Consider the following 55,732-nt stretch of genomic DNA (forward strand, 5'->3'; position numbering starts at 1 on the left):
ACTCCGCCGACCCCAACACCGCCTCCTACGACATCACCACCGAACACCTCGCCGACTGGATCGCCACCCGCGGCTACACCACCAACTGACCCACCCCCACGCAAAACCGAAAGGGCCGGACCCCACCAAGGGGCCCGGCCCTTCGGCCTCGCCAACCCCCACGCATGACAAGCCAAGGGCCGAACCCCTACCACGGGCCCGACCCTTCGGCATGTTCAGAGCTCAGTGCTCGCTGCCCGCCTGGACCGGCTCGACGGCCGGAGCCACCTCGGCTGGCTCGACGCGATGAGCGCGTCGGCGTAGCCACCAGGTGCTGCCAAGGCCGGCGAGCACCGCGAGGACCAGCCCGGCCCAGGAGATGTCCTTCAGCCAGTGCTCGGCAGCCCTGCCCACGGTGAACAGCAGGTAGGTGGTGCCGAACGCCCAGACCAGGCCACCGGCCGCGTTGGCCAGCAGGAACCGGCGGTAAGGCACATGCAGTGCCCCGGCGAGCGGCCCGGCCAGGATCCGCAGCAGTGCGACGAACCGACCGAAGAAGACCGCCCAGACGCCGTACCGGGCGAAGCTCTGCTCGGCACGGGCGAGCTGCGGCGGGCCGAGGTGCTTCGGGAACCGCCGGCCCAGCCGGGCGAGCAGGGGACGGCCGCCGCGTCGGCCAACGGCGTACCCGATGGAGTCGCCGACGATGGCGCCGAACGCAGCGGCGGTGGCCACCCACTCCGGCTCGACCACTCCGGTGGCGGCGAGCAGGGCAGAGCTGACCAGGACGATCTCGCCTGGCAGCGGGACGCCCATGCTCTCCACGCCGATCACCCCGCCGACAAGCAGGTAGACCGCAATCGGCGGCAGCGACACGAGCCAGTGCTGGACGTCGAACAACGCTTGACTCTTTTCTCGGCGGGCCTCGGCGGGCCTCGGCGGGCCTCGGCGGGCCTCGGCGGGCCTCGAACCCTACCGTCGGTGGGCCGAAAGCAGGGGCCGCTCGCGTGCGGTGTGGGCACGCACGCCGCGCCGCCCGTCCTAGGAGGCTAGGGGTAAGGGTGGCGCGGGAGTCGACACTCGGGTTGCGCGAATAGCAAGACGGACGTACGGTTTTGTTGAGCGCGGAATCGGCGGTAAGTGTCACCTAACCTCGGCGGCACCCCGACCGGTGCGACAGACTGCTCAGGACTACTCATGGTCGCTGGTGTGAAGGAGTACGACGTGGCGAGCCTCGACACCTTCGGTGCGAAGACCCAGCTACGCGTCGGAGACGCGAGCTACGAGATTTTCAAGATCGACAAGGTGGAGGGCTACGCCCGGCTGCCCTACAGCCTGAAGATCCTGTTGGAGAACCTGCTGCGGACCGAGGACGGCGCGAACATCACCGCCGACCACATCCGCCAGCTCGGCGAGTGGGACCCCACCGCCGCCCCGAGCGTCGAGATCCAGTTCACCCCGGCGCGGGTGCTCATGCAGGACTTCACCGGCGTGCCGTGCGTGGTCGACCTGGCCACCATGCGCGAGGCCGTGCGTGACCTGGGCGGCGACGCCAGCAAGGTCAACCCCCTCGCGCCGGCCGAGCTGGTCATCGACCACTCGGTGATCGCCGACCTGTTCGGCCGCGAGGACGCCTTCGCCCGCAACGTCGAGCTGGAGTACGAGCGCAACAAGGAGCGCTACCAGTTCCTGCGTTGGGGTCAGACCGCGTTCAACGAGTTCAAGGTCGTCCCCCCGGGCACCGGCATCGTGCACCAGGTCAACATCGAGTACCTGGCCCGCACCATCATGGAGCGGGGCGGCCAGGCGTACCCGGACACCGTGGTCGGCACCGACTCGCACACCACGATGGTCAACGGCCTGGGTGTGCTGGGCTGGGGCGTCGGCGGTATCGAGGCCGAGGCCGCGATGCTCGGCCAGCCGGTCAGCATGCTGATCCCCCGCGTGGTGGGCTTCAAGCTCTCCGGCGAGATGCCGGCCGGCACCACCGCCACCGACCTGGTGCTGACCATCACCGAGATGCTGCGCAAGCACGGTGTGGTCGGCAAGTTCGTCGAGTTCTACGGCCCCGGCGTGAGCGCCGTGCCGCTGGCCAACCGGGCCACCATCGGCAACATGTCCCCGGAGTACGGCTCCACCGTGGCGATCTTCCCGATCGACGCGGAGACGATCCGCTACCTGGAGCTGACCGGCCGCGACGCCGCACAGGTCGCGCTCGTCGAGGCGTACGCCAAGGAGCAGGGCCTCTGGCACGACCCGGAGGTCGAGCCGGCCTACTCGGAGCGCCTGGAGCTGGATCTGGGCACCATCGAGCCGTCCCTCGCCGGCCCGAAGCGCCCGCAGGACCGGGTGCCGCTGGGCGCCGCGAAGACGCTGTTCCGCTCCGCCCTGACCGACTACGTCGCCGACGACACCGCCGGTGAGCGCGACCTCAAGCCGGGTGTGCCCCGCGAGGAGCTGCCGCGCGGCGCCAACGGCCCGGCCGACGAGGCCAGCGCCGAGTCGTTCCCGGCCAGCGACCCGCCGGCCAACGAGTTCAGCGACCCGGCCGACGAGCCGCGTGACCTGGAGACCGCGGCTGTTGGCGCGGGTGGCCGGGCCAGCAACCCGATCCGGGTCACCGGTTCCGACGGCGTGGAGTACGAGCTGGACCACGGCGCTGTGGTGATCGCCGCGATCACCTCGTGCACCAACACGTCCAACCCGCAGGTGATGATCGGTGCCGCGCTGCTGGCCCGTAACGCGGTCGACAAGGGCCTGACCCGCAAGCCGTGGGTGAAGACCACCCTCGCGCCGGGCTCGAAGGTCGTCATGGACTACTACGAGCGGGCTGGCCTCACGCCGTACCTGGACAAGCTCGGCTTCAACCTGGTCGGCTACGGCTGCACCACCTGCATCGGCAACTCGGGCCCGCTGCCCGAGGAGGTGTCCGCCGCGGTCAACGAGCACGACCTGTCGGTGGTCTCGGTGCTCTCGGGCAACCGCAACTTCGAGGGCCGGATCAACCCGGACGTCAAGATGAACTACCTGGCGTCCCCGCCGCTGGTGGTCGCCTACGCCCTCGCCGGCACGATGGACATCGACCTGGCCAACGAGCCGATCGGTGAGGACACCGAGGGCAACCCGGTCTACCTGCGCGAGATCTGGCCGAACAGCGCCGAGATCCAGGACGTCATCGCCCAGGCGATCGGCGCGACCGGGTTCAGCGCCGCGTACGCCGATGTCTTCGCCGGCGACGAGCGGTGGCAGTCGCTGCCCACCCCGACCGGCGACACCTTCGCCTGGGAGAGCGACTCCACCTACGTGCGCAAGCCCCCGTACTTCGAGGGCATGCAGCAGGAGCCGAGCCCGGTCGTGGACATCGCCGACGCCCGGGTGCTGGCCAAGCTCGGTGACTCGGTGACCACCGACCACATCTCGCCGGCCGGCGCCATCAAGGCCGACTCCCCGGCCGGGACGTACCTCGCCGAGCACGGCGTGCCGCGCCACGAGTTCAACTCGTACGGCTCTCGCCGGGGCAACCACGAGGTCATGATCCGGGGCACCTTCGCCAACATCCGGCTGCGCAACCAGCTGGTGCCCGGGGTGGAGGGCGGCTTCACCGTCAACCACCTCACCGGCGAGCAGACCTCGATCTACGACGCCTCGGTTGCCTACCAGGAGGCCGGCATCCCGCTGGTCGTGCTGGCCGGCAAGGAGTACGGCTCCGGCTCGTCGCGGGACTGGGCGGCAAAGGGCACGATGCTGCTGGGTGTCCGGGCGGTCATCGCCGAGTCGTACGAGCGGATCCACCGCTCGAACCTCATCGGTATGGGCGTGCTGCCGCTGCAGTTCCCGGTGGACGTCACCGCCGAGTCGCTCGGCCTCACCGGCACCGAGACGTTCACCATCACCGGGGTGACCGCGCTCAACGACGGTGAGACCCCGCGCACCGTGCAGGTCAGCACCGACACCGGCGTGGAGTTCGACGCCGTGGTGCGGATCGACACTCCCGGTGAGGCGGACTACTACCGGCACGGCGGCATCCTGCAGTACGTGCTGCGCCGCATGATCGCCAACTGACGTACCGCGTTTCACCTCAGGCCTCTCCTTGCCGTCGGCGAGGAGGGGCCTGAGGTGTTTCGGCGTCGCTCCTCGCGCCTGACCCGCGTGCGGACTAGCGTGTTAGCTAAGGAGGTGCACGGTGTCCGGTGAAGCTGCGGCGCAGTTCAACATCCACGATGCGAAGACGAACCTGTCACGGATCATCGAGCGGGTCGAGCACGGCGAGGAGATCGTGATCAGCCGGGCTGGCACCCCGGTCGCCAAGGTCATTCCTCTCCACCGGACGGCACGCACCGGTCGCGGATCCCTGCGCGGCACGCTCGACCTCACCGAGGATTGGGACTCGGATGAGGTCAACGACGCGATCGCCCGCGACTTCGGGCTGTCCGGATGAGGCTCCTGCTGGACACGCACGTGGTGCTCTGGTGGCTGGGCGACGACCCGATCCTCTCCACGGAGATCAAGGACCGCATCGACATCGAGCCCGAGGTGTATCTGAGCCCGGTGACGGTGTGGGAGGTGGCGATCAAGCAGGCGCTGGGAAAGTTGACCGGTCCCCCCGACCTCGCCGAACGCATCCGTGACGCCGACCTGCGGGAGCTACCGATCCGCCACGACCACGCTGTGACGGCCGGACAACTCCCGCCGATCCACCGCGATCCCTTCGACCGGATGCTGGTCGCGCAGGCCCTCCGCGAAGGGCTCACCCTGGTCACCCGGGACGATCGCATCCAGAAGTACGACGTACCAATCCTGCTGGCGTGAGACCGGCCCGCTACCGACCATCAGGGCCGATCAGCGCGTCGTGCGGCTTGCCGCACGTTCTGGATGTCTCACTTCAATGCCGTCAACGCTCGGTCCAGTGCTGCACCCTGAGGGTGACGACTGGGCGCCTGCGGTTGCGGTGAAGCTGGCAGCAGAAGTAAGTCCGTTGCTGCAAGCAACTGATGATGGGTAGCGTCGCTCGTCATGACTCCTCCGCTGCGCAGTGAGCGACTGCTGCTCGAAGCTTACGTACCTGCTGATGAGGACGATTTCGTAGCGCTCTTCATGGACGACCGGGTTTCCCGTTGGATGGGTAACGGCCCCTGGCCCGAAGCCGACTATCGTGCCACTTTCGCCCGAATCTTTACGCACGCCTATCAAAGTGAGAATTTCGACGTCTGGGCCGTGCGCCAGGACGGCCGTCTGGTGGGTCATGCAGAGATCAAGCCGGCAAAGGTCGTCGAAGGGCATGAACTGGTATACGGCCTCGTGCCCGAGGTGTGGGGGCGAGGGCTCGGCACTGAACTTGCGAAGGCAGTCGTCGCGTACGGCTTTGCAGCGCTTCACTTGGAGCAGGTTTACGCGACTGTGGCCGAGCCAAACGTTGCTTCGCTGGCAGCACTTCGCAAGCTTGCTTTTCGCCACGTCCGGGACATTACTGAGGACGATGGGACCATCACCCATCTACTTTCCTGCGGTCGCGCTGGCCAGCAAGTGAGCTCAAGGGAACCGGAAATGTACCGGTGAGCGTGCTCAGCTGGCCGCGGAGCCGCTGAACCTCGTCGTCCTGGGCTGCCGGACCGACAGCAGGTGCCGGTGATGCTCCTTGAATGGGTGAGCGCGCGGGGCCCCCTCGTCGATGAGGGGCAGAGTGGCAACAACGGCGGCGCCTGCGTCGGGGTGGCCGGCAACCTCGCGGGCGTCATCGGCGTACGTGACTCCAAGGACCCGGCCGGTCCGGCGCTCGCCTTCGACCCGGCGGCCTGGACCCGATTCCTGGTGTTGGCCAAGCGCTGCTGACCCCGCCGTCCTACCGGGTGAGTTCGTCGGCCCGGTCGAGCAGCGCTCGGCGCTCGGCTGTCGAGCCGACAGCTGCCGCCGCCTCCCGGAACAGTTCGGCGGCGCGCAGTCGGTCACCCTGCCGGGCCACCAGATCGGCCCGCACGGCCAAGGCGAGCGGGTTGCCGTCCAACCCTCCCCCGGCGTGTGCCGCGTCGAGCAGGACCAACCCGGCGTCCGGCCCGTACGCGTAGCCGTGCGCGACAGCGCGGTTGAGCGCGATCACCGGCGAGGGCCGGATGTCGGCCAGCGCGTCGTAGGCCCGTGCGATCGCCGGCCAGTCGGTGGAGTCGACGGACATCGCGGTGGCGTGGCAGGCGGCGATCCGGGCCTGCCACGCGTATGGCCCGTCGTGGCGTACCCGGTCGAGCGCGGCCAGGCCTTCGGCGATGGCGGCGCGGTCCCACCGGCGGCGATCCTGCCGCTTCAGGGTGAGCAGGTTGCCTGCGGCGTCGCGGCGGGCCTCGGCACGGGAGTGCTGCAACAGGCACAGCGCCAGCAGCGCGGCCACCTCGGACTGCTCCGGCATCAGCTGGTCGAGCAGCCGAGCCAGCCGGACCGCCTCGTCCGCGAAGGCCGGCTCGCCGTCGGCGACGTAGCCCCGGGTGAACAGCAGGTACAGCACGGCGAGGACGCCGGGCAGCCGTTCGGTCAGCGCCGGCCCGCTCGGCACCCGGTACGGGATGCCGGCCTGGGAGATGCGGGTGCGGGCACGGGTCAGCCGTCGGGTCATCGTCGACTCGGTGACCAGCAGGAGGCGGGCGATGTCGGCGGTCGGCACACCGCACACGGTCCGCAGTGTCAGCGCCACCCGGGCCTCGAGAGCGAGCGCCGGGTGGCAACAGGTGAAGATCAGGCGCAGCCGGTCGTCCACCACGTCCTCCCCCACCGCGGGCTCGGGCTGTGCCTCGGCCGGCGTGAGCAGCGCCAGATCGTGCAGCTTGCGGCGCTCCACGGTGGCCCGACGCAGCACGTCGAGCGCTCGGTTACGGGCCACCGTCATGAGCCAGCCGCCCGGGTTGGCCGGCACACCGTCGGCGGGCCACCGTTCCAGCGCGACGGCCAACGACTCCTGGGCGCAGTCCTCGGCCAACGCCCAGTCGCCGGTCACCCGGATCAGTGTCGCGACGATCCGGGGGTACGCCTCGACGCTCGCGGCCGCGACGGCTTCCGCCGCCGCGCCGGCCGGTGCCGGGGTGCGCACCGACCGGCGCTGCGAGGTGGACAACTCCGTCAGTCGGACAGGTCGGCGAAGGGGCGCAGTTCCAGCCGCCCGTGCCGGGCCATCGGGTGTGCCCGTGCCACCTCGATCGCCTCGTCCAGGTCAGCGCAGTCGAGCAGGTCGAAGCCCACGATCACCTCGGTGGTCTCCGCGAACGGGCCCTCGGAGACGAGCAGTTCGCCGTCGCGTACCCGGACCGTGGTGGCCGCGGTTGTCGGCGCCAGTTGGTCGCCGGCGAGGCGGCGACCGCGGGCGTCGTTCTCGGCCACCCACTTGTCGATGTCAGGCGCGTCGGTCGGGTCGGTGTCCGGCTCGCTGTCGGTGCAGACGAACATCATGTACTTCATCTGGTTGCTCCCTGGTGTCCTGGGGTATCGCCAGCATGACGATCGGCCGGGGCCGTTCCGGACACCCTTCGCCGGAAAACCTCGGTCAGTTTCCGTTGGCGGCGCGGCGGCGGGCCTCGCGGGTCTTCATGGCGTGCTCCATCAGCGTGACGAGCACCTCCTTGCTGGACTCACGCTGCCGGGCGTCGCAGAGCAGCACCGGCACCCCCGGGTCGAGGTTCAGCGCGGCCTGCACCTCGTCGAGCCGGTACTGCCGGGCACCCTCGAAGCAGTTCACCGCGACCACGAAGGGCGTGCCACGGCCTTCGAAATAGTCGATCGACGGGAAGCAGTCGGCGAGCCGTCGCGTGTCGGCCAGCACCACCGCGCCGATGGCGCCCAATGCCAGCTCGTCCCAGACGAACCAGAACCGGTCCTGCCCGGGCGTACCGAACAGGTACAGCACCAGGTCGTCGCTGATGGTGATCCGGCCGAAGTCCATGGCCACGGTCGTGGTGGTCTTGCCTTCCACCCCGGACAGGTCGTCGATGCCGACCCCTGACTCCGTCAGCACCTCCTCGGTGCGCAACGGCCGGGTTTCGCTGACCGCGCCGACCATGGTCGTCTTGCCCACGCCGAAGCCACCGGCGACCAGGATCTTGATCGCGGTGGGCAGTGGGGTCGCTCCCGCCGGCCGGTCAGAGTGCCCGTAGTCCATTGATTACCGCCTCGAAGATGCTGTTGTCGGGAAGACCGGCCGTGGTCTGCGGTTCGCGAACCTGCACCAGGCTGCGGGCCGCCAAATCACCGAGGAGCACCCGGATGGTGCCCACCGGCAGGTCGAGATGGGCGGCGATCTCGGCGACGGACTGTATGCGTTGGCACAGCCCGACGATCGCCACATGCTCCGGGCCGATACCAACCTCCGGCGTGACCTCGGCTCGGGTCGCGGTGACCAGGGAGATCAGGTCGAACGTGCCGGTGACCGGACGGGCCCGACCGCGTGTCACCGCGTACGGGCGCACCACTGGGCCCGCATTGTCATCCACCCACTGGTGGTCTGCGGCCTCCCCCTGCACCGTCATCGCCGCTACCTCTCGCCGGCCAGCTGCTCGGTACGGGACGGGGAGGCAACGTACTTCCCGACGCGGGTGACCAGCATCGCCATCTCGTACGCGATCAGACCGACGTCGGCGTCCTCGCTGGCCAGCACCGCCAGGCAGGCGTTGCGGCCGGCCGCGGTGACGAACAGGAACGACGACTGCATCTCGATGATGGTCTGCTGCACCTGCCCGCCGCCGAAGCGCTTGCCGGCGCCTCGGGCCAGGCTCTGGATGCCGGCTGCCATCGCCGCGAGATGCTCGCCGTCGTCCCGGCTCAAGCCCTGGGTGGAGGCCATCAACAGGCCGTCGGTGGAGAGCGCGACCGCGTGCTCGGCCTGCTTCACCCGGCCCACCAGGTCATCCAGCAACCACGTCAGGTCGGCACTCGAAGCCGTCTTCTGGGTCACTTCGTCGTCCTCTTCTCGCCCGGCTGTGCGCCGTATTCGTCTGGGCTTGACCGCCACACCGCGCGGAAGCCGCGTCATCGTTTGTCGGTCAGGTAGTTTGTGGGTCCTCGTCGCCCGGCTCGGGGGGCGCAGCCTCCGGAGCGCCGCCGAGCAGCCGAGCCGCGTCGGTCCGACCGCGCCGGGTGCCGGTCTGGTAGGAGCTCATCATCCGGCGCACCTGCTCTGGTGCGCGCGCCACATCCTCGTCGTCGGTCTCCGACACCGCCGGGTCGTCGCGCAGCTCGGGGACGATGCTCGCCTGTCGAATCCGGACGGGCAGGCCCGAGTTGGTGCGCTCCGCCTCGGCCCGGGCGGGCATCGGACCGCCGTCGGCGGCCACGACCGGCGCGACGTCGTCCGCCACTCGGGTGCGGTCGACCGCGGGCAGGCCGGTGGGCACCGTCGGGGCTTCCAGGGCCGGCTGGCCCAGGCCACGCCGTGCCCGCGTGGGCAGCTCGGGTGTAGCGGTGGCCGGGGTGGCCCGCTGCCGGGTGGGCAGGACCGTCTCAGCCTCGTCGGCCGGTGTCGTCGGGGCGTCGGTGCCGGTCGACATCGGCGTCGCCGTGCTGACCGGTTCGGACACGTCCCGTGCCGTGGTCGTCGGTGCGGCCAGTGCGAGCGGTGCGAGGAAGGCCGGACGGCCGGTGTCGACGGCAGGTGCCGACGGCATCGGGATGGCCGCACCGGTCCGCAGTTCGCCCGAGTCCTCCGGGCCGACACCGTTCTCGCTGACCAGGCCGAGCGGGATCAGCACGACCGCGGTGGTGCCGCCGTACGCGGACTCCTTCAACCGCACCCGCACGCCGTGCCGCTCGGTCAGCCGGCTCACCACGTAGAGCCCGAGGCGGGCTGCGTTGGCGAGGTTCAGCTCGGACTGGTCGACGATCCGGTGGTTCGCCGCGGCCAGGTCCTCTTCGCTCATGCCGAGGCCCCGGTCCTCGATCTCGATGGCGAACCCGTTGGCCACCAACTGACCACGGACCTCGACGGTCGTGTGCGGCGGGGAGAACGACAGGCCGTTCTCGATCAGCTCGGCGAGCAGGTGGATGATGTCGCCGACCGCACGGCCGGCGAGCGAGACCGGCCCCAGCGGCAGCACGTTGACCCGGGTGTAGTCCTCCACCTCGCCCACGGCACCGCGCACCACGTCGACCATTGGAACGTTGCGCCGCCAGGCCCGACCGGGGGTGGAGCCGGAGAGCACGATCAGGTTTTCCGCGTTGCGCCGCATTCGGGTGGCCAGGTGGTCGACCCGGAACAGGTCCTCCAGCTCCTCCGCGTCGTGTTCGCGGCGCTCCATCGCGTCGAGCAGGGTGAGCTGGCGGTGTACGAGTGCCTGCGTGCGCCGGGCCAGGCTGAGGAAGACCTCGCGGACGTTGCGCCGCAGCTCGGCCTGCTCGACGGCGGTACGGATCGCGGTCTCCTGGACCGCGTTGAAGGCCTTGCCGACCTGGCCGATCTCGTCGGTGCCGAATTCCAGGGGTGGCGCCTCCGCGGCGACGTCGACCTCTTCGCCGCGACCGAGTCGCTCGACCACGCTGGGCAGTCGCTCGTTGGCCAGGCGGAACGCCGCACCACGCAACCGTTCCAGTTGGAGCACAAGGGCGCGGGCGGTGGTGATGGACACGATGATCGAGGCGATGACGGCGAGCAGACCGAGGCCGGCAGCCAGCGCGAGTCGGACGACGACGCCGACGCCGACCGGGGTGGCCCGGGCGACCACGCCGTCGCCGCCGGCCAGGACGACCTCACCGATCTCGGTCAGCGCCGGAGCGGTGGTGTCGCTCCACTCGGTCACGGTGACCGACGGCCGGCTGGCACCACTGCCCTGCATGATCTGGGTCTCCAGGCCGGTCAACCGGCTGAAGGTGGGGGCCGTCGTCATCGTCTCGTAGCGGCGCTGGTCGGCGGCGGGGAGCCGGACCAGCGCGGAGGCGGCGACGAACTGCCGGGCGCCGACGATCCGGGTGAATTCCGCCCGTTCGGCCGGGGTGATCCGCCCGGCGGCCAGCACGCCGGCCAGCAGCGCGTCCTCCTGGGACAGCAGCTCCCGGGACTCGTTGAGGTCGATCAGCGCGGCGGTGTCCTCGGCGACCTGCTCGTCGTCGAGGTTGCCGAGCGCGTCGTACACCCGGAAAACCGACTCGATCACTCCGGTGAAGGTCGCGGTGGCCCCGGCCCGGTCGATGCTCCGGTCGTCGACCGCCGTACGGGTCTTGCCCAGGTCGCTCAGCCCGGTGGTGAGAGCCTTGATCCGCTGGGCGAGGGTGTCGCTGCCCAGCAAGCCCACCTGCCAGTTCTCGGTGGACTTCTGGAACGCTGCCGCCAACTGGTCGGTGTGCTTGCGCGTCTCGGCCAGAGTGGCGCGCTGGGCCTCGTCGGGTCGACCCAAATAGGTCGACGACTCCCGGCGCTCCACCTGCAATTGGATCAGCAGCGGCTCGGTGGGATCGAAGACCTTGGTGTCCAGTGTCTGCACACCGAGCAGGTTGACCCCGTCCCGGACGGTGACCCAGGCCGTGAAGCCCCAGAGCGCGACGAGCGAGACGAGCAGAGCAACGACCTTGGTACGCAGATTCGTACTGCGGGAACCCATTACACCGTCCCTGGCGCGGCCTGTGTGATTGTTCAGTCAGGTTTGCGTAGTTCACGCATCGACCCCGGCGCACGCTAGCAGCGTCCGGGGCTGTGCTCAAGCGCTGCTGATCATGAGACCACCGTGCGGGACCGAAGCGAGGACCGGTCCGGGTTGTTGACCAGGTCGGATCTGGCCATTGCCAACTGCCGGGCTGCGAGAACAGCCGCGCGGACGATCAGCACAGGCGCATAGAGATCTTTGTCATGCCATAGTGGAGTGTCGACCTGTTGGTCGTCCACTTCGGAAAGATGCTGCAACCCACGACCGATCGCCTCCGGTACGCCAGGTCGCGCCGGTCGACGCACCCCCAGCAGCACGTGCAGGGCGTACGCCGTCTCCTCCGCGGTGCCCGCCCAGCGTCCCCAGGCCCCGTCCGCCCGTTGGGTGGCGACCAACCAGTCGACGGCGCGGTCCACCGCTGATCCAGCAGTGTTGGCCGGGGCGTACCGGTCGAGGGCGGTCACGACACACGAGGTGGCGTAGTACGGAGACGCGTGCCAGCGGTCGGCCCAGGAGCCATCGGGCTGCTGCTCGTCGCTCAACCACCCGGCCAGCGCGGCCGCACGGCCGCCGTAGCGGCTCGCACCCGCCGACGTATGCCGGGCATGCCAGCCGAGCGCCTCCAGCACGTGTGCGTTGGTGGTGACCGACCGCCCGTCCTCCCCCTGCCAGGTGCAGAAGTGGCTGCCGAGGTCGAAGTGGAGCAGGCTCGCCGGGTCCACCGGGTGACCGAGGCGGGCGAGAGCGTAGAGGGTGACCGAGGTGGTGTCCGCGTCGGCGGGTAGCCCTGGCCCAGTTGCCGTGCCCTGCGGCCCGAGCGCGGCGGCCAGCTCGGCGATGAGCTTCGGCGCAGGCCGGACCGGCACCCCCGCTCGGGCCAGGCTGCTCAGCACCCAGGCTCGCTCGAACACCGTGATCGGCGTACAGCAGGGCACCGGGCCATCGAGAGGACCAACAGCCGTCCGAAGGTAGGCCAGCGCCTCCGGGTCGGCGCCGGGCGTCGCCGGGTCGCCGATCCAGGCGGCGGTGGCCGCCGGCGAGGCGCCGATGGCCCCGGCGACCGGGGACACGCCGCTGTGCCGGCGCGCGAGCGGCCCGAGCACCTCGAAGGCGTGCAGCAGCTTCTGCGGCACCGGACGTCCGCTGCCCACCAGCGCGAGTACCGCGTCGAGCCGCCGTCGGTCCACGCTGGGCAGGGCACGGACGCCGCCGGTGAACCCCCGATCGTCGCGGGCCGCGAAGAAGGTGAGGTGGTCGTTGATGCGCTCCACCAGCGCCGGCACGATGAGATCGGCCGCCGGGGTGTCCGGGAGCGCCGTGCCCCTGGACAGCCAGTCGGTCAGCGCACCCAACCCGCGGCCGGTGGCTGCGGCCAGCCCGGTCGGGGCGGGAGCCTGGGTGCGACGCAGTGTGCCGAGCAGCGCCTCCACCGCACTCACCGTCGGCACCACGGCGTAGCCGCTGACGCCACCCCAACCGCCATCGGAGCGCTGTGCGTCCAGCAGATACCGCAGCCGCCGGTCATGCCCGGTGAGCCACGGCGCGTCGGCGACGACGCGGCCGGTCTCGTACACCGACGGGGTCACCCGGCCCGCCGGCTCGAGCACCATGGCGCCGAGCAACTCCCGGGCCGATGCCGCGACCTCCGACTCGCCCCGGGCAGCGGCGGCTTGCGAGGTGGTCACAGCACGCCCCAGAAGTCGGTCGACCGGTAGAAGCCCGAGCTGAAGCCGATCTGGCGAGCGAGGTAGTCGGCCTGCACCGGGCAGGTCGCGCGCAGCGGATCGAGCAGCTCGCGGGCGTACGCCACCAGGTCGGCGATCTGGCGCTCGATGTCGGCCCGCTCCGGCACCAACATCAACGCGTTGAGGTCCCCCCACCGCTTGTCGCGTTCGTAGCTGGCCAGGTCGTTGACGAGTCGGAGGATCCGCTGCACCTGGTCACTGGCCGCGACGAGCGCGTCGAGGTGGGCGAGCGTGGCGGGATCGTCGGAGTGGATCCAGTGCACGACGTTGACCACCGTGCAGGCCAGGTTCGCCGCATTTGCCAGGTACTCGTCGAGGGTGGGCAGCACACCGGTGTCGGCGGCCTGCTTCCAGTCCCACTCCCGCGCCATCGCGTCGAGCATCGTCCGCAACTCGTTGCGCCACACCACCCCGTGGGTCGCGTACGCCGGCACGGCAACCAGTTCGTCGTGCAACTCGGCGAGAAACCGGCTGAGGTGGTCGTCCGCCGCCGGTCGCCCGCCCTCCGCCACCGCCAGGCAGCCCGCCGTCAACCTGTCGATCTCGGCACGGGTACGCGCCTCGTGGTCGACGAGCCAATCGACCGCGAAGCCCCAGAGCACGGCCCGGTTCGTGACGCGCAACTGGTCGAGGTCACACCAGGGAGCCCCGAACGCGATCGCCATGGCAACGTTGCCGAACAGCGCCGGGTCGAACGGTCGCGCCGGGAAGAGATCGGGGTACGCCGCAGCACGTTCGGCCAGGTCACGTTGGCCCTTGGCAGCGAGGGCACAGATCCGGCCCTGCTCGGCGGCCAGCGTCATCTGGTCGCCACCGGTTGCCGGCAGCGACGCGAGCCCAGCGGTCATGCCGAGACACTCCGTACCGGTCGCAGGATCACTTCGACACGCTCTTGGGGCCGTAGCGCTGCTGCCACCTTGACTCCGGGCACCGATTGCCGTTGCAGGCTGAACCGGAAGCGGCTCAGCACGGTGGCCACGATCAGCATCGCCTCCAGGTAGAAGAGGTGCATGCCGATGCACTGGTGCGGGCCGCCGCCGAACGGGAAGTGCGCGTACCGGTGCCGGTTGCGGACCTGATCGGGGTCGAAGCGGTCGGGGTCGAAGACCTCGGGCCGGTCCCAGAACGCGGACATCCGGTGGGTGATCAGCGGGCTGACTATCAGGGTCGCGCCGGCTTCGATGCGTACGCCACCGATCACGTCGGCTTCCACCGCACTGCGCGGAAAGAGCCAGCCGATCGGATAGAGCCGCAGCAGTTCGTCGAGCACCTGCCGGGTGTAGCGCAGCTCGCGTAGGTGCTCGCGTCGGACCGGCGCGTCGCCGACCACTCGGTCGATCTCCTCGTACAGTCGCTCGGCGATCTGCTCGTCCTGAGCGATGTGCGGCCAGAGCCAGGTCAGTACGCTGATCGTGGTTTCGGTGGTGGTGGCGACCATGGAGACGGTGTCGTCCCGGACCTGCCGCTCCTCGATCCGGCCACCTGTCTCCGTGCGGCCCCGCCACAGGGCGGCGATGATGTCGTCCCCATCGGTTTCGGCCGTCTCCCGGGTGGCTCGGATGATCGGGAGCAGGGTGTCGTCAATGAGTTGAACGGCCTTACGGAATGTCCGGTCACCGGGCATCGGCATGGCCAACGGTGCCCACGGCACCATCAGCCGCGGCATCACCGACGAGGCGATCGCGTCCTGCGCCTTCATGATGCGCATCGCCTGCGGCACCGAGATCTTGTCGGCGAAGAAGACCCGCATGATCGCCGAGCAGACGATCTGGGCCTGCACGGTGCCCATGTCGACGGGTTGGCCGGTGCGGGCCGGCTCGTCCAGGTCGTCGACCGCATCCTCGATCGCCTCGGCCAGCCGGTCCACCAGCGAGTCGACGCGTCGAGCGGTGAACAACGGCTGAAGCACCTGGCGGCTGTTCTTCCAATGTTCGCCGTCGCCGAGGATGCCGTCACCGAACAACCGCTTCAGCGGACGCCACTGGAGAGCGTCACCGCCGCGGACGTAGTTGTCGGACTTGTCGCGCAGAACCTGCTGTAGGTGCTCCGGCCGGGTGACCAGGTAGAGCCGGGACACACCCAGACTGAGCTTCACCACCTCGCCCTGCGACCGCTCGCCCATGTCGACAAGGGCGCGGGCCGGATCACGGAACAGGTTGGGCACCACGTGGCGCAGCGGGACCGAGCCCGCTCGTCGTGGCTGAACAGGCACGGTGTGCGGGGCTACCACGGGAACTGACACTCCCTTGTGGATACTCGGTGTCGCGGAACGGCTCTGCGGAGTTAGATGTCCGTGGGAGCATGCCACCGCTAGGTCATCTTCCTCTAGGCGCGAGACGTGAAATTTTCACCCGCAACGTTTGCGTCACCGTAGGATCGGGATGCGGGGAGTTGCGCCGACCACAGATCCCGCAGGTAGCAGCAGCCACGACCAACGGTCAGCATTCGTGATGTTCAATAGTGATGAACATCACTCGTCGCTCACTTGTCGGGCCTGACCCGGTGGTCGCCGGCTCGACCCGGGACCGCGTCACGCGTCACCTGCGCCATGGATGCCGATCCGGCGGAACGTCCGAATCCGGGCGACGCCCGGCCCCCTGTGCCAGGCTCTTGTCATGGACGACAAGACCATCCTGAACCGGATCACCGAGCTGGTCGACGAGGAACACAAGCTGCGGGCGGATGCCCAGGCCCACGAGTCGGGCACCGAGGGCGAGGCCAGCGAGCGGCTGCGCGCCCTGGAGGAGTCCCTGGACCAGTGTTGGGACCTCCTGCGCCGCAGGCGGGCCGCCCGGGAGACCCACGGCGACCCGGATGCACAGGGCGAGCGCCCCAAGCCCGAGGTAGAGCGCTACCTGCAGTAACGGCGTGACGGGTCGGGCGGTCAGGCCGCCCGACCCACTCCGGTCAGCGGACGCCCGCCTCGCGTAGCAGTTCTCCGGTCAACACGCCGGGATCGACCTGCTCGGCGGGCAGACCCCGTGCCGCGAACCAGGCGGCGACCACCCGGACGTCGCGGGCCAGGAAGTCCGGCCCCTGCGGGTTCGCCACCACGTCGACCACCTGCGGCAAGTCGATCACGACCAGCCGACCCTGGTGCACGAGCAGGTTGTACGGCGACAGGTCGCCGTGTGCATAGCCGGCCCGGGCCAGCACCCGCAGCGCCTCCACCAGTTGGGCCCACAGGTCGCGCAGCTCGGCCGGGCCGGGTCGCAGCTGGGCCAGCCGGGGTGCCGCCTCCCCCGACTCGGCGTCACCGACGAACTCCAACATCAGCTCGGTACCCCGCAACTGCACCGGGTACGGCACGGCGATCCGGTCATGCCCGGCGCTGATCTCCCAGAGTCGTGCCAGGGCGTCGAACTCGGCCGCGGCCCACTGCCCGGCGATCATCTGCCGGCCGAACGCTGTCCGACCGGCCATCGCCCGGTTCTCCCGGGAGCGCCGCACCCGGCGGCCCTCCAGGTAGCCGGCGTCGCGGTGGAACATCCGGTGCTCGGGGTCGCGGTAGCGCTTGACCGCCAACAGGCAGGAGCGGTCGGTGTCGGGCACGGCGCGGCGGACCAGGTGGACGTCCGCCTCCTTGCCGGTCTTCAGCACACCCAACTCGGTGTCCTTGGCGGCCAACTCGGTGACCAGCCAACCCGGGTGCGGTTGTGGCCCGTGGACGGCGTCGTCCCAGGACGACCAGCGCTCGCCGGTGTCTGGGTCAGGGTCGCTGTCCGGGTCTGCGGGCGGCTCGGTGGGCCGCCCGCGCTTCAGAAACTGCGGTTCGTCGTCGTCGAAGCGGCTCTTGCCGCGGCTCCGGCGCTCGAGCGCCGGAAGGTCGTAATCGCGCACTGTGGTGAGGTTCCCTTGATCGAGGCTGAGAAAGACAGCTGGAGTCGACCTGCGAAGACGGCCATTGCCGACCCCCTCTCCTCGACCGGGCGCACACCCGGGATGCACGATGCGCCCACAATGCTCGGCGCCACACGGCAGCCGGTCAACCGATTTACCGAACCGCCACCCGAGCAGCGTTCGAACCAAGGCGCGCGATAGTCAGCGAACGAACCCGTCAGCGCGCGAGCACGGTGGCGACCGCGGCGATCAGCCCGTCCACGGTGCGGCTCGGCGCGAACCGGACGTCCGACCAGGTGCGACCCCGGTGCAGCCAGACGCTGGGCAGCCCGACCGCCGCGGCGCCACCGATATCCGCCTCCGGGCTGTCGCCGATCACCCAGGCACCACGCAACGGCATCCGGACCCGCTGGGCGGCGAGCGCGAAGATCCGCGGGTTGGGCTTGCTGACCCCGGCCTCCTCGGAGATCACCCAGTCGGCGACGTACTGGTCCAGGCCGGTCCGGCGAATCTTGGCGTCCTCGACGCGTACCGTGCCGTTGCACACCACCACCGGCACCCAGCCGGCGTCGTCGGCGATCCGCAGCGCGCAGGCGGTCAGCGGGTCGAGCCGGGTCTGCGCCACCACCCCGTCGTGCAGGTCCTCCACCAGGTCGATCGAGGGGATGCGCAGCTCATAGCGGTCCCGGATGGCGTCGGCGAGATCCCAGCGGTCGGTCAACCCGTCGGCGTCGACCGAGACCATCCAGTCGATGTCGGTGGGGGGCGCGCCGATGCTGTCCAGGAAGCGCTCACCCCAGCGGCGGAACGGCCCGGCCCGATCCAGCAGGGTGTTGTCCAGGTCCAGCAGGAGCAGTGGCACTCGCGCACCCTACGGGACCGACGTGTCCGCCAACAGATCCAGCGGGTATCGACCTGACGACGAGGTCAGCCAGACATCGACATTCGAGGGCCACCCTGGTCCGGCAGTCGATCGGCGAGCATCGAATGGGCCGCCCGAGTGGCCGCGAGCACGGCCGGGTCCAGCGTCGCCACCAGCACCGCCGTGCCCTCGTCGGCGCCCCGGGCCAGCACCCGCCCCTGCGGGTCGTACATCGCCGCGCCGCCGTTGAACCGCCACGGGTCGACACCGCCGACCGAGTTGGAGAAGACCACGAACATCGTGTTGTCCAGTGCCCGCGCGGCGTAGTACAGGTCCCGGCGATGCTCGGAGCCAGCCAGGTATCCGCTGGGGCACAGGTATCCGTGCGCGCCGTCGAGGGCAGCGGCCCGGCCGTGCTCCGGGAAACAGCCGTCGTAGCAGATGCCGAGCCCGAGCCGCCAGTCGTCGACGAGCAGCGTGGCACCCCGGTCGCCGGGGCTGAACAGCTCACGCTCGTCGCCCCACAGTTGCTGCTTGTCGTAGCCGACCCGGACCGCGCCGGCCCGGTCGACCACCAGCGCGGCGATGGTCCGCCGACCGTCCGGGTGTCGGGCGGCGGCACCGACCAGCACGGTGACGCCGGCCTCACGGGCCGCGGCGCGCAGCGGGTCGAGCCGGGGATCCGCGACCACCCCGGCCGGGTCGGCCGCGACGTCCGTGCCGGTCGGGTCGGCGGCGAGGGTCGGCGGGTGGTACGCGCAGAGGAACAGCTCCGGCAGGACAGCCACCCGCGCGCCCAACTCACCGGCTTGGCGGATCAGGTCTGCCGCGTCGAGTGCGTTTCCGGCGACGTCGCCCGGTGTGGGCGTGGCCTGAACGGTGGCCACGGTCAGCGGGGCGGTGGGAACGGTGCGGGGCTGGGTCACCGGGGCGATGGTAGTCGGCGGGATACCAAGCCGTACGTACGGTTTGCATGCCCCGGGGTGACCTGCAACGATCGACGCGTGCCCAGAGTAAGCCAGGACCAGCTCGACGCGCGCCGGCAGGAGATCCTCGCCGCCGCGCGGGCGTGTTTCGCCCGGCTCGGCTATGAGGGGGCGACCGTACGCCGCCTCGAGGAGGCCACCGGCCTGTCCCGCGGCGCCATCTTCCACCACTTCCGCGACAAGGACTCACTCTTCCTGGCCGTCGCCGAGGACGACGCCGCCGCCATGGTCGAGACGGTCGCCCGCAACGGTCTCGTGCAGGTGATGCGCGACCTGCTCGCCCGCGCGGTCTCCCCCGACACCACCGGCTGGCTGGGCAGCCAACTGGAGGTCTCCCGCCGCCTACGCACCGACCCGGCGTTCGCCCGGCGCTGGGCCGAGCGGTCCGCCGCGATCGCCGAGGCGACCCGGGACCGGTTGGCCCGCCAGAGCGACGCCGGAGTGCTGCGCGAGGACGTACCGATCGACGTGCTCGCCCAGTTCCTGGAGCTGGCCTACGACGGCCTGGTGCTGCACCTGGCCATGGGTCGACCGGCCGGTGACCTGGGCCCGGTGCTCGACCTCGTCGAGGAGGCGGTCCGCCGCCGCTGACCGTGCGGGGCACCGGTCGGTCGACCGTGGCGAGGCTGCTCCACAATGGGGCCGCCGATCCCTCCGGTGACAGGAGCAGTCGATGATCGTCTACGCCGCGTCCGGCGACACCTGGGGCATCTCCGGCCCGACCTTCCTCCGGTACTACGTCGTGGCGGCCGCCGCGGTGGTGGCGATCGGGGTGTACTACCGGATCCGCCTGCTGGCCGTCTCGGGGCACACCACACTCGATCCGCTCGGGCCACAGCAGGTCGCCTACCTCAACGGTGGCCCCCAACTCGCCGTGCACGCCGCAGTCGGCGGGCTGCGCGGCAGCGGCGCGATCGCCGTGCGCCCGGACCGCCGGTTGACCACCGTCGGCACCACGCCGACCGGGCTCACCCCGCTGGACCAGGCCATCCTCTGGGCCGCCCACCAGCACGCGCGGGTCCGCGAGCTGCCACAGGACTCCCGCGTACGCACCGCGCTCGACCAGCTCCGGACCGGCCTGGAGCAGCGCGGTCTGCTGACGAACGACGCGCAGCGCGAGCGAGCCCGCTTCTGGCACAAGGTCATGCTGGCTCTGCTGGGCCTCGGCGGGGTCCGGCTGTTCTCTGGCCTCTCCAATGATCGCCCGGTGGGCTACCTACTGCTCGCCTTTGTCGCGCTGCTGGGCGCCACGCTGCTGTTGGGCCGGGTACCCGTACGCACCCGGGCCGGTCGCACCGCACTGCGTGGCATCCGCCGCCAGCACACCCACCTCGCCCCGGCCTCCGCGCCCGCCTACGCCACCTACGGAGCGGCCGGCGCCGCGATGGGCGTGGCCCTGTACGGCACCGCCTCGCTCTGGGCGCTCGACCCAGGCTTCGCCGAGCAGGCCGAGGTTCAGCGCCAGGCCCTCTCCGGCAGCGGCTGGACGGGAGGCTCCGACGGGTCGAGCGGCGGGGGTGGCGACAGCTCCGGCGGTAGCTCCTGCGGCGGCAGCTCCTGCGGTGGCGGTGGCGGCTGCGGAGGCGGCGGGGGGTGCGGCGGATGACCGGCCCGTCCGGAGTCGGCATCGGCTGGCGTCCGGAGATCGCCGGCTTCGTGGCCGAGCTGCCCGGGCTGCGCTTCGTCGAGGTGGTGGCCGAGGCTGTGCTCGCGTCCGGGCCACTTCCACCAGGCCTGACGCAGTTGCGCGAACGCGGGGTGACGGTCGTACCGCACGGGGTGCGGCTGTCCCTCGGCGGCGCCGAGCCGGTCGACCCGGCCCGGGTCGCCCACCTGGCCGCGGTGGCGCAACTCGTCGACGCACCGCTGGTCAGTGAACACATCGCGTTCGTCCGAGCCGGCGGCCTGGAAGCCGGGCACCTGCTGCCGCTGCCCCGCAGCCGGGAGGCGGTCGACGCGGTCTGCGCCAACGTGGCACGGGCACAGGCCGAGCTGCCGGTCCCGATCGCGCTGGAACCGATCGCCGCGCTCGTCGACTGGCCCGACGACGAGCTCGACGAGGCCGACTTCCTCACAGAGATCCTCGACCGGACCGGGGCACTGTTGCTGCTGGACGTGGCCAACGTGCACGCCAACGCCCGCAACCGGGGCGCCGACCCGCTCGCGTTGCTGGACCGTCTGCCGCTGGAGCGGGTCGCGTACGCCCACGTGGCCGGCGGCGCGGAACACGGTGGCTTCTACCACGACACCCACACCGACCCGGTTCCTGCGGCGGTGCTGGAACTGGTCGGCGCGCTCTGCACCCGGCAGCGGCCGCCGGCGCTGCTGCTGGAACGGGACGGCCACTATCCACCAGCGGTCGAGCTCCGCGCCGAACTGGACGCCCTGGCGGCCATCGCGGGCTTCCCGGCCGTGACATGACCGGCGCGCGCGACGGCACGCGGCCACCCGGCGATCTCGCCGGGCTCGCCGAGCGGCAGGCGGCGCTGGTGGCCACGCTGGTCGCCGGCGGGCCCCCACCGCCGGGTTTCGCACCGGCACAGCTGGCCGCCACCCGGGCAGCCCTGAGACGCAAGCGTGCCGGTGAAGTGGCGCGGCACTGGCCACTGCTCGCCGCCGGCCTCAATGCCCTGTGGACGACGACCTTCGCCGACTGGGCCGCCCAACGACCCACCGCCGGGTCACTACGCGACGGTTGGGACCTGGCCCGTGCGCTGCACGACCAGCGAGCGCTGCCCCCGGCGGCCGCCGAAGAACTGGCCGTCCGGGAGGCACGCCTGCGCTACGACGGGCTCTCGGCGCCGCGTCCGCGCCGGTTCCCGGCGGTGGGCCGCGCCGGCGGTGCCGTCGCGGTGCAGATCGCCGGCCGGGTACGCCTGCTGCGCCCCGCCCCACGTCCAGCGACGGTGCCCACCGTTGGTAGCGACGGGGTGCCGGATACGGCAAGATCGGCCATATGGATCTCGGACTGACCGACCGCGTGTACGTCCTCACCGGCGCCTCCCGAGGCCTGGGTTACGCGACCGCGCAGTGCCTGGTCGCCGACGGGGCGCGGGTGGTGCTCTCGGCCCGGGACCCGGACGCCGTGGCCGCGGCCGCACAACGGCTGGGCGGCCCGGAGCATGCCGTCGGGCTGACCGCCGACCTGGCCGACCCGGAGACTCCGGGGCAGCTCGTCGCCGCCGCCCGGGAGCATTTCGGCCGGCTCGACGGCGCGCTGATCTCGGTCGGCGGGCCACCGGCAGGCAACGCCGCGGCGATCACCGACGAGCAGTGGCGGCTCTCCTTCGAAACCGTCTTCCTGGGCACCATCCGCGCGGTACGCACGATCGCCGGCGTACTGCCCGACGGTGGTGCGATCGGGCTGGTGCTCTCCACCTCGGCCCGAGGCCCGGTGCCCGGCCTCGGCATCTCCAACGGTCTGCGGCCCGGCCTGGTCGGGGCCGCCAAGGACATCGCCGACGACTACGGCCCACGCGGGATCCGGGTGGTCGGCCTGCTGCCCGGCCGGATCATGACCGACCGCAACCGGGAGCTGTTCGCGGCGACCGGCGACCCGGAACGCGCCCGCACCGACGCAGAGGCCAGCATCCCGCTGCGCCGCCTCGGCGACCCGGCCGAGTTCGGCCGGGTGGCCGCGTTCGTGCTCTCCCCCGCCGCGAGCTACCTCACCGGGATCACCCTGCCGGTCGACGGCGGCGCGCTGCGCGGGCTGTGACGCCAGACCCGGCCAAAGATGCCCGTGCGGTGACGCCAGACCCGGCCAAAGATGCCCGTGCGGTGACGCCAGACCCGGCCCTGCCGGCCCGTGCTGCTGCCGGCTATCCGCGGCCGACCCCTGCGGAGTTGGCGGCGGCTGCGGACCGGACCATCCCCGACGTCCTCGCGCCGGGGTTGGCGGTGCTCTTCGTCGGCATCAACCCGGGCCTCTGGTCGGCCGCGACCGGGTGGCACTTCGCCCGGCCCGGCAACCGATTCTGGCCCGCCCTACACCGGGGTGGGTTCACTCCCCGACTGCTGCACCCCAGCGAGCAGGGCGAGCTGCCCGCCCTCGGGCTCGGCATCACCAACATGGCCGCCCGGGCCAGCGCCCGCGCGGACGAGCTGAGCACCGAGGAACTGCTCGACGGCGCCGCGATCCTCACCGACAAGGTGGCCCGGCACCGGCCGCGCTGGGTGGCCGTGGTGGGGGTGACCGCGTACCGGATCGGTTTTCGCCGGCCGAAGGCCACCTTCGGGCCGCAGCCGGAGTCGCTGGCCGGTGCCCGGCTGTGGGTACTGCCCAACCCGAGCGGCCTGAACGCGCACTTCACGCCGGTCACCCTGGGCCTGGCGTTCGCCGAGCTGCGAGCGGTGGCGCTCTGACCCACGGCCAGCGACCGTCTTGTCCCGCGGCACCGGCGTACCTACCCTGATCCGCAGACCAGCCCACGGCACTGGAGTGATGATGACGGATGCAGCGGCAGGCACGACCCGGGATCCGGCCTACGAGACTCGGCGCGCCCAGCCGTCCACCGGGCCGATCCGTTCGCTAGTCGCCGTCCAGCTGTACGTCGTGGTGGCCTACCTCGCCGCGGCCGTCATCCCGTACCTGTGGGCTCCCCGGCCGTACCCGCCGACCTGGATCTGGATCGTGCCGGGCTGGTTGCTCGGTGTCCCGGGTTTCTTCATCACCCTGCTCGGGCCGGTGCCCGGCATCCTGCTCGCGGTCGTCGGGGTCGGTGTCCTGGTGGCGACACGTCGCGGCTGCCCGGCGGGACTGTACCGGTGGTGCGTCGCCTCCACCGCTCTTGCCACCGCGTACGGTCTGTTCGCCTGCACACCGTTGGCCCGCACGATCGCCGCCTTCGTGGCCGACTGACCCGCGACAGCCCGGTCTGATCCGCGACAGCCCGGTCTGATCCGCGACAGCCCGGTCTGATCCGCGACAGCCCGGTCTGATCCGCGACAACCCGGTGTCGAGAAGTCAGTTGGCGGCGGCGGGCGGCAGCACCTCGTCGGCGCGGTAGGTGCCCAGTGGCATGACCACCGGCTCGGGGCCGGTCGCGTCGACGAACGGCCTGGGCGAGTCGGCGACCGCGAACTGGGTTCGGTACAGCTCGGCGTAGAGCCCACCGATGGCGACCAGCTCGTCGTGCCGCCCCCGCTCGACGATCCGCCCCCCGTCCAGGACCAGGATCTGGTCGGCGTCGCGCACGGTGGAGAGCCGATGTGCGATCACCAGGGCGGTGCGCCCGGCCAGCGCCACCGACAGCGCCCGTTGCACCGCCGCTTCGCTCTCCGAATCGAGATGAGCGGTCGCCTCGTCGAGGATCACGATCGACGGTGCCTTGAGCAGCAGCCGGGCAATCGCGATGCGCTGCTTCTCGCCGCCGGAGAACCGGTAGCCGCGCTCCCCGACGGTGGTGTCCAGCCCGTCGGGCAGCGACCGGACCAGGTCGGCCACCTGCGCGCCGGCCAGTGCGGCCCAGATCTCGTCATCGGTGGCGTCGGGCTTGGCGTAGCGAAGATTCTCGGCGATCGTCTCGTGGAACAGATGCGAATCCTGGGTGACCACCCCGATCTCGTCGCGCAGGGAGGCGAGCGTCGCGTCGCGGACGTCCACCCCACCGACCAACACCTGCCCCTCGGTGACGTCGTAGACCCGGGAGATGAGCATCGACAGCGTCGACTTGCCTGCGCCGGACGGGCCGACAAGCGCGACCATCTGCCCGGGCTCCACGCTGAACGAGACGCCCTTGAGCACCGGCTCGTTGACCGTCCGGTCGAGCGTGGCGACCTCCTCCAGGGAGGCGAGGGAGATCTCGGCGGCACTCGGGTAGCGGAAACGCACGTCGCGGAAGTCGACCCGGCCCGTGCCCTGGGGCACCTGCACCGCGTCGGGCTTCTCCACGATGCCCGGCTTGAGGTCGAGCACCTCGAAGACCCGGTCGAAGGAGACCAGCGCGCTCATCACGTCCACCCGGACGTTGGAGAGCGCCGTGAGCGGCCCGTACAGGCGGGTGAGCAACAGCGCGAGCGTCACCACGGTGCCCGCGCTGACGCCGCCGGTCACGGCGAGCCAACCACCGAGGCCGTAGGTGAGCGCCTGCGCCAGTGAGGCGACCAGCAGCATCGCCACGAAGAACGTGCGGGAATACATCGCGGACTGGATGCCGATGTCGCGGACCCGCTCGGCCCGGCCAGCGAACCGGCGGGCCTCGATCTCGGGCTGGCCGAAGAGCTTCACCAGCAGCGCACCGGCCACCCCGAACCGCTCGGTCATGGTCGCGTTCATCTTGGCGTCGAGGTTGTACGACTCGCGGGTGATGTCGGCCAGCCGCCGACCGACCCGGCGGGCCGGAATGATGAAGATCGGCAACAGCACCAGCGAGAGTGCGGTGATCTGCCAGGAGAGGGTGAACATCACCGCCGCGGTGAGCACCAACTGGATGACGTTGCTGACCACACCGGACAGAGTGGACGTGAACGCCCGCTGAGCGCCGAGCACGTCGTTGTTGAGCCTGCTGACCAGGGCACCGGTCTGGGTACGGGTGAAGAACTGCAACGGCATCCGCTGCACATGGTCGTAGACCCGGGTGCGCAGGTTGAAGATGATGCCCTCGCCGATGCGGGCGGAATACCACCGTTGCGCGAGCGAGAGCAGTGCGTCGGCGACCGCCAGCACGGCGATGAACAGGGCCAGCCGCACCACGAGTCGGCCGGCCTCGGTGCCTCCCCGGTTGATCGCGTTGATCACGTCGCCGGCGAGCACCGGTGTGGCCACGCCGATGATGGCGGCCAGGACGACGGTGGCCAGGAAGACGACGATGTCGCGCCGGTAGGGCTGGGCGAAGGCGACGATTCGTCGGGCGACGCCGCGCTTCAAGTGGTGGGTGGAAACCTCGTCGCGGTTACGCATCGACCGGAGCATGCTCCACCCGGCCATGCCACCGCCGGACATCGGGTTGGACACCGTTCACCTCCGGGTCGTCGGGCAGACCGCACCGTCAGGTCAATTCTCCCGACGACTGTGACAACCTCGGTCGCAACCCGGATCTTCCCGCGCGGTCCTTACCTATTCTCCCTGGCCAGCCAGGTCGCGCAGCCGGCGGGTCTGTGCTTCCCGCTCGGCGCGCTGTTGGTCGGCGTGCGACCGCCCCGCCGCGCCGGCGAGCAACGCCTTGATCTCCACCACCGCGTCGCGGGCCCCGGAGAGCAGGCCAGCGGTCAGGTCCTGGACCGCGCCGTCCAGCTCAGGTGGGGACACGACCAGGGTCGCCAGCCCGATCCGGTCCGCCTCAGCGGCGTCCAACCGGCGCCCGGTCGCGCAGATCTCCAACGCCCGCGCATAGCCGACCAACTCGACGAGGCGTTTCGTGCCGGCCAGGTCGGGCACCAGACCGAGAGTCACCTCGGCCATCGACAGCTTCGCGTCCGCAGAGAGCACTCGCAGGTCACACGCAAGCGCGAGCTGGAAGCCAGCACCGATCGCGTGGCCCTGCACGGCCGCAACGGAGATGACATCCGGCCGGTGCAGCCAGGTGAAGCCGGCCTGGAACTCCGCGATGCGCTCGGCGCACTCGTGCTCGGGCAGGGTGGCCAGCTCCGCGAAGGAGCCGGGGCCGGAAGCGCCAGCCACCGCGAGGTCGAGGCCGGCGGAGAACGCGCGCCCCTCACCCCGGACCACCACCACCCGCACGTCGCCGGGCAAGTCGCGGGAAAAATCGCTCATCGCCCGCCACATCGCGGGCGTCTGAGCATTGAGCACGTCGGGCCGGCACAACGTCACCGTGGCAACCGGCCCGTCGCAAGTCAGCCGAACCCCGGTCGCCTCGGCGGTCACCGGGCGGCCCGGGGAGCGGCGTTGGTCAACGACGCTGGAGCGCGGGTCACGCCTTCTTGCGGCGCCGGGCACCGCCGCGCTGACGCAGCTGCACCCCTGACTCGGTGAGCACTCGGTGGATGAACCCGTAGGAACGGCCGGTCGAGGCCGCCAACGCGCGGATGCTCTCCCCCGAGGTGTACCGCTTTACCAGGTCCTTGGCGAGCGTCTGACGCTCGGCTCCGACGATCCGGCGACCTTTCTCAGTGCTGGTGGCTGTGCCAGTGGCTGCCATACTGTGTCCTCACGTCCCAGACTGTGCGGTTCGGATACGGTCCCACCTATTAGACCGCCTCGAACGATCATGCGCCAGATATCAACTCTTCGCCAACCGACACGCTATGCAATGTCAGCTTCCCGATAGAGTGATCCCGGCGATCGGCCCCGGCACCGCGTCCAGGCGTACCACCGCCGCACGCTGGAGGCTGCCGGCGACCCGTAGCCTTCGGTCGTGATCGACCTGTTGGGCACCGCATCCGCCGCGGCCGTGGTCTTCGCCGCCACCGACATCGACGACATCGTCATCCTGACGCTGTTCTTCGTCGCGGCCCGCACCACCGGCCGACCTCGCCCCTGGCAGATCGTCGCCGGCCAATACCTCGGCATCGGCGCGCTTGCGCTGGCCAGCGCGGTGGTCGCAGCCGGGCTGCTGGTGGTGCCGGACCCGTGGACGGGGCTACTCGGCCTGCTGCCGGTCGCGCTGGGCGTACGCGCACTGCGGGACTCCGACGACGCTGCTGCCCCCACGGTCGTCACCGGAATGCTCGGTGTCGCCGGGGTGACGATCGCCAACGGCGCTGACAACGTGGCCGTCTACGTACCCGTCTTCCGTGCCCTCGGCGTGGCCGACAGCGCGGTGTTCCTCTTGGTCTTCGTGCTGCTCATCGCGCTGTGGTGCGCCCTCGGCGCCTGGCTGGGCAGCCACCGCAGGGTGGTCCGGTTGGTCGAGCGCGCTGGCCACTGGCTGGTGCCGACGATCTTCATCGCCATCGGAGTGGTGATCCTGGTGAGCTCCGGCGTGCTCGGACGGCTGGTCGGCCTGCTCAGCTGAGCAGGGGCCGAGCAGCCGTCCGGAAATGATCAGGCCAGCTCGACCAGCTCGAGCAAATCGTCGCTCCAGGCATCCTCGTCGCCGTCGGGCAGCAGGATGGCGCGGTCCGGCTTGAGCGCCAGCACCGCGCCCGGGTCGTGGGTGACCAGGACGATCGCGCCCGGATAGTTGGCGATGGCGTCGAGCACCTGCTCGCGGCTGACCGGGTCGAGGTTGTTCGTCGGCTCGTCGAGCAGCAGCACGTTGGCTCCGGAGCAGACCAGGGTGGACAGTGCCAGTCGGGTCTTCTCGCCACCGGAGAGCACACCGGCCGGCTTGTTCACGTCGTCACCGGAGAAGAGGAACGCGCCGAGGATCTTGCGCAGGTCGGTGTCGGACTGCTCGACGGCTGCGGCGCGCATGTTCTCCAGCACGGTCCGCTCCACGTCCAGCGTCTCGTGCTCCTGGGCGTAGTAGCCCAGCCGCAGGCCGTGACCCGCGTGTACCTCGCCGGTGTCCGGAGTGAGCAGCCCTCCGAGCATCCGCAGCAGGGTCGTCTTGCCGGCGCCGTTGAGCCCGAGGATGGCCACCCGGGAGCCCCGGTCCACCGCGACGTTGACGTCGGTGAAGATCTCCAGCGAGCCGTACGACTTGGACAGGCCGGTCGCCGTCAGCGGGGTCTTGCCACACGGCGCGGGGTTGGGGAACCGCACCTTGGCCACCCGGTCGGCGACCCGCACCTCCTCCAGGCCGGAGATCAGCTTCTCGGCGCGGCGGGCCATGTTCTGCGCGGCCACGGTCTTGGTTGCCTTGGCCCGCATCTTGTCGGCCTGCGCCATCAACGCGCCGGCCTTCTTCTCCGCGTTGGCCCGCTCCCGGCGGCGGCGCCGCTCGTCGGTCTCACGCGCCTCCAGGTACGCCTTCCAGCCCAGGTTGTACACGTCGACCACGGACCGGGTGGCGTCGAGGAACCAGACCTTGTTCACCACCGACTCCAAGAGTGCGCCGTCGTGGGAGATCACGATCAGGCCACCCTTGTGGTTGGCGAGGAAGCCGCGCAGCCAGGTGATCGAGTCGGCGTCGAGGTGGTTGGTCGGCTCGTCGAGCAGCAGGATGCCGCCGCCGTTCTCGCCCGCGTCGCGGAACAGGATCCGAGCCAGCTCGATGCGTCGACGCTGACCACCGGAGAGGGTGCCGATGGTCTGCGCGAGCGCCCGGTCCGGTAGGCCGAGGTTGGCGCAGATCCGGGCGGCCTCGGCCTCGGCGGCGTACCCGCCCAGGGCTGCGAACTGGTCCTCCAGCGCGCCGTAGCGACGGACCAGCTTCTCGTTGGCGTCCTCGGCGAGTTGGGCCTCGATCTCCTGCATCTGGGACATCAGCACGTCCAGGCCGCGCGCCGAGAGGACCCGGTCGCGGCCGGTCACCTCGAGATCGCCGGTGCGCGGGTCCTGCGGGAGGTAGCCGATGGCGCTGCGCTGGTCGATCTGGCCGGAGTATGGCTGACCCTCGCCGGCGAGGACCTTCAGCGTGGTGGTCTTGCCGGCGCCGTTGCGACCGACCAGGCCAATCCGGTCACCGGGCTGCACGCGCAGGGTGGTGTCAGACAGCAGGATCCGGGAACCGGCACGCAGTTCCAGGCCGGTGGCAGTGATCATGTTTTCGGGCTCGCTCTCGGGGTCTGGAAGGCTGACTCGGGGCACGCGAAACGACCGGCGGGCTCAAGGGGCCCGACGGCGCGGGGCGGTTCAGCCTTCGCAGCGCAGCACCCGACAAGTGTACCGGGCGCCGCTGAGCGGGCCGCCCGGATTACCAATCAAGATCATCGGGTACCGGAACCGCTGTCCGGACTCGCTCCGGCACTCACGCGACGAAACACCACACAGACGACATCTCTGACATACGGCGATCGGGGTCAGCATGGAACTCAACGAGCGGGCCGAACTCGACACCTCACAGGCCAACGACGTCGGCCGTGGCGGCGGATCCGGCGGCGGCCTCGGCATCCCCATTCCGGGCGGCGGCGGTCGAGGCGGACTGATCGGCATCGTGGTGGCCGTGCTGGTCGCGCTGCTCGGCGGTGGGTTCGGCCTGAACGCCATGACCAACGGCGACGAGGGTGGGCAGGCCGGCGGCACCGACCTGGAGCAGTTGTGCTCGCGGGACAACCCCGAGCGCTTCGACGACCCCCGCTGCCGCAACCTGCTCTTCATCAACAGCATCCAGGCCTACTGGCAGAAGGCGTACCCGGAGCTGGGCAACGCCAAGTACGAGCCGACCGGCACCGACTTCTTCCAGGCAGCGGTGAGCACCGGCTGCGGCCAGGCTGACTCGGGGGTCGGCCCGTTCTACTGCCCGGCCGACCGGAAGGTGTACATCGATCTGAGCTTCTACGACGAGTTGGCGTCCCAGTTCGGCGCCAAGGGCGAGTTCGCGCAGCCGTACGTCCTCGCCCACGAGTACGGACACCACATCCAGAACCTGCTCGGCACCAACGAGAAGGCCGGCCAGGGCGACCAGAGCGGCCCCCGCTCCGCCTCCGTACGCCTGGAGTTGCAGGCCGACTGCTATGCCGGCGCCTGGGCCAAGCACGCCACCGAGAGCAAGAACAAGACCGGCCAGGAGCCGCTGTTCAAGTCGATCACCGCGAGCGACATCAGCGAGGCCATGCAGGCCGCCGAGGCGATCGGCGACGACAGCATCCAGGAACGCTCCGGTGGGCAGGTCAACCCCGACCAGTTCACCCACGGCACCTCCGCGCAGCGGCAGCGCTGGTTCCAGCAGGGCCACGACAGCGGCGACCCGAAGACCTGCGACACCTTCAACACCGACCAGCTCTAACCCCTGCCCTGCCCCACCCCGTCGGCGTCGATCATGGAGTTGTGCCGCCTGGTTCGGGAGGATCAGCGACCTTCGTCCAGCACCACAACTCCATGATCGACCCAGGCAGGGGGGTCGGTTTAGTTGAGGCTTGAGACCTGGTAGTGACTTATGGACCAGATGTCGTCGACTTGGCGCACGATCACGCTGAGGTGGACCGTCAGCGTCGGCCGGTCGACGAAGCCGAAGTCGACCTCCAGATAGCCGAGCACCAGGTCGTCGGCGAGTCGCCGGGTCTCCCGGATGTCGTACGTGGCGGTCAGGCCGACCGGCTGTGCGGCGTAGTACGCGGCGACACCGTCACGGCCGACGGTGTACGGGTGTAGTCCCTGAAAGATCGCATCGTCGGTGAAGTACGACGCCACGCGATCCGGCTCGTGGGCGTCGACGGCGGACCGCCACCGGTCGAGGACGGTACGCAGGATCTGAACCTCGGCACTGGACATGATGATCTCCCTGGTCATGCGGGGCGGGCGAGGCCATGCGGGGTGGGCGAGGTCATGCGGGGTGGGCGAGCGGAGGGCCGGGCACCGGTTACCGGGACGGCTGACCCGGATCGTTCGGATGCGGTGTCAGCGGGGTGACGGTCTCGCGCCGCCAGGCGCGCAACGGCATCGACGCGAGGATCACCTCCAGCTCGTCCGCGTCGTCGGCACGGAACAACCCCCAGGTACGCCACTCCCCCGGTGCCAGCGGCGGCCGCCACAGGCGCAGGAGGCTGCCCTGCGCCGTCAGCTCCGCCGACCGCGCCGCCTCCCGCCTGCGCATGTCGGCGATCCCCTCCTCCGACGTGCCCTCCGGCACCGTCGTCACCATGTCCACCATGAATTCCACGTGCCCATACTCCGGTCGCCAGCGCCGCCACACCCCGGGAATCCCGTATTGCGCACGGCCGTCCGCCCGCCGCAGCGCCCGAGGTCAGTCGGCGTGCCTGGGTGCCGGGTCGCGTAGCCGGATCCATACCGCCCGGGCCGCGCCCACCGCGCCGACCAGCACCGCGTGCCGAGGCTCCGGCACATCGAGCAACCGCTCGGCCCGCAGTGGCACGAGCGGAGCCAACCGCCGGTCGGCCAGGACCGTGTCCACCGCTCGCCGGTCACCCCCGCAGACCACCGCAGCCAGGGCCGCCGCCTCCGGCAACAGCAGCCGTACGGCCAACTCTGCCGCGTCACCCAACGCCGCCTTGGCCTGGTTGTCGCGCCGACGCGCGAACCGCTGCTGCGACCATCCCCCCGCGGCGGTGCGCCCCTGCACGTACTGGCGGTCCACCTTGGACACAACGAGAGCGGTGCCCTCGGCCACCCCGACCGCCACCGCGCCCTTACGGGCCAGCAGCAGGCCGATCCGACGGGGAGCGACGGCAGAGGAAACGAACCCGGCGACGTCGACACTGGCCGGCGACCCGGGTGGGGCATGCAGCTCAGCGGTGGACCCGTCGGGGGCGGCGAGCAGCAGCCCGTACTCCTCGGGGGTGGTGGTGGGCGGGCCGTGCCGGTCGGCGAAGCCCTCGACCCACCGGCCGACGCGGGCCGGGTCGACCTCGACCCACCGGCCGCCCCCGGCTGCGGGTCGACTGGTCACGGCCCGACCGTACGGCACGGCGGGCCCGAGCGGACCCGCGGGCGACCGCTCAGCCCTGCAGCAGCGCGGCCACCGCCAGCGCGGCGATGAGCGCGCTGGAGATCAGGCCAGTGACCAGCCGGCCGCGCGGCCCGGTCAGCGCCCGCCCGACGACGGTGCCGCCGCCAGCGATGAGCAGCTGCCAACTCGCCGACGCCAGGAACACGCCTGCCACGAAGAGCGCCGCAGAGCCCTCGTCGGCAGTGTCCTGACGGCCGAGCACCAGCGCGGCGAAGTAGAGCACCGTCGTCGGGTTCAGCAGGGTCAACCCGAGCACCGCCGCGTAGGCCCGCCCCGGAGTGCTCAGACCCCGACCGGCGGGTGTCGTCGACGTCTGCCGCTCACGGTGGGCGGACCAGGTCCGCCACAGGCCATGCGCGGCGAGACCCAGCAGGACAGCGGCGGCGACCACCCGCAGCGGCCCGGCGACCGGCGCGACAATCCCGGCCAGGCCGGTGCCGCCGAGCGCGGCGACCGCCGCGTACAGCCCGTCGGCCGTCGCCACGGCCAGCGCCGCGGCCGCACCGACCCGGAACGAGGTACGGGCACTGAGCCCCATGACGAGGATCGCGATCGCGCCGACAGGGATGGCCACGCCGTAGCCGGCGACGAGACCGCCGAGGAACGCGCCGCTCACGACGACGGGTGCCAGATCGAAACGACCCCGGGCACGGTGCGCTGTCGACGCGCGGCGGTGGCCGCACGGACAGGAACCTGCTTCGGGTATGCCTCAATCACCCCGTCATCCTGGTCGCCGCAGCCCCGCCCGCGCCACCAAATTTCCCACCCCCCACGCCCTTGCGCCCCCGCGCCCTTACGCCCTTACGCGCCCGGCGCCATGATCGACACCAGGTCGGCGATGTGGGGGCATCCGGACGGCGCGACACCCCCACATCGACGACCTCGTGTCGATCACGCCCACCTCAACCGCCGCGCGCGAAAGGCAACAGGCGTGGAACGCATCGAGCGCGGCGCCCCGGGTGGGGCGTCGCGCTCGACGGGTAGAACCGACCAGGTCGGGTCAGACGTTGAAGCCGAGGGAACGGAGCTGGTCCCGACCCTCGTCAGTGATCTTGTCCGGGCCCCATGGCGGGAGCCACACCCAGTTGATCCGGATGTCGTTGACCAGGCCGCCGCCGGGGCCGGTGGTCAGCGCCTGCCGGGTCTGGTCCTCGATCACATCGGTCAACGGGCAGGCCGCCGAGGTGAGCGTCATGTCCAGCGTCGCGACGTTCTCGTCGTCGACGTGCACGCCGTACACCAAGCCCAGGTCGACCACGTTGATGCCGAGCTCCGGGTCGACGACATCCTTCATCGCCTCTTCGATGTCGGCGATCATGGCCTTGCTGACGCCACCCGCCGGGGCGGCGGCGTCACCGGTGCCATCGGTCGTCGCGGCGTCGGTCTGCGGCACCACGCTGGTGTCACCGGCCTCCGGCGTCGCCTCGGTAGCGGTGTTCTCGCTCATGCCGTCCCTCCGCATCGCTGTGTGATGCCACCGGGCACCACGGTGTCATTGGCTCGCTGACGCACCGTCACGCCTTCACCTCCGGGCTCACGCCCACACCGGCGCGTGCCGCGGCGTCCTTGAACGCCATCCACGGCAGCAGCGCGCACTTGACCCGGGCGGGGTAGCGGGCCACACCCGCGAAAGCCACCCCGTCACCGAGCACGTCCTCGTCCGGGGTGACCTGGCCACGTCCGGACATCAACTCCACGAACGCCTCGTGCACCTCGAATGCTTCCCCGGCGCCCCGACCGCGCAGCAACTCGTGCAGCACACTCGCCGAGGCTTGGCTGATCGAGCAGCCCATTCCGTCGTACGAGATGTCGTGCAGCACGTCGCCGTCGGTGGCCACCCGGACGGTGACCTCGTCACCGCAGGTCGGGTTGACGTGGTGCGCTTCCGCAACCCGGTCGCTCGCGTCGTCGGCGTCGCGTAGGCCACGCCCGTGTGGGCGCTTGTAGTGGTCCAGGATGATCTCCTGGTAGAGCTGGTCGAGCTGCATCAGTCGAACACCTTCCGCACCTGCTCCAGACCGGCCACCAGAGCGTCGATCTCCTCGGTGGTGGTGTAGAGGTAGAACGAGGCCCGGGTCATGGCCGGGACGCCGAACCGGCTGCACACCGGCTTGGCACAGTGGTGGCCCACCCGCACCTGCACACCGAGCGAGTCGAGCACCTGACCCACGTCGTGCGGGTGTACGTCACCCAGCGCGAACGAGATGGTGCCGCCCCGGCCCACTGGCACGGTCGGGCCGAAGATCCGCAGGTCCGGCACCGAGCCGAAGGCGTCCAGCGCGTACGCCGTCAGCTCCTTCTCGTGCCACTGGATCGCCTGCATCCCGACGCCGGTCAGGTAGTCGACCGCCGCACCGAGCGCGACCGCCTCGGCGATCGGAGGGGTGCCCGCCTCGAACCGGGCCGGTGGTGCGGCGAACGTCGACCGGGCCATGGTGACCGTCTCGATCATCGAACCGCCGCCGAAGACCGGCGGCATGGCCGCCAGCAGCTCACCTCGGCCCCAGAGCACACCGATGCCGGTCGGGCCGAGCATCTTGTGCCCGGTGAAGACGATGTAGTCGGCGTCCAGGTCGACCACGTCGATCGGCAGGTGCGGCACCGACTGCGAGCAGTCCAGCAGCAGCAGCGCCCCCACCTCACGGACCCGCGCGGTGATGCGGGAGGTGGCGTTGACCGTGCCGAGGATGTTCGACACGTGCACCAGCGAGACGATCTTCGTGCGTTCGGTGACCAGGTCGTCCAGGCCCGACTCGTCCAGCCGGCCCTGATCGGTGACCGGGAACCAGCGCAGGGTCGCGCCGGTCCGCTCGCAGAGCAGCTGCCACGGGACGATGTTGGAGTGGTGCTCCATCTCGGAGATCACCACCTCGTCGCCGGGGCCCAGCTGGAACCGGGGGTCGCCGTCCGGGCGCAGGGACGCGTTGGAGAACGCGTACGCCACGATGTTGATCGCCTCGGTGGAGTTCTTCGTGAACACCACCTCGTCGGTGCTAGGGGCGTTGATGAACGCGGCGATCTTCGCCCGCGCCCCCTCGTACGCCTCGGTGGCCTCGGTGCCCAGGGTGTGCACCGAACGCGACACGTTGGCGTTGTGCCGCGCGTAGTGCTCGTCGAGCACGTCGAGCACCTGGCGCGGTTTGTGCGAGGTGTTGGCGCTGTCGAGGTAGACCAGCGGGTGCCCGTTGACCTCCCGACCGAGGATCGGGAAGTCGGCGCGCACCCGGGCCACGTCGAAACGCGGCACGTCGTCGTACTGCGGCATCCCCGCAGGGATCACGATGCTGGTCATCTCGGCAGCGCCTCTCCCACTCAGGCCTTGGCCGTGCCGGCCCCGGCGGCGTACCGCTCGTAGCCCTCGGCCTCGAGCTTGTCGGCCAGCTCCGGGCCGCCCTGCTCGACGATCCGGCCAGCCACGAAGACGTGCACGAAGTCCGGCTTGATGTAGCGCAGGATCCGGGTGTAGTGGGTGATCAGCAGCACGCCGGTGTCACCGGTGTCGCGGACGCGGTTGACGCCCTCGCTGACCACGCGCAGCGCGTCCACGTCGAGGCCGGAGTCGGTCTCGTCGAGGATCGCGATCTTCGGCTTGAGCAGCTCCAACTGGACGATCTCGTGCCGCTTCTTCTCACCGCCGGAGAAGCCCTCGTTGACGTTGCGCTGAGCGAACGCCGGGTCCATCTGCAGGCGCTCCATGGCGCTGCGCAGCTCGCCGCCCCAGGTGCGCAACTTCGGCGCCTCGCCGTCGATGGCGGTCTTCGCGGTACGCAGGAAGTTGGCCACCGAGACGCCGGGCACCTCGACCGGGTACTGCATGGCCAGGAAGAGGCCGGCGCGGGCGCGCTCGTCGACCGTCATGGCCAGCACGTCCTCGCCGTCGAGCGTCACCGTGCCGCCGGTGATCTCGTACTTGGGGTGACCGGCGATCGAGTACGCCAGGGTGGACTTGCCGGAACCGTTCGGGCCCATGATCGCGTGGGTCTCGCCCGACTTCACGGTCAGGTCGACGCCGGCCAGGATCGGCTTGAGCTCACCCTCGGGCAGCTTGACCGACACCTTCAGGTCGCGGATCTCCAGGGTGCTCATTATCGGGTCACTCCATTACTCGGCGTCAGGCTGAGGTAGATGTCGCCGTCGCGGACTTCGACGGGATAGACGGGAACGGGTTCGGTGGCGGGCAGCCCGCTCGGTTCGCCGGTGCGCAGGTCGAAGCGCGAGCCGTGCAGCCAGCACTCCAGCGTGCAGCCGTCGACCTCACCCTCGGAGAGGGCGACCGAGGCGTGCGAGCACTCGTCGTAGGCGGCGTAGAAGGTGCCGTCCTCGCCGTGCACCAGGGCGATCGGGGTGCCGTCGACGTCCGCGCTGATCGCGGTGCCCTTCGGCACATCCTCGGTGGAGCAGATCCGGATCATCAGGCGCCGGCCTTGGCGAGCCGGGCCTCGATCGAGTCGCCGAGGCGCTCGCGCAGCGACTCCACCGGAATCTTGTTGATCAGCTCGGCGAAGAAGCCGCGGACCACCAGACGGCGGGCCTCGCTCTCCGGGATACCCCGCGCCATCAGGTAGAACAGCTGCTCGTCGTCGAAGCGGCCGGTCGCGCTGGCGTGACCGGCACCGGCGATCTCGCCGGTCTCGATCTCCAGATTGGGTACGGAGTCCGCCCGCGCACCCTCGGTGAGGAGCAGGTTCCGGTTGATCTCGTACGTGTCGGTGCCGGTCGCCTCGGCCCGGATCAGCACGTCACCCACCCAGACGGTGTGCGCGTCCGCGCCCTGCAGAGCGCCCCGGTAGCCGACGTAGCTGCGGCAGTCCGCGACCGTGTGGTCGACCAACTGCCGGTGCTCCAGGTGCTGGCCGGAGTCGGCGAAGTAGACGCCGTACAGCTCGGCCTCGCCGCCCCGGCCGGTGTATTCCACCGAGGTGTACTGCCGGACCAGGTCGCCTCCGAGGCTGACCTGGATGTGGATCACCTTGGCGTCCCGACCCAGCTTGACCTTGAGGTGCTGGGCCTGGACCGCATCCGCCGCCCAGTCGGCAACGGTGACCAGGGTGAGCTTCGCGCCGTCGGCCACCGAGACCTCGACGTTGTCCGCCAGGGTCGCCGAGCCGACGTGCTCCAGCACCAGGGTCGCCTCGGCGAACCGGCCCACCTCGACGAAGGTGTGCCCGAAGGCGAGGCCCTCGACGCCGTCGCCAACAACCCGCAGGCTCACCGGCGCCGACACCACGGCATCGCTGGCAACCTGCACCAGAAGCGCCTGGCCGGCCGCGCCGTAGGCCAGCGCACTCACCCGGTCGACCGGGGTGAGCACACTGCCCACCCGCACGTCGTCCATGCCGATCCGGCCGATCGTCACGCCCTCCGGCAGGTCGCCGTACTCGTGGCGGACCGTGCCGGTGGCGGCCTGCGGCCCGTCCGACGACTCCAGCTCGGCGCGGCTGGCGCCGCGCAGCGACCTGGAGCCGTCGCCGGCCAGGCCGCGCAGGCGCTTGAGCGGGGTGAAGCGCCACTCCTCCTCCAGGCCGGTGAGGGCCGGGAAGTCAGCGACGTCGTACGAGCGCAGCGCCTGCGACTTGGTGCTGGGCGGCGCGGAAGCCTGGGTAGTCATTTCTTCCTTGGTCTGTTCTGCGACGACGGTGTCAGGTGCTCGGTCGGGGCGGGCGGCGTCAGCCGACCGCACCCTCCATCTGGAGCTCGATCAGGCGGTTGAGCTCCAGGGCGTACTCCATCGGGAGCTCCTTGGCGATCGGCTCGATGAAGCCGCGCACGATCATGGCCATCGCCTCGTCCTCGCTCAGGCCCCGGCTCATCAGGTAGAAGAGCTGGTCGTCACTGATCTTGGAAACGGTCGCCTCGTGCCCCATCGACACGTCGTCCTCGCGGATGTCGACGTACGGGTAGGTGTCCGAGCGGGAGATGGTGTCGACCAGCAGCGCGTCGCACTTGACCGTGCTGCGGCTGTGGTGCGAACCCTCCAGCACCTGCACCAGACCCCGGTACGAGGTGCGGCCGCCGCCCCGGGCGATCGACTTCGACACGATGGTCGAGGAGGTGTGCGGCGCGGCGTGCACCATCTTGGCGCCGGCATCCTGGTGCTGACCCTCGCCGGCCATCGCCACCGAGAGCACCTCACCCTTGGCGTGCTCACCGGTCATGTAGACCGCCGGGTACTTCATGGTCACCTTGGAGCCGATGTTGCCGTCGACCCACTCCATGGTCGCGCCCTCGTGGCAGACGGCGCGCTTGGTGACCAGGTTGTAGACGTTGTTCGACCAGTTCTGGATGGTCGTGTAGCGGCAGCGCGCGTTCTTCTTCACGATGATCTCCACGACCGCGCTGTGCAGCGAGTCGGAGGAGTAGAGCGGCGCGGTGCAGCCCTCGACGTAGTGCACGTACGCACCCTCGTCGACGATGATCAGCGTCCGCTCGAACTGGCCCATGTTCTCCGTGTTGATCCGGAAATAGGCCTGCAGCGGGATCTCCACGTGCACACCCTTCGGCACGTAGATGAACGAGCCACCGGACCACACGGAGGTGTTCAGTGCGGCGAACTTGTTGTCGCCCACCGGGATCACCGTGCCGAAGTACTCCTTGAAGACGTCCTCGTGCTCGCGCAGTGCCGTGTCGGTGTCCAGGAAGAGAACACCCTGCTCCTCAAGGTCCTCGCGGATCTTGTGGTAGACGACCTCGGACTCGTACTGCGCGGCGACGCCGGCGACCAGTCGCTGCTTCTCCGCCTCCGGGATGCCCAGCCGGTCGTAGGTGTTCTTGATGTCCTCGGGCAGGTCCTCCCAGCTGGTGGCCTGCTTCTCCGTCGACCGCACGAAATACTTGATGTTGTCGAAGTCGATCCCGCTGAGGTCCGCGCCCCAGGCCGGCATCGGCTTACGGCCGAACAGCCGCAGGCCCTTCAGCCGCAGGTCGAGCATCCACGCCGGTTCGTTCTTCTTGGCCGAGATGTCCCGCACCACCGCCTCGTTGATGCCGCGCTGGGCGACCGCCCCGGCGGCGTCCGGGTCGGACCAGCCGTACTCGTACCGACCCAGGGCGGCAAGCTGCTCTTCCTGGGTCTGGGGCTGGACGATCTGCTCGGTCATCTATCTGTCCTCACAGTGGTGACGGGATTACCGGATTGAGCACGCCCCGGCTGGGTCGGAATGTGCGTGGTGCACACCCCGTCGCCGTGCGCGATGGTGGCAAGGCGCTGCACGTGGGTGCCGACCAGACGGGAGATCACCGCGGTCTCGGCCTCGCACAGCTGGGGAAACTCGGCGGCCACATGCGCCACCGGGCAATGATGTTGGCAGAGCTGACCGCCAGAGGCGATCGTGGTCGCATTGGCAGCGTAGCCCTCGGCGGTGAGCGCTGCGGCGAGTGCCTCGGCTCGCGCGAGGGGGTCGTCGCCAGCGTCCTCCATGGCCGCGCGACAGCGCGACTCCAGGGCGGACACCTGCTCGGTGGCGAACGCCTCGACCGCGTCCGACCCGCCGCTGCGGGCGATCCACCGCAGCGCGGCGGTGGCCATGTTGTCGTAGTGATGGGTGCCACAGCGGACCCGGCCGGCCTCGGTCAGCATGAACACCTTGGCCGGGCGCCCCCGCCCGCGGCCGCTCTGCACGGTCTGCTCGCGGGCGTACACGTCACCATCAGCGAGCATCGCGTCCAGGTGCCGGCGGATCGCCGCCGGGCTGAGCCCGAGGGCCACGCCGAGCTGCGCGGCGGTGGTGGCCCCCCGCTCCAGCAGCAGCTGGGTGACCCGGTCGCGGGTGGAGATCTCGGCCGCCGTGGCGCCACCAGGTGCCGCCGACGTGGTCACGACCGGCGCAGACGCGGACGCACCGACGGCCGGGACAGCCGTCGGCTGGTGCCCGGAGAGCGCCGCCGCGTTTTTCACAACGCCAACGTTACGTAATTACCCGGAGGGTCGCAAACCCAGGCCCCGGTGATCCGAACCACCGGGCCGACGGAGTCGGACGAACCTCGATCACTACGGTGCGTAGGATTTGCGCCGTGAACCGAATCGTCCGTCCGGTCTCCGGCACCCTGCTGCGCCGTCTCGCGCTCGCCTCGATCATCGCGAACGTGGGCGTCGTCGTCACCGGCGGGGCCGTCCGCCTGACCGCCTCGGGCCTCGGTTGCCCCACCTGGCCCCGGTGCACCGACGATTCGTACGTCACCTCGTCCGAGTTGGGCGTGCACGGGGTGATCGAATTCGGCAACCGGATGCTGGGCTTCGCCGTGGGCCTGATCGCACTGGCCACCGTTCTGGCGGTGCTGACGCACCGGCCGCGCCGACCGGGGCTGCTGGCGCTGGCCGTCGCGGTCTTCCTCGGCATACCCGCGCAGGCGGTGATCGGTGGCATCACCGTGCTCACCAACCTCAACCCGTGGGTGGTCGGGCTGCACTTCCTCGCCTCGATGGCCGTGATCGCCGCCGCGTACGCCCTCTGGCAGCGCATCGGCGACCCCGACGGCCCGACCGTGGCCGTGGTGCCCACACCGCTGCGCGCGCTGGCCCGGATCACCACCGGCGTCGGCCTCGCGGTGCTGGTCTTCGGCACCTGGGTGACCGGCAGTGGCCCACACGCCGGTGACCACGGCGCGGCCCGCAACGGCCTGGACCCAGAGTCGATCTCGCAGGTGCACGCGGACGGGGTCTTCCTACTGATCGGCCTCTCGGTGGCGCTGATCTTCGCGTTCCGCGCCGTCGGTGCGCAGCGGGCCACCCGTGCCGCGATCGTCCTTGTCGCCGTGGAACTGGGCCAGGGCGTAATCGGCTTCGTGCAGTACTTCACCCATGTGCCGGCGCTCCTGGTCGGCGCGCACATGTTCGGCTCCTGCCTGGTGCTGCTGGCCACCCTCTCGGTGCAATGGTCGACCCGCGAGCGCCGCCCCGTCGCCCCGGCACCCGAGGCCACCCCGGCCGACGACGCCACCCCGGTCCCAGTCACCGTCTGACGTCACGCCACCCCGCCTCGCGCCTCGCGCCTCGCGCCTCGCGCCCCGCGCCCCGCGCCCCGCGCCCCGCGCCCCGCGCCCGGATCAAACACAACATCAGGGATGTTGCTGCCTCCGGCGCGCGGGAGGCAGCAACATCCCTGATGTTGTGCGGATCTTGCTCATGAGCGCTCCCCCCGGCTGGCCGAGGCGGAACTTCGAGCGCTAGCGCCCACCGAGATCGTGCTCGATGCTGGAAGTAGTGGTCACGAAGCGCTCGGAGGCCACTACAGCCAGGATTTTGCGCGATCTTGCGGACGACGCAATGTCGCGACCGCCCGCCCGACCGGCCGCCCAACCGCCTGCCTGCCTGCCCGGCCGCCCGCCCGACCGGCCGGCCTAGGATTCGAACAACTTCGGGGAACTTGCTGGGTCCTGACGGAATGAGGCACCAACTTCACCGAAGTTGCGCGGATCTTGGAGGCCGCGAGGGCGCGGCACGACGCCCGGGTCGGGTCAGGTACGGCGGGCCAGGTGGGTGGCGATCGCGGCAGCGAGACGGTCGGGGGCTCCGTCGGCGTACCCGATGAACAGCGACGGCTCGGTCAGCTCCAGCTCGACCAGCACCGGCTCGCCGTCCGGGCCGGGGATCAGGTCGACCCGGGCGTAGAGCAGCTGCCGTGTGCCGCCGGGCACCGCGGCGAGGGTTTTCTCGGCCACTGCCAGCTGTTCGGGTCGGGCGGTACGGGCGGTGATCTCCTCGGCCTTGTAGAGCCCGTCCGGGCCGAAGTCGGGCCCGGTCAGCATCGGGCCCTTGCGGATCGCGTGGCTGAAGGTGAGCCCGTCCGGGCCGGCGAGGAAGAGCAGTGCCGTCTCGCCCTCGGTGTCGACGGCGCGCAGGTACGGCTGGACCATGGTCACCCGGCCGGCGTCGGAGAGTCGGCGGACGTGGGCGGCGGCCAGGTCCCGGTGTTCCGGGTCGGCCAGGTCGTACCGGCCGGTGTCCTGACTGCCGGCGCTGACCGCGGGTTTGAGCACGTACTCGCCGGTCTCCGCGGGTGGCAGCCAACTCTCCCCCGGCTCGACCCACGACGTCGGTACGGTCGGCACCCCGGTGGCGCTCAGCTCGGCGAGGTAGCGCTTGTCGGTGTTCCAGCGAACCACGTCGGCCGGGTTGACCAGCGCCGCAACGGTTGCCGCCCAGGCGACGAACTCGTTGCGGCGCAGCGCGTAGTCCCAGGGTGAGCGGAGCACGACCAGGTCGTAGGAGGACCAGTCGATATCGGGGTCGTCCCAGACCGCGGTCTCGACCGCGATGCCACGTGCGGCGAGCGGGGCGAGGACGAGCCGGTCATCGGGGTCGAGATCGACCAGGTCGGCACAGGTGACGAGAGCGACCCGGGGTTTCCCCCGGGTCGACTGGTGGTGGGTGGTCAATTCAGCTACCTATTCAGCGGGCCATCGTGCGCCGGGCCATCGACCGCCAGAGGTCGTTGCTCGGGCGCATCTGGTCCATCAGTTCACGCTCCCAGGCGTTCTCGACGGCGACTCCCGCCTTGGCGCACGCCTCCCGTGCGGTGACGGTGTCGTCGGCGAACTGGTCGCCCCACTCACCGTCTGCGCCCACGAGGACGATTCGCGCGCCACGCTTGCCGACGTACTCGATGACCGCCTTCGCGCCGCCGTGTCCGGCGGCGAACGCCTTGAGGCCCGCAACCAGGCCGTGGGGCGTCTGCTCGCCGGCGGTCTGCTCGGCCGTCAGCGTCGTATCGGAACCATCTGCCATGACGCGAAGCCTAAGCAGACTTGCACCCTCCCGGGCGAGAACCATGAACCTTTTGTGATGCCAATTACCTAAGGGTTTAAGGATGACCACAGGTTTGCTGTCCGAATATATCCGGACTTCTCCGCCCAAAGCGCCCCGACAAACCAACGCTCAACTGTCGCAGGTTGAGCCGATCCGACTCATGCCGAAAGTTACTCTGATGTGACGTTAAACCCGGACAACTCATCCATGGCCGTAATTAGTCAGGTGATCATCGCCGGCGCCGTCGCCGCCGGGCGAAGCCCGCCGCACTGTCAACCGCGCGAAGCCCACCGCGCGAGGCCCACCGCGCGAGGCCCACCGCGCGAGGCCCACCGCGCGAAGCCCACCGCGCGCGGCGCCCACCAGGCGCAAGCCGCAGACCGGGAACGGGTCAGATCAGCGCGTCGAGCGCGACGGCCACGAACACGATCGTCAGGTACGTCGTCGACCAGTGGAACAGCCGCATCGGCTTGACCGCCTCGCCGCGCGTCGCGCGTCGGCAGAGTCGGTGCGCCTCCACCACGAAGATGGCACCCACCACCAGGGTCGGCACCCCGTAGATCGCGCTGAGCCCCAGCGGCCACACAGCCAGGGAGGTGAGCACGGTGAGCCACGCGAAGATCAGGATCTCGGCGTTCACCCGGCGGATGGAGGCCACCACCGGCAGCATCGGGATCCCGGCCCGGGCGTAGTCGTCCTTGTACTTCATGGCGAGGGGGTAGAAGTGCGGCATCTGCCAGAAGAAGACCACCGCGAAGAGCCCCCAGGCGGCTGGCGCCAGTGAGCCGGTCACCGCCGCCCACCCGATCAGCACCGGGGCCGCTCCGCAGGCGCCGCCCCAGAAGGTGTTCGTCGGGGTGGAGCGCTTGAGCCACAGGGTGTAGACGACGTCGTAGTAGACGATCGCGGCAAGGGTCAGCCCGGCGGCAAGCAGATTCGTGAACGCCGCCATCAGGACGATCGAGATCGCCGCCAGCACCAGACCGAAGACCAGGGCGTTGCGCGGCGACACGGTGTGCGCCGGCAGCGGTCGACGCTTGGTACGCCGCATCAACTGGTCGATGTCGCGGTCGATGTAGCAGTTGAGCACGCTGGCCGCGCCGGCGGCGAGCGAGCCACCGATCAGCACGATGGCCATCAGCCACAGCGACGGGAGTCCTCCGTCGGCGAGCATCATCGCCGGGATGGTGGTGACCAGCAGCAGTTCCACGATCCGCGGCTTGGTGAGCGCCACGTACGCCGAAATGACCGCGCGTACGTCCCGCCGGGCCACCGGACCCTCGGCAGCCCGTGCCGGGGGCTGCCCGGCCGGGTTGCTCGCGGGGCGCTCGGTGATCATGCTCACGGATTGCCACCTTCCGGCATCGGCACGGGGAGATCGGATCGGTCGGACCCGCTTGGGTCCGCACACCGACCCACACACTACGCGTCGTCGTTTTGGCTGCCCGGCCGACCCGACAACGGTGCGGGCCGTCACACCACCGGGGTTGAACCGGGCATTCGAATCGTCACGTAGCGCACACCATGCAGAGATCCCTGGGCGCGCGTTTAGGCACGCTCGATAAGGTCACCAATGAGGGTTCCGCCCATCTGCCGAGGAGCACAACCATCGTGGCTGCCAAACGACCCGAGCACTCCGCACTGAACTGGTCCGACCTCGATCGCCGGGCCGTCGATACCGTCCGCGTGCTGGCCATGGACGCCGTAGAGAAATCCGGCAACGGCCACCCGGGCACCGCGATGAGCCTCGCGCCCGCGGCGTATCTCCTTTTCAACCGCGTCATGCGGCACAACCCGGCCGACCCGAACTGGCCTGGCCGGGACCGGTTCGTACTCTCCGCCGGGCACTCCAGCCTGACTCTCTACATCCAGCTGTTCCTATCCGGCTACCCGCTGAGCCTGGACGACCTGAAGTCGCTGCGGCAGTGGGGTTCACAGACGCCGGGTCACCCCGAGCACGGGCACACCCCGGGCGTGGAGACGACCACCGGCCCGCTCGGGCAGGGCCTGGGCAACGCGGTCGGCATGGCCATGGCGGCCCGCCGCGAGCGCGGCCTGTTCGACCCAGAGGCCGAGCCGGGCGCGTCGGTCTTCGACCACGACATCTGGTGCATCGTCTCCGATGGCGACATCGAGGAGGGCATCAGCCACGAGGTCAGCGCCCTCGCCGGGCACCAGCAGCTGGGCAACCTCACGGTGATCTACGACGACAACGAGATCTCGATCGAGGACGACACCCGCATCGCCAAGAGCGAGGACGTGGCCGCCCGTTACGAGGCGTACGGCTGGCACGTGCAGACCGTCGACTGGCGCAGCGGGGACGCCGACCAGGGCGACTACCACGAGGACGTCGAGGCCCTGCACGGCGCGCTGCTGGCCGCCAAGGCGGAGACCGGGCGCCCCTCCTTCATCGCGCTGCGCACCATCATCGGCTGGCCCGCGCCCAACAAGAAGAACACCGGCAAGATCCACGGTTCGGCGCTCGGCGCCGACGAGGTGAAGGCCACCAAGCGGATCCTCGACTTCGACCCGGAGCAGACCTTCCAGGTCGACGAGGACGTGCTCGGCCACGCCCGCACGGTGATGGGCCGCGGCTCCGACGCGCAGCAGGCGTGGACCGCCTCGTTCGACGCCTGGAAGAAGGCCAACCCGGAGCGCACCGCGCTCTACGAGCGGATGACCGGCCGGGTGCTGCCGAACGGCTGGACCGACGCGCTGCCGGTCTTCCCCGCCGACGCCAAGGGTGTGGCCACCCGCGCCGCCTCCGGCAAGGTGCTGGAAGCTCTGGCACCGGTGCTGCCGGAGCTGTGGGGCGGTTCGGCCGACCTGGCCGAGAGCAACAACACCACCATGAAGGGCGAGCCGTCGTTCATCCCGGCCGCGCACGCCACCAAGGACTTCCCCGGTCACGAGTACGGCCGCACGCTGCACTTCGGCATCCGTGAGCACGGCATGGGCGCGATCCTCAACGGCATCGCGCTGCACGGCGGCACCCGCCCGTACGGCGGCACGTTCCTGGTGTTCAGCGACTACATGCGCCCGTCGGTCCGATTGGCCGCGCTGATGAAGCTGCCGGTCACCTACGTGTGGACGCACGACTCGATCGGCCTCGGCGAGGACGGCCCGACCCACCAGCCGGTGGAGCACCTGACGGCGCTGCGCGCCATTCCGGGCCTGGACGTGGTCCGTCCGGCGGATGCCAACGAGACCGCCTGGGCGTGGCGGCAGGCGCTGGAGCACACCGATCGTCCGACCGCCATGGCGTTGAGCCGTCAGGCGCTGCCGACCCTGGACCGCGACGTGCTGGGCAGCGCTGAGGGGGTCACCAAGGGCGGCTACGTGCTGGCCGAGGCGTCCAACGGCAAGCCGCAGGTGATCATCGTCGGCACCGGTTCCGAGGTGCAGCTCTGCCTGACCGCCCGGGAGCGGCTGGAGGCCAACGGCACCCCGACCCGGGTGGTGTCGATGCCCTGCCAGGAGTGGTTCTACGAGCAGGATGAGGCGTACCGGGAGTCAGTGCTGCCGCGTGGGGTAAAGGCACGGGTGAGCGTGGAAGCGGGTATCGCGATGTCCTGGCGCGGCGTCGTTGGCGACCTCGGCGAGAGCGTCAGCCTGGAGCACTACGGCGCGAGTGCCCCGTACACCGTGCTCCTGGAGCAGTTCGGGTTCACCCCCGACCGGATCGTTGCGGCGGCGCACGCCTCGCTGGCCCGGGTGGGCGACATCACCGGTTTCACGACCGGCAACTGAGGGAGCGTGGACGGCATGACCGACAAGCTGAATGAGCTGACCGCCGCAGGCGTGGCGGTCTGGCTCGACGATCTTTCCCGGGTCCGACTGAGTTCCGGCGGGCTGGACCAGCTCCGCCGCGAAAAGCACGTGGCCGGAGTCACCACCAACCCGACGATCTTCGCGAAGGCGCTGAGCGACGCCGACGAGTACAACTGGCAGTTGCGCGACCTCGCCATCCGCGGGGTGGAGGTCGAGGAGTCGGTGCGCATGCTCACCACGTACGACGTGCGGTGGGCCTGCGACGTGATGCGCCCGTCGTACGACGCGAGCGCCGGTATCGACGGTCGGGTCTCCATCGAGGTCGACCCCCGCCTGGCGCACAAGAGCGACCGGACGGTGGCCGAGGCCAAGGCGCTGTGGTGGCTCGTCGACCGCCCCAACCTCTACATCAAGATCCCGGCAACCGAGGCCGGTCTCCCGGCGATCACCGCGACCCTGGCCGAGGGGATCAGCGTCAACGTCACGCTGATCTTCGGTCTGGACCGCTACTCGGCCGTGATGGAGGCGTTCCTCGCCGGCCTGGAGCAGGCCAAGGCCAACGGCCACGACCTGTCCACCATCGGCTCGGTGGCGTCGTTCTTCATCTCCCGGGTCGACTCCGAGATCGACAAAAGGCTGGAGAAGGTCGGCTCCGAGCAGGCCAAGGCGCTCAAGGGCAAGGCAGCCATCGCCAACGCCCAGCTCGCGTACGAGCGCTACACGCAGGTCTTCTCCTCCGACCGCTGGCAGGCGCTCGCCGACGCGGGCGCGCACCCGCAGCGGCCGCTGTGGGCGTCCACCTCGACGAAGAACCCGGACTACCGCGACGTGATCTACGTCGAGGAGCTGATCGCCCCCGGCACGGTCAACACGATGCCGGAGTCGGTCATCCACGCGTACGCCGATCACGGTGAGACCCGTGGCGACACCATCACCGGCTCCTACGAGGCTGCTCGCAAGGTCTTCGCGGGCCTGGAGTCGGTCGGGGTCGACATGGACGACGCGATCGCCACCCTGGAGCGCGAGGGCGTGGAGAAGTTCGAGGCCAGCTGGCAGGAGCTGCTTGAGGGCGTCCGCAAGTCGCTGCAGGCGGCGGGTGCCGGCAAGGGCTCGCCGAACAAGGCCGCCAAGGGCAACGCCAAGGCCGCCGAGAAGACCGGTGGTGAGTCATGAGCGAGCAGATCAGCAAGCTCAGCGTCCGGGAGCCTCGTGCCGCCGCCGAGCGAAGCGAGGTCACGGCATGAGTGATCTTCTCGCTGGGCCGGTGGAGGCAGCCGCCGGGCTGGCCGTCTACGGCGCGGACGCGGTCGACAAGTCCGCGCCCGCCTCGGCCCGGGAGGCGCTGGTCAAGGCCGGCGTCCCGGGCAAGCTGGCGGGCAAGGACGCGAGCCTGTGGGGTCCGGACGCCGAAGCCGAGGCGAAGATCCGGCTCGGCTGGGTGGACACCCACCAGCGCAGCCGGGAGCTGCTGGTGCAGCTGGCCGAGCTGACCGCGGAGCTGGCCGATCTGGACCACGTGGTGCTCGCCGGCATGGGCGGCTCGTCATTGGCCCCCGAGGTGATCACCCGGACCCTGGGTCGTCCACTGACCGTGCTGGACACCACCGACCCGGGTCAGGTCCGTGCGGCGCTCGGTGACCGACTGGAGCGCACCGTGGTGGTGGTGGCCAGCAAGTCCGGGTCGACGGTGGAGACCGACAGCCACCGACGCGCCTACTGGCAGGCGTTCCTGGACGCCGGGATGACCGAGGCGGAGGCCGGTCGGCACTTCGTCATCGTCACCGACCCGGGCTCGCCACTGGAGACCACCGCAACCGAGATGGGCGCGTTCACCGTGCTCGCCGACCCGAACGTCGGCGGCCGGTACTCGGCGCTGACCGCGTTCGGCCTGGTGCCCTCGGCGTTGGCCGGGGTCGAGGTCGCGGAGTTGCTCGACCAGGCCGACGCGCTGGCCGCGTCGCTCGGCGGCGACCGGAACAATCCGGCGCTGGCGCTGGGCGCCGCCCTGGGTGCCGCGGCGACGCTGGCCCAGGACAAGGTCGCCCTGGTGTCCGACGGCACCGGCATCGAAGGCCTCGGCGACTGGGCTGAGCAGCTGATCGCCGAGTCGACCGGCAAGGCCGGGGTGGGCATCCTCCCGGTGGTCGTGGAGTCCCCGCAGAGCCCCGGCGCCACCGGTGCGGACGTGCTGACCGTCAGCTACGGCGGCGCGCTCGCTGCCGGTGACGTGCCGGGTGGCGGCGCCACCCCGGACGTGGCCGTCAACGGCCCGCTGGGCGCGCAGTTCCTGGCCTGGGAGTACGCCACCGCCGTGGCCGGCGTGGTGCTCGGCATCGACCCGTTCAACCAGCCGAACGTCACCGAGTCCAAGGAGAACACCAACAAGATCCTGGCCTCGGGTCTGCCGGCGGAGACGCCGTCGTTCACCGAGGGCGCGATCGAGGTGTACGCCCCGCAGGGCGCTCCCGGAGACCTGGCCGGGGTGCTGCGTTGGCTGCTCGACGGGCTGGGCGACGACGGCTACCTCGCGGTGATGGCGTACCTCGACCGGTTCGCCGACGCCGACGCGGCCCGGCTGCGGCCGCTGCTGGCCCAGGCGGGTGGACGGCCGGTGACCTTCGGCTGGGGGCCGCGGTTCCTGCATTCGACGGGCCAGTACCACAAGGGCGGCCCACAGGTGGGCAGCTACCTCCAGGTGACCGGCGCGGTCGCCGAGGACCTGGAGGTACCGGGCAAGCCGTACACCTTCGGTGAGTTGCAGGCGGCGCAGGCCGCCGGGGACCGGCAGGCCCTCGCCGGCCGCAAGCGGCCGGTGCTGCGGCTGCATCTGACCGACCGTGCCTCCGGCGTCGCCCAACTGCTCGACGCGGTGGGTGATCTGCGGGCGTGAGGATGGACGACGTGACTGAAGCGGAAGCGAGGGGGCACCGTGAGCGCGAGGAGTGAGCCGGGGTTGCGAGCCCCGCAGTCGCGAACCGAAGGTGACTCGGTGAATCCGCTACGCGACCCGCAGGACCGCCGGTTGCCCCGGATCCCGGAGCCCTGCGCTCTGGTGATCTTCGGGGTGACCGGCGACCTGGCCCGTAAGAAGCTGCTCCCCGCCGTCTACGACCTGGCGAACCGGGGGCTGCTGCCGCCCGGCTTCGTGGTGCTCGGTTTCGCGCGCCGCGACTGGGGTGACGGCGATTTCGAGACCCTTGCCTGCGAGGCGGCCCGCAAGCACGCCCGTACCCCCTGGCGGGACGAGGTGTGGGCACGCCTGGCCGGCAACATCAAGTTCGTTGGTGGGTCGTTCGACGACGACGCCGCGTTCGACCAGCTCGCCTCGACGCTGGACGACCTGCGGCAGACCCACGGCATCACGGGCAACGCGGCGTTCTACTTCTCCATCCCACCGGCCGCGTTCCCCGTCGTGCTCAAGCAACTGGCCCGCACCGGGATGGCCGACAACGAGAAGTCCGGCGGTTGGCGCCGGGTCGTGGTGGAGAAGCCGTTCGGTAACGACCTGCCCTCGGCGAAGGCGCTCAACGACCTCGTCGACGACGTGTTCACCCGGCAGGACGTCTTCCGGATCGACCACTACCTGGGCAAGGAGACGGTTCAGAACATCCTCGCCCTGCGGTTCGCCAACAACCTGTTCGAGCCGCTGTGGAACTCCAAGTACGTCGACTCGGTGCAGATCACCATGGCCGAGGATGTCGGCATCGGCACCCGCGCCGGCTTCTACGACACGGTCGGCACCGCCCGCGACGTCCTGCAGAACCACCTCCTGCAACTTCTCGCCCTGGTGGCGATGGAGGAGCCGACCAGCTTCGACGCCGACGAGATCCGGGCCGAGAAGCTGAAGGTGCTCAAGGCCATCACCCTGCCCAAGGACGTCGCCCGGGACACCGTACGCGGCCAGTACCTGCCCGGCTGGGTCGGTGGCGAACGCGCGGTCGGGTACCTGGAGGAGCGGGACGTGCCCAGCGACTCCACCACGGAGACGTACGTGGCGGTGCGGCTGGGCATCCAGAACCGCCGCTGGGCGGAGGTGCCGTTCTACATCCGGGCCGGCAAACGTCTGCCTCGGCGGGTCACCGAGGTCGCCATCATGTTCAAGAAGGCGCCGCACCTGCCGTTCAACGACGCCGACATGGAGTCGCTGGGCAACAACCAACTGGTCATCCGGGTGCAGCCGGACGAGGGCGTGGTGCTCAAGTTCGGTTCGAAGGTGCCGGGCACCACGATGGAGGTCCGCGACATCGCGATGGACTTCCAGTACGGCGAGGCGTTCACCGAGTCCAGTCCTGAGGCGTACGAGCGGCTGGTGCTGGACGTGCTGATCGGTGACCGCACCCTGTTCCCGGACGCGGCCGAGGTCGAGCAGAGCTGGCAGGTGATCGACCCGCTGGAGCACGCCTGGGCGGGCACCACGCCGGAGCCGTACCGGGCCGGAGAGTGGGGGCCGCGGGCCTCCGACGAGATGCTGGCCCGCGAGGGCCGCGCCTGGCGGCGCGCGTGAGCGAGCGCAGCGAGCTCACCATGACGCAGAGCAGGAGGCTCCAGTGATCGGGCTGTGGGACACCACCGGCAACGAGGTGGTCAAGGCGCTCGCCGCCGAGCGGCGCAGCGCCGGTGGGGTGGCCAGTGGCATGGCGCTCACCCTGATCGTGGTGGTCGACGAGAAGCGGGTCCGCGAGGCGGAGGCGGCGGCGACGATCGCCGCCGCCGCCCACCCGTGCCGGCTGGTGGTGGTGGTTCGCTCCGAGATCGAGCGGGACCGCAGCCGGCTGGACGCGGAGATCGTGGTCGGTGGCCGCCTCGGTCCGGGCGAGGCGGTGGTCACCCGGATGTACGGTCGGCTGGCCCTGCACGCCGAGTCGGTCGTGATGCCGCTACTCGTCCCCGACGTGCCGGTGGTCACCTGGTGGCACGGCGAGCCGCCGGCGGAGATCGCCACCGACTTCCTCGGGGTGGTCGCCGACCGGAGGATCACCGACTCCGCGCAGGCCGCCGACCCGGTGGAGGCGCTGCGGCAGCGTGCCCGCGACTACGCACCGGGCGACACGGACCTGGCGTGGACCCGGATCACCCCGTGGCGGACCCTGGTCGCCGGGGCGTTCGACACCGCCAGCGAGCGGGTTGTCGAGGCGACAGTGGTCGCGCCGCCCACCGACCCGACGGCGACGCTGATGGTCGGTTGGCTGTCCAGCCGACTCGGCATCACCCCGCACCGGGTGGACACCGACGAGTTCCCCCGGATGCGGGAGGTGCGGTTGAGCTGCGCCAACGGCGACCAGCTGACGCTGACCCGTGAGGACAGCATGGCGGTGTTCCGGCGGACGGGCCAGGACGACCGGGCCCTGCCGCTGGTCCGTCGACCCCTCGGTGACGAACTGGCCGAGGAACTGCGGCGCCTGGACGCCGACCAGGTGTACGCGGAGGCGCTGGGCGCGACGGCCGGGCTGCGTGGGCTGGAGCAGCGTTCCCCGCAGCGGGTGCACGTCTGGAAGGATCCGGCCACCGCGCAGCGCGCCGAGGCCGGGGTCGCCGCGCACACCGGCACGAGCGGCGAGGGCTGAGCCCAGCCGGAGCACGACCTCGGGGCAGGGCCGGGTTGATTCCAGGCCCTGCCCCCGCAACTCCGGGGCATCCGCCCCGCCACCTCGGCCACACCGGCCCGGGCCCGACGCGACAGCGACCGCACCGCGGTCTGAGAGACAAAGGCGCAACCCATGAGTGAGGCGAGTGTCGCCGTCCACGCCGACGCCGACCTGCTGGCGCAGGCCGTGGCGGCCCGGTTGCTGGTGAAGCTGCTCGATGCCCAGGCTGACCGGGGCGAGGCCTCGGTGGTGCTCACCGGTGGGCGGATCGCCGCGGCCGTGTACCGGGCGGTGGCGACGCTGCCGGCCCGCGACGCGGTCGACTGGTCCCGCGTCGACGTGTGGTGGGGTGACGAGCGGTTCCTGCCCGCCGGTGACCCGGAGCGCAACGAGACGCAGGCCCGAGCCGCCCTGCTGGACGTGGTGCCGCTGGACCCGGCCCGGGTGCACCCGATGCCGGCCTCGGACGGCCCGGCCGGCAACGACCCTGAGGCGGCGGCAGCCGCGTACGCCGAGGAGTTGGCGCGCGCCGCCCGGCCCGGGCATGCCACGCTGCCGCACTTCGACGTGCTGATGCTGGGCGTCGGCGAGGACGGGCACGTGGCCTCGGTCTTCCCCGAGCACCCGGTGCACTACGAGACCCGGCCGGTCAGTGCCGTGCGGGGCAGCCCCAAGCCGCCGCCGATGCGGACCACGCTCACCCTGCCGGCGATCAACACCGCCGAGGAGATCTGGTTGGTGGCCGGGGGCGCCGACAAGGCGCGCGCGGTAGGTATGGCGTTGGCCGGCGCGGGGCCGGTGCAGTTGCCTGCCGCAGGGGTGCACGGCGTCGGCCGTACCCGCTGGCTGTTGGACCGGGCGGCGGCAGCCGACGTTCCCGCCCGTCTCCGCAGCCTGCGCTGACGGCGGGGCTCGTCTACTCGCCTCGGCGGCGGCGTAGCGCGGCGAGGGCCTCGGCCAGCAATGCCTCGCCCTCCTCAGCGGTACGCCGCTCCTTCACGTACGCCAGGTGGCTCTTGTACGGTTCGGCGCGGACCCGGCCTGGCGGGTTCTGCGCGTCCCGGCCGGCGGGTAGGCCGCACCGGGGGCAGTCCCACAGGGCCGGCGCCTCGGCGTCCGCGGCGATCCGGATGTTGATCCGGTGGTCGTTGCGGCACCAGTAGGTGACGTCCTGTCGGGGGGCGGGTTGGTGCCGCTCGTCGGGGCGCATGGGTGCGGACCCGACTCGGGCGCCGCGGATGACATTGCCACTGGGCACGGCTGCTCGCTCCTGTCGTCGGAGGGGACCCGCCGTCTTTTCAGGGGTGGCCGGCGGGCGACGCGGTGCAGCGGAGAAAAGCCTGCGCGCGGCCCGTCGAGTGACGGACCGCGCGCAGATTGTACGACTTGACGAGCTAGCTCAGGAGCCGCTGTTCATCTGGAGGCGGAGCCAGAGCCCGAGCCCGACGATGGCGGCGAACCAGACGACGCTCACCAGAACGGTGTAGCGGTCCAGGTTTTTCTCCGCGACCGAGGAGCCGGCGAGGCTGGAGCTGACGCCACCGCCGAACATGCTCGACAAACCGCCACCCTTGCCACGGTGCAGCAAGATCAGCATGGTGAGCAGAATGCTCGTGATGACCAGCAACACGATCAACGTGTATGCGAACCAGATCGGCATGGCTGGGGTCAGTTCCTCTCGTAGCGATCCTCGCCCGGTCTGATCGGGCACGGCGGCACCGACCGGCGGACGGGCGGTGTCAAGGATACCGAGCGATCAGCGGGCGAGGTGCTCCGGGAACCGGCAGATCTGAGCGAATTCCTCAGCGTCCAGGCTGGCGCCCCCCACCAGGCCCCCGTCCACGTCCGGCTGGGCCATGATCGAGGCGATGTTGGACGCCTTGACCGAGCCGCCGTAGAGGACCCGGACCTGGTCGGCGGTGTCCTGGCCGAAGCGTTCCGCCAGTCGCTGACGGACCGCCCCGCAGACCTCCTGGGCATCCTCCGGCGTCGCGGTCTTGCCCGTGCCGATCGCCCAGACCGGCTCGTACGCGATCACGACCTGCCGCACCTGCTCGGAGGTGAGCCCGGCGAGGCCCCCGTCGAGCTGGTCGGCGCAGTGCGCCACGTGGGTGCCCTGCTCGCGCACGTCCAAGCCCTCGCCCACGCAGAGGATCGGCGTCAGGCCGTGCGTCAGCGCCGCCTTCACCTTGGCGTTGACCAGGGCGTCGTCCTCGTGGTGGTAGGCCCGCCGCTCGGAGTGCCCGACCACCACGTAGGTGCAGCCGAGCTTGGCCAGCAGCGGACCGGAGATCTCCCCGGTGTACGCGCCAGACGCGTGCGCGGAGAGGTCCTGCCCGCCGTAGCCGATGAGCAGCTTGTCCCCGTCCACAGCGGTCTGCACGGTGCGCAGGTCGGTGAAGGGCGGCAGCACGACCGTCTCGACGTCGGTGAGCTGCTTCTCGGTGAGGCTCGCCGCCAGCTTCTGCACCAGCAGGTTGGCCTCGAGGTGGTTGAGGTTCATCTTCCAGTTGCCGGCCATCAACGGCCGACGGGTGGTGCTCGCCATTCAGTTCTCCAGGGCTGCGATGCCGGGGAGGGCCTTGCCCTCGAGGTATTCCAGGGAGGCGCCACCGCCGGTGGAGATGTGCCCGAAGGACGACTCGTCCAGCCCGAGGGCACGGACCGCCGCCGCCGAGTCGCCGCCACCGACGACGCTGAACGCGTCGGCCTTGGTGATGGCCTCGGCGATTCCCCGGGTGCCAGCCGCGAAGGCCGGCATCTCGAACACGCCCATTGGGCCGTTCCAGAAGATCGTCTTCGCCTGGGACAGTGCGGCGGTGAAGCCGGCCACCGTCTCCGGGCCGACGTCCAGGCCGAGCCGGTGGCTCGGGATGCCGTCGACGCGGACCGTGTCGTGCGCGGCATCCGGGGCGAACGCGTCCGCGACCACCACGTCGACCGGGAGCAGGATCTTGCCGCCGGACCGCTCCAGCAGGTTGCGGCAGGTCTCGACCATGTCCTTCTCCAGCAGCGAGGTGCCCACCTCCAGGCCCTGAGCCTTGAGGAAGGTGAAGCACATCCCGCCACCGATGAGCAGCCGATCGACCGTGGGCAGCAGCGCCTCGATCACGGCAAGCTTGTCGGACACCTTCGACCCACCGAGCACCACCACGTACGGCCGCTCCGGCTCACCGGTGAGCTTCGAGAGCACCTCGACCTCACG

General features: G+C 70.6%; 58 protein-coding genes and 1 pseudogene (1 of these 59 cut by a window edge). 23 read left to right on the top strand and 36 right to left on the bottom strand.

Features of this window, described 5'->3' with window-relative positions; genetic code table 11:
* Positions 1–89 (top strand): annotated as a pseudogene (locus tag ACLQ28_RS31025) (C39 family peptidase); the annotation flags it as partial.
* A 133-nt stretch (positions 90–222) separates the two neighbouring features.
* Here ACLQ28_RS31025 and ACLQ28_RS31030 read toward each other — a convergent pair.
* The gene (locus ACLQ28_RS31030; RefSeq protein WP_425689818.1) at positions 223–879 is read right to left on the bottom strand and encodes a DedA family protein; all 657 of its coding nucleotides are present in this window, start codon (positions 877–879) and stop codon (positions 223–225) included.
* Positions 880–1,188: 309 nt separating this feature from the next.
* Here ACLQ28_RS31030 and ACLQ28_RS31035 point away from each other — a divergent pair, with 309 nt between their 5' ends.
* The 5 genes from ACLQ28_RS31035 (at position 1,189) to ACLQ28_RS31055 (ending at position 5,808) form a co-directional block, all read left to right on the top strand.
* Complete coding sequence (locus tag ACLQ28_RS31035; RefSeq protein WP_425689869.1) at positions 1,189–4,041, top strand: aconitate hydratase; 2,853 nt, start codon at positions 1,189–1,191, stop codon at positions 4,039–4,041.
* A gap of 121 nt (positions 4,042–4,162) precedes the next feature.
* Positions 4,163–4,417: a type II toxin-antitoxin system Phd/YefM family antitoxin gene (locus tag ACLQ28_RS31040; RefSeq protein WP_425689819.1), complete on the top strand. Its 255-nt coding sequence runs from the start codon at positions 4,163–4,165 to the stop codon at positions 4,415–4,417.
* On the top strand, positions 4,414–4,788 hold the full coding sequence (locus ACLQ28_RS31045; RefSeq protein ID WP_425689820.1) for a type II toxin-antitoxin system VapC family toxin: 375 nt from the start codon (positions 4,414–4,416) through the stop codon (positions 4,786–4,788). The genes ACLQ28_RS31040 and ACLQ28_RS31045 overlap by 4 nt, the downstream gene beginning before the upstream one ends.
* Positions 4,789–4,992: 204 nt before the next feature.
* Entirely contained in the window at positions 4,993–5,535 is a 543-nt protein-coding gene (locus tag ACLQ28_RS31050; protein ID WP_425689821.1) for a GNAT family N-acetyltransferase, read from the top strand.
* A 72-nt stretch (positions 5,536–5,607) separates the two neighbouring features.
* Positions 5,608–5,808, top strand: coding sequence for a DUF397 domain-containing protein (locus tag ACLQ28_RS31055; protein ID WP_425689822.1), 201 nt, complete (start codon positions 5,608–5,610; stop codon positions 5,806–5,808).
* A 10-nt stretch (positions 5,809–5,818) separates the two neighbouring features.
* Here ACLQ28_RS31055 and ACLQ28_RS31060 read toward each other — a convergent pair whose 3' ends face one another.
* From ACLQ28_RS31060 to ACLQ28_RS31100, 9 genes are all read right to left on the bottom strand, one after another.
* Complete coding sequence (locus ACLQ28_RS31060; RefSeq protein WP_425689823.1) at positions 5,819–7,075, bottom strand: RNA polymerase sigma factor; 1,257 nt, start codon at positions 7,073–7,075, stop codon at positions 5,819–5,821.
* Positions 7,076–7,080: 5 nt separating this feature from the next.
* The gene (locus ACLQ28_RS31065; protein WP_425689824.1) at positions 7,081–7,416 is read right to left on the bottom strand and encodes a YciI family protein; all 336 of its coding nucleotides are present in this window, start codon (positions 7,414–7,416) and stop codon (positions 7,081–7,083) included.
* An 85-nt stretch (positions 7,417–7,501) separates the two neighbouring features.
* Positions 7,502–8,113, bottom strand: a complete 612-nt coding sequence (locus ACLQ28_RS31070) for a GTP-binding protein (RefSeq protein WP_184176789.1) — start codon at positions 8,111–8,113, stop codon at positions 7,502–7,504.
* Positions 8,094–8,480 (bottom strand): DUF742 domain-containing protein, encoded by a 387-nt coding sequence (locus ACLQ28_RS31075; RefSeq protein ID WP_425689825.1) that lies wholly within the window; start codon positions 8,478–8,480, stop codon positions 8,094–8,096. The genes ACLQ28_RS31070 and ACLQ28_RS31075 overlap by 20 nt, the downstream gene beginning before the upstream one ends.
* 5 nt (positions 8,481–8,485) lie before the next feature.
* Positions 8,486–8,905, bottom strand: coding sequence for a roadblock/LC7 domain-containing protein (locus ACLQ28_RS31080; RefSeq protein ID WP_425689826.1), 420 nt, complete (start codon positions 8,903–8,905; stop codon positions 8,486–8,488).
* An 88-nt stretch (positions 8,906–8,993) separates the two neighbouring features.
* Positions 8,994–11,540, bottom strand: a complete 2,547-nt coding sequence (locus ACLQ28_RS31085; protein WP_425689827.1) for a sensor histidine kinase — start codon at positions 11,538–11,540, stop codon at positions 8,994–8,996.
* Positions 11,541–11,650: 110 nt separating this feature from the next.
* A complete protein-coding gene (locus ACLQ28_RS31090; RefSeq protein WP_425689828.1) occupies positions 11,651–13,267 on the bottom strand; it encodes a prenyltransferase in 1,617 nt (538 codons plus the stop codon).
* Positions 13,264–14,175 (bottom strand): terpene synthase family protein, encoded by a 912-nt coding sequence (locus ACLQ28_RS31095; RefSeq protein WP_425689829.1) that lies wholly within the window; start codon positions 14,173–14,175, stop codon positions 13,264–13,266. Before ACLQ28_RS31095 ends, ACLQ28_RS31090 begins: the two co-directional genes overlap by 4 nt.
* Positions 14,172–15,449 (bottom strand): cytochrome P450, encoded by a 1,278-nt coding sequence (locus ACLQ28_RS31100; RefSeq protein ID WP_425689870.1) that lies wholly within the window; start codon positions 15,447–15,449, stop codon positions 14,172–14,174. Before ACLQ28_RS31100 ends, ACLQ28_RS31095 begins: the two co-directional genes overlap by 4 nt.
* Positions 15,450–15,942: 493 nt before the next feature.
* Here ACLQ28_RS31100 and ACLQ28_RS31105 point away from each other — a divergent pair, with 493 nt between their 5' ends.
* Entirely contained in the window at positions 15,943–16,191 is a 249-nt protein-coding gene (locus ACLQ28_RS31105) for a DUF2630 family protein (RefSeq protein ID WP_184176801.1), read from the top strand.
* A gap of 43 nt (positions 16,192–16,234) precedes the next feature.
* Here ACLQ28_RS31105 and ACLQ28_RS31110 read toward each other — a convergent pair whose 3' ends face one another.
* From ACLQ28_RS31110 to ACLQ28_RS31120, 3 genes are all read right to left on the bottom strand, one after another.
* Entirely contained in the window at positions 16,235–17,167 is a 933-nt protein-coding gene (locus ACLQ28_RS31110; protein WP_425689830.1) for a serine protein kinase RIO, read from the bottom strand.
* Positions 17,168–17,384: 217 nt separating this feature from the next.
* Positions 17,385–18,029, bottom strand: a complete 645-nt coding sequence (locus ACLQ28_RS31115) for an HAD family hydrolase (protein ID WP_425689831.1) — start codon at positions 18,027–18,029, stop codon at positions 17,385–17,387.
* A 65-nt stretch (positions 18,030–18,094) separates the two neighbouring features.
* Entirely contained in the window at positions 18,095–18,955 is an 861-nt protein-coding gene (locus ACLQ28_RS31120; RefSeq protein WP_425689832.1) for a carbon-nitrogen hydrolase family protein, read from the bottom strand.
* A gap of 78 nt (positions 18,956–19,033) precedes the next feature.
* On the opposite strand from ACLQ28_RS31120, the gene ACLQ28_RS31125 reads away from it, so the two are divergent.
* The 7 genes from ACLQ28_RS31125 to ACLQ28_RS31155 all read left to right on the top strand — a co-directional run bounded on the left by ACLQ28_RS31125 (position 19,034) and on the right by ACLQ28_RS31155 (position 23,876).
* Positions 19,034–19,606 (top strand): TetR/AcrR family transcriptional regulator, encoded by a 573-nt coding sequence (locus tag ACLQ28_RS31125; protein ID WP_425689833.1) that lies wholly within the window; start codon positions 19,034–19,036, stop codon positions 19,604–19,606.
* An 82-nt stretch (positions 19,607–19,688) separates the two neighbouring features.
* The gene (locus ACLQ28_RS31130) at positions 19,689–20,621 is read left to right on the top strand and encodes a TIGR04222 domain-containing membrane protein (protein ID WP_425689834.1); all 933 of its coding nucleotides are present in this window, start codon (positions 19,689–19,691) and stop codon (positions 20,619–20,621) included.
* Positions 20,618–21,436: a DUF692 domain-containing protein gene (locus ACLQ28_RS31135; protein ID WP_425689835.1), complete on the top strand. Its 819-nt coding sequence runs from the start codon at positions 20,618–20,620 to the stop codon at positions 21,434–21,436. Before ACLQ28_RS31130 ends, ACLQ28_RS31135 begins: the two co-directional genes overlap by 4 nt.
* A complete protein-coding gene (locus ACLQ28_RS31140) occupies positions 21,433–21,987 on the top strand; it encodes a hypothetical protein (protein ID WP_425689836.1) in 555 nt (184 codons plus the stop codon). Before ACLQ28_RS31135 ends, ACLQ28_RS31140 begins: the two co-directional genes overlap by 4 nt.
* The gene (locus ACLQ28_RS31145; protein WP_425689837.1) at positions 21,972–22,733 is read left to right on the top strand and encodes an SDR family oxidoreductase; all 762 of its coding nucleotides are present in this window, start codon (positions 21,972–21,974) and stop codon (positions 22,731–22,733) included. Before ACLQ28_RS31140 ends, ACLQ28_RS31145 begins: the two co-directional genes overlap by 16 nt.
* 62 nt (positions 22,734–22,795) lie before the next feature.
* Positions 22,796–23,380: a G/U mismatch-specific DNA glycosylase gene (gene mug, locus ACLQ28_RS31150; RefSeq protein ID WP_425689838.1), complete on the top strand. Its 585-nt coding sequence runs from the start codon at positions 22,796–22,798 to the stop codon at positions 23,378–23,380.
* Between the two features lie 82 nt (positions 23,381–23,462).
* Positions 23,463–23,876, top strand: a complete 414-nt coding sequence (locus ACLQ28_RS31155) for a hypothetical protein (RefSeq protein WP_425689839.1) — start codon at positions 23,463–23,465, stop codon at positions 23,874–23,876.
* A 105-nt stretch (positions 23,877–23,981) separates the two neighbouring features.
* Here ACLQ28_RS31155 and ACLQ28_RS31160 read toward each other — a convergent pair whose 3' ends face one another.
* From ACLQ28_RS31160 to ACLQ28_RS31170, 3 genes are all read right to left on the bottom strand, one after another.
* Positions 23,982–25,958, bottom strand: a complete 1,977-nt coding sequence (locus ACLQ28_RS31160) for an ABC transporter ATP-binding protein (RefSeq protein ID WP_425689871.1) — start codon at positions 25,956–25,958, stop codon at positions 23,982–23,984.
* A gap of 114 nt (positions 25,959–26,072) precedes the next feature.
* Entirely contained in the window at positions 26,073–26,840 is a 768-nt protein-coding gene (locus ACLQ28_RS31165; protein WP_425689840.1) for an enoyl-CoA hydratase/isomerase family protein, read from the bottom strand.
* Positions 26,841–26,886: 46 nt separating this feature from the next.
* Positions 26,887–27,114: a helix-turn-helix domain-containing protein gene (locus ACLQ28_RS31170; RefSeq protein WP_007462679.1), complete on the bottom strand. Its 228-nt coding sequence runs from the start codon at positions 27,112–27,114 to the stop codon at positions 26,887–26,889.
* Positions 27,115–27,330: 216 nt separating this feature from the next.
* On the opposite strand from ACLQ28_RS31170, the gene ACLQ28_RS31175 reads away from it, so the two are divergent.
* Positions 27,331–27,930, top strand: coding sequence for a cadmium resistance transporter (locus ACLQ28_RS31175; protein ID WP_425689841.1), 600 nt, complete (start codon positions 27,331–27,333; stop codon positions 27,928–27,930).
* 29 nt (positions 27,931–27,959) lie between these two features.
* On the opposite strand, the gene ACLQ28_RS31180 is transcribed toward ACLQ28_RS31175, so the two are convergent.
* Positions 27,960–29,564: an ABC-F family ATP-binding cassette domain-containing protein gene (locus ACLQ28_RS31180; protein WP_357113438.1), complete on the bottom strand. Its 1,605-nt coding sequence runs from the start codon at positions 29,562–29,564 to the stop codon at positions 27,960–27,962.
* Between the two features lie 262 nt (positions 29,565–29,826).
* Here ACLQ28_RS31180 and ypfJ point away from each other — a divergent pair, with 262 nt between their 5' ends.
* On the top strand, positions 29,827–30,747 hold the full coding sequence (gene ypfJ, locus ACLQ28_RS31185) for a KPN_02809 family neutral zinc metallopeptidase (RefSeq protein WP_425689842.1): 921 nt from the start codon (positions 29,827–29,829) through the stop codon (positions 30,745–30,747).
* 119 nt (positions 30,748–30,866) lie between these two features.
* Here the strand turns inward: ypfJ and ACLQ28_RS31190 are convergent, their stop codons facing one another.
* From ACLQ28_RS31190 to ACLQ28_RS31245, 12 genes are all read right to left on the bottom strand, one after another.
* Positions 30,867–31,232, bottom strand: coding sequence for an SgcJ/EcaC family oxidoreductase (locus tag ACLQ28_RS31190; protein WP_425689843.1), 366 nt, complete (start codon positions 31,230–31,232; stop codon positions 30,867–30,869).
* A gap of 88 nt (positions 31,233–31,320) precedes the next feature.
* A complete protein-coding gene (locus ACLQ28_RS31195; RefSeq protein ID WP_425689872.1) occupies positions 31,321–31,611 on the bottom strand; it encodes a muconolactone Delta-isomerase family protein in 291 nt (96 codons plus the stop codon).
* A 93-nt stretch (positions 31,612–31,704) separates the two neighbouring features.
* Positions 31,705–32,367: an acVLRF1 family peptidyl-tRNA hydrolase gene (locus ACLQ28_RS31200; RefSeq protein WP_425689844.1), complete on the bottom strand. Its 663-nt coding sequence runs from the start codon at positions 32,365–32,367 to the stop codon at positions 31,705–31,707.
* A 49-nt stretch (positions 32,368–32,416) separates the two neighbouring features.
* The gene (locus ACLQ28_RS31205) at positions 32,417–33,043 is read right to left on the bottom strand and encodes a LysE family transporter (RefSeq protein ID WP_425689845.1); all 627 of its coding nucleotides are present in this window, start codon (positions 33,041–33,043) and stop codon (positions 32,417–32,419) included.
* A 384-nt stretch (positions 33,044–33,427) separates the two neighbouring features.
* On the bottom strand, positions 33,428–33,874 hold the full coding sequence (locus ACLQ28_RS31210) for a metal-sulfur cluster assembly factor (RefSeq protein WP_425689846.1): 447 nt from the start codon (positions 33,872–33,874) through the stop codon (positions 33,428–33,430).
* Positions 33,875–33,941: 67 nt separating this feature from the next.
* Positions 33,942–34,415, bottom strand: coding sequence for a Fe-S cluster assembly sulfur transfer protein SufU (gene sufU, locus ACLQ28_RS31215; RefSeq protein WP_425689847.1), 474 nt, complete (start codon positions 34,413–34,415; stop codon positions 33,942–33,944).
* Complete coding sequence (locus ACLQ28_RS31220; RefSeq protein ID WP_425689848.1) at positions 34,415–35,719, bottom strand: cysteine desulfurase; 1,305 nt, start codon at positions 35,717–35,719, stop codon at positions 34,415–34,417. Before ACLQ28_RS31220 ends, sufU begins: the two co-directional genes overlap by 1 nt.
* Positions 35,720–35,739: 20 nt before the next feature.
* Complete coding sequence (gene sufC, locus ACLQ28_RS31225) at positions 35,740–36,513, bottom strand: Fe-S cluster assembly ATPase SufC (RefSeq protein WP_425689849.1); 774 nt, start codon at positions 36,511–36,513, stop codon at positions 35,740–35,742.
* A complete protein-coding gene (locus ACLQ28_RS31230) occupies positions 36,513–36,839 on the bottom strand; it encodes a non-heme iron oxygenase ferredoxin subunit (protein ID WP_425689850.1) in 327 nt (108 codons plus the stop codon). Before ACLQ28_RS31230 ends, sufC begins: the two co-directional genes overlap by 1 nt.
* On the bottom strand, positions 36,839–38,035 hold the full coding sequence (gene sufD / locus ACLQ28_RS31235) for a Fe-S cluster assembly protein SufD (RefSeq protein WP_425689851.1): 1,197 nt from the start codon (positions 38,033–38,035) through the stop codon (positions 36,839–36,841). The genes ACLQ28_RS31230 and sufD overlap by 1 nt, the downstream gene beginning before the upstream one ends.
* 58 nt (positions 38,036–38,093) lie before the next feature.
* The gene (gene sufB, locus ACLQ28_RS31240; RefSeq protein WP_425689852.1) at positions 38,094–39,524 is read right to left on the bottom strand and encodes a Fe-S cluster assembly protein SufB; all 1,431 of its coding nucleotides are present in this window, start codon (positions 39,522–39,524) and stop codon (positions 38,094–38,096) included.
* Positions 39,521–40,321: a helix-turn-helix transcriptional regulator gene (locus ACLQ28_RS31245; protein WP_425689853.1), complete on the bottom strand. Its 801-nt coding sequence runs from the start codon at positions 40,319–40,321 to the stop codon at positions 39,521–39,523. The genes sufB and ACLQ28_RS31245 overlap by 4 nt, the downstream gene beginning before the upstream one ends.
* 98 nt (positions 40,322–40,419) lie before the next feature.
* Between ACLQ28_RS31245 and ACLQ28_RS31250 the strand changes: the two genes are divergently transcribed.
* Positions 40,420–41,385: a COX15/CtaA family protein gene (locus ACLQ28_RS31250; protein WP_425689854.1), complete on the top strand. Its 966-nt coding sequence runs from the start codon at positions 40,420–40,422 to the stop codon at positions 41,383–41,385.
* Between the two features lie 495 nt (positions 41,386–41,880).
* Here ACLQ28_RS31250 and ACLQ28_RS31255 read toward each other — a convergent pair whose 3' ends face one another.
* From ACLQ28_RS31255 to ACLQ28_RS31265, 3 genes are all read right to left on the bottom strand, one after another.
* Entirely contained in the window at positions 41,881–42,801 is a 921-nt protein-coding gene (locus ACLQ28_RS31255; RefSeq protein ID WP_425689855.1) for an ATP-grasp domain-containing protein, read from the bottom strand.
* Between the two features lie 13 nt (positions 42,802–42,814).
* On the bottom strand, positions 42,815–43,150 hold the full coding sequence (locus ACLQ28_RS31260; protein ID WP_425689856.1) for a hypothetical protein: 336 nt from the start codon (positions 43,148–43,150) through the stop codon (positions 42,815–42,817).
* Positions 43,151–43,562: 412 nt separating this feature from the next.
* Entirely contained in the window at positions 43,563–44,516 is a 954-nt protein-coding gene (locus tag ACLQ28_RS31265; protein ID WP_425689857.1) for a heme o synthase, read from the bottom strand.
* A 266-nt stretch (positions 44,517–44,782) separates the two neighbouring features.
* Here ACLQ28_RS31265 and tkt point away from each other — a divergent pair, with 266 nt between their 5' ends.
* From tkt to pgl, 6 genes are all read left to right on the top strand, one after another.
* Positions 44,783–46,921 (top strand): transketolase, encoded by a 2,139-nt coding sequence (tkt, locus tag ACLQ28_RS31270; protein WP_425689858.1) that lies wholly within the window; start codon positions 44,783–44,785, stop codon positions 46,919–46,921.
* A gap of 15 nt (positions 46,922–46,936) precedes the next feature.
* Positions 46,937–48,115, top strand: coding sequence for a transaldolase (gene tal / locus ACLQ28_RS31275; protein WP_425689859.1), 1,179 nt, complete (start codon positions 46,937–46,939; stop codon positions 48,113–48,115).
* A gap of 67 nt (positions 48,116–48,182) precedes the next feature.
* Entirely contained in the window at positions 48,183–49,832 is a 1,650-nt protein-coding gene (locus ACLQ28_RS31280; RefSeq protein ID WP_425689860.1) for a glucose-6-phosphate isomerase, read from the top strand.
* Positions 49,833–49,931: 99 nt separating this feature from the next.
* Positions 49,932–51,446, top strand: coding sequence for a glucose-6-phosphate dehydrogenase (zwf, locus tag ACLQ28_RS31285; RefSeq protein ID WP_357310918.1), 1,515 nt, complete (start codon positions 49,932–49,934; stop codon positions 51,444–51,446).
* Between the two features lie 43 nt (positions 51,447–51,489).
* The gene (locus tag ACLQ28_RS31290; protein ID WP_425689861.1) at positions 51,490–52,506 is read left to right on the top strand and encodes a glucose-6-phosphate dehydrogenase assembly protein OpcA; all 1,017 of its coding nucleotides are present in this window, start codon (positions 51,490–51,492) and stop codon (positions 52,504–52,506) included.
* Positions 52,507–52,659: 153 nt separating this feature from the next.
* A complete protein-coding gene (gene pgl / locus ACLQ28_RS31295; protein ID WP_425689862.1) occupies positions 52,660–53,430 on the top strand; it encodes a 6-phosphogluconolactonase in 771 nt (256 codons plus the stop codon).
* Positions 53,431–53,443: 13 nt separating this feature from the next.
* Here the strand turns inward: pgl and ACLQ28_RS31300 are convergent, their stop codons facing one another.
* The 4 genes from ACLQ28_RS31300 to ACLQ28_RS31315 form a co-directional block, all read right to left on the bottom strand.
* Positions 53,444–53,785 (bottom strand): RNA polymerase-binding protein RbpA, encoded by a 342-nt coding sequence (locus tag ACLQ28_RS31300; protein WP_425689863.1) that lies wholly within the window; start codon positions 53,783–53,785, stop codon positions 53,444–53,446.
* A gap of 141 nt (positions 53,786–53,926) precedes the next feature.
* On the bottom strand, positions 53,927–54,187 hold the full coding sequence (gene secG / locus ACLQ28_RS31305; RefSeq protein ID WP_110563949.1) for a preprotein translocase subunit SecG: 261 nt from the start codon (positions 54,185–54,187) through the stop codon (positions 53,927–53,929).
* A gap of 96 nt (positions 54,188–54,283) precedes the next feature.
* On the bottom strand, positions 54,284–55,075 hold the full coding sequence (tpiA, locus tag ACLQ28_RS31310; protein WP_425689864.1) for a triose-phosphate isomerase: 792 nt from the start codon (positions 55,073–55,075) through the stop codon (positions 54,284–54,286).
* Positions 55,076–55,732: the 3' portion of a phosphoglycerate kinase gene (locus ACLQ28_RS31315; RefSeq protein WP_425689865.1), read on the bottom strand. Its footprint extends 543 nt past the window's final position; the window shows 657 of its 1,200 coding nt (coding positions 544–1,200); its start codon lies beyond the right edge, outside the window; the stop codon is at positions 55,076–55,078.

Origin of the sequence: Micromonospora sp. DT201 (genome assembly GCF_049841575.1) — a bacterium.
Taxonomy (GTDB): domain Bacteria; phylum Actinomycetota; class Actinomycetes; order Mycobacteriales; family Micromonosporaceae; genus Micromonospora.

What these genes read in the sequence shown, in the direction of transcription:
- ACLQ28_RS31070 (WP_184176789.1), bottom strand. Translation starts at nt 8,113, where the DNA reads ATGGACTACGGGCACTCTGACCGGCCGGCGGGAGCGACCCCACTGCCC.
- ACLQ28_RS31095 (WP_425689829.1), bottom strand. Translation starts at nt 14,175, where the DNA reads ATGACCGCTGGGCTCGCGTCGCTGCCGGCAACCGGTGGCGACCAGATG.
- ACLQ28_RS31085 (WP_425689827.1), bottom strand. Translation starts at nt 11,540, where the DNA reads ATGGGTTCCCGCAGTACGAATCTGCGTACCAAGGTCGTTGCTCTGCTC.
- ACLQ28_RS31100 (WP_425689870.1), bottom strand. Translation starts at nt 15,449, where the DNA reads ATGGGCGAGCGGTCGCAGGGCGAGGTGGTGAAGCTCAGTCTGGGTGTG.
- tal (WP_425689859.1), top strand. Translation starts at nt 46,937, where the DNA reads ATGACCGACAAGCTGAATGAGCTGACCGCCGCAGGCGTGGCGGTCTGG.
- secG (WP_110563949.1), bottom strand. Translation starts at nt 54,187, where the DNA reads ATGCCGATCTGGTTCGCATACACGTTGATCGTGTTGCTGGTCATCACG.
- ACLQ28_RS31140 (WP_425689836.1), top strand. Translation starts at nt 21,433, where the DNA reads ATGACCGGCGCGCGCGACGGCACGCGGCCACCCGGCGATCTCGCCGGG.
- ACLQ28_RS31230 (WP_425689850.1), bottom strand. Translation starts at nt 36,839, where the DNA reads ATGATCCGGATCTGCTCCACCGAGGATGTGCCGAAGGGCACCGCGATC.
- ACLQ28_RS31260 (WP_425689856.1), bottom strand. Translation starts at nt 43,150, where the DNA reads ATGGCAGATGGTTCCGATACGACGCTGACGGCCGAGCAGACCGCCGGC.
- ACLQ28_RS31180 (WP_357113438.1), bottom strand. Translation starts at nt 29,564, where the DNA reads ATGATCACTGCCACCGGCCTGGAACTGCGTGCCGGTTCCCGGATCCTG.
- ACLQ28_RS31190 (WP_425689843.1), bottom strand. Translation starts at nt 31,232, where the DNA reads ATGTCCAGTGCCGAGGTTCAGATCCTGCGTACCGTCCTCGACCGGTGG.
- ACLQ28_RS31065 (WP_425689824.1), bottom strand. Translation starts at nt 7,416, where the DNA reads ATGAAGTACATGATGTTCGTCTGCACCGACAGCGAGCCGGACACCGAC.
- ACLQ28_RS31145 (WP_425689837.1), top strand. Translation starts at nt 21,972, where the DNA reads ATGGATCTCGGACTGACCGACCGCGTGTACGTCCTCACCGGCGCCTCC.
- ACLQ28_RS31220 (WP_425689848.1), bottom strand. Translation starts at nt 35,719, where the DNA reads ATGACCAGCATCGTGATCCCTGCGGGGATGCCGCAGTACGACGACGTG.
- tpiA (WP_425689864.1), bottom strand. Translation starts at nt 55,075, where the DNA reads ATGGCGAGCACCACCCGTCGGCCGTTGATGGCCGGCAACTGGAAGATG.
- ACLQ28_RS31210 (WP_425689846.1), bottom strand. Translation starts at nt 33,874, where the DNA reads ATGAGCGAGAACACCGCTACCGAGGCGACGCCGGAGGCCGGTGACACC.
- ACLQ28_RS31280 (WP_425689860.1), top strand. Translation starts at nt 48,183, where the DNA reads ATGAGTGATCTTCTCGCTGGGCCGGTGGAGGCAGCCGCCGGGCTGGCC.
- ACLQ28_RS31105 (WP_184176801.1), top strand. Translation starts at nt 15,943, where the DNA reads ATGGACGACAAGACCATCCTGAACCGGATCACCGAGCTGGTCGACGAG.
- ACLQ28_RS31075 (WP_425689825.1), bottom strand. Translation starts at nt 8,480, where the DNA reads ATGACGGTGCAGGGGGAGGCCGCAGACCACCAGTGGGTGGATGACAAT.
- pgl (WP_425689862.1), top strand. Translation starts at nt 52,660, where the DNA reads ATGAGTGAGGCGAGTGTCGCCGTCCACGCCGACGCCGACCTGCTGGCG.
- sufB (WP_425689852.1), bottom strand. Translation starts at nt 39,524, where the DNA reads ATGACCGAGCAGATCGTCCAGCCCCAGACCCAGGAAGAGCAGCTTGCC.
- ACLQ28_RS31195 (WP_425689872.1), bottom strand. Translation starts at nt 31,611, where the DNA reads ATGGTGGACATGGTGACGACGGTGCCGGAGGGCACGTCGGAGGAGGGG.
- ACLQ28_RS31155 (WP_425689839.1), top strand. Translation starts at nt 23,463, where the DNA reads ATGACGGATGCAGCGGCAGGCACGACCCGGGATCCGGCCTACGAGACT.
- ACLQ28_RS31130 (WP_425689834.1), top strand. Translation starts at nt 19,689, where the DNA reads ATGATCGTCTACGCCGCGTCCGGCGACACCTGGGGCATCTCCGGCCCG.
- sufD (WP_425689851.1), bottom strand. Translation starts at nt 38,035, where the DNA reads ATGACTACCCAGGCTTCCGCGCCGCCCAGCACCAAGTCGCAGGCGCTG.
- sufC (WP_425689849.1), bottom strand. Translation starts at nt 36,513, where the DNA reads ATGAGCACCCTGGAGATCCGCGACCTGAAGGTGTCGGTCAAGCTGCCC.
- ACLQ28_RS31170 (WP_007462679.1), bottom strand. Translation starts at nt 27,114, where the DNA reads ATGGCAGCCACTGGCACAGCCACCAGCACTGAGAAAGGTCGCCGGATC.
- ACLQ28_RS31050 (WP_425689821.1), top strand. Translation starts at nt 4,993, where the DNA reads ATGACTCCTCCGCTGCGCAGTGAGCGACTGCTGCTCGAAGCTTACGTA.
- ACLQ28_RS31055 (WP_425689822.1), top strand. Translation starts at nt 5,608, where the DNA reads ATGCTCCTTGAATGGGTGAGCGCGCGGGGCCCCCTCGTCGATGAGGGG.
- ACLQ28_RS31045 (WP_425689820.1), top strand. Translation starts at nt 4,414, where the DNA reads ATGAGGCTCCTGCTGGACACGCACGTGGTGCTCTGGTGGCTGGGCGAC.
- ACLQ28_RS31135 (WP_425689835.1), top strand. Translation starts at nt 20,618, where the DNA reads ATGACCGGCCCGTCCGGAGTCGGCATCGGCTGGCGTCCGGAGATCGCC.
- ypfJ (WP_425689842.1), top strand. Translation starts at nt 29,827, where the DNA reads ATGGAACTCAACGAGCGGGCCGAACTCGACACCTCACAGGCCAACGAC.
- ACLQ28_RS31160 (WP_425689871.1), bottom strand. Translation starts at nt 25,958, where the DNA reads ATGTCCGGCGGTGGCATGGCCGGGTGGAGCATGCTCCGGTCGATGCGT.
- sufU (WP_425689847.1), bottom strand. Translation starts at nt 34,415, where the DNA reads ATGCAGCTCGACCAGCTCTACCAGGAGATCATCCTGGACCACTACAAG.